We start from the raw sequence: 57,671 nt of genomic DNA, 5'->3' as shown, positions 1-57,671 counted from the left end.
TGCTCGCCGGACTGCCGGACGAGCCGGGTCCGGAGGGGCTCGCGGTGATGGACCTGAAGACCCGTCAATACGAGCTCGGGGTCGCCCGTGTGGAGGCCCTGGGGTTCGGGGAGCGGACCGCGCTCCTGGGCGCGCTGCTGCCCGAGGACCCCGCCGACCTGTGGCTCTCCGGCCCGGACACGGGGGCCGCGGGCCGGATGTGGGCCGAGCGGCTCGGCTCGCTGGTGCGGGTGCCCGAGGACATCGCCGTCGAGCTGGCCGGGCTGGGTTCCGCGCACGCCGAGGACGTGCTCAACCCGGACCGCACCCCGTGGCTGAGCCGCACCACGCGCCTCGTGCCCGGCAAGGACGGCGACCTCGTCCCGGAGGACCCGGCGGCACTCCCGTCGGGCAACGCCCTGACCGGCGCGGTCACTTCCCTCACCGCGCTCGCCTACGTCCTCCCCCACGGCCACCCCCTGCGCGCCGCCCTCCCGGCCGGCCTCGCCGCCGTGCGCCGCCGGATGTCCGACCCGGAGCTGCTGCTCGACCTGGGTGTGCAGTGGACCGAGCGGAACACCCACACGGCCGTCGAGCTGCGCAAGACGTACGGGCTCCCCGCGACCGGCGGCCAGGACGCGCACGGTCTGACCCGGCTCGGCGAGGCGCTGGTGCTGCGGCCCTGGTACCACGCGGCGGAGACGGTCCTGGTGCGTCCGGCCGCGCTGTCCGGGCCCGGCGATCCCGTGTTCGGGCTGCTGGAGGGGCTGGCCGGTCCGGCACGCGCTCACGGGCTGCGCGCGCTGGCGCTGGTCCTCGGGCCGGAGCTGGACGGCGTGGTCGCGGCCGGTGCGGACACCTTCGAGGGGTACGCGCAGAACCCGGCGCTCAGCGTGCCGGAGCTGGTCGCGGAGGTCGCCGGGGCACATGGTCTCGGCGAGGACGCCGCCGCGCTCTACCTCCAGTTGCTGGCGCTGCCCGACCCGACGGACCGCAACACCGTCCGCTGGAACGGCTGGAAGCCCGCGCGGACGAAGAAGGCCCGCGCGGAGCTGGCCGCGACGACGCTGGTGGTGGAGGCCAAGCGGCCGCGTGCCGGGCGCACCCTCTTCCTGCCGTGCGGCTGGCGCGACCTGAAGTCGCCCGCGCTGCCGCTGGAGACCTGGAAGGAGGGCCTGTACCCGGTCCCGGCCCACGGCAGGGCGCTGCCCCTGCTGCCGGTGCCGGAGCTGTTCGCCCGCGCCTGGGACCGCGTGCGCGCGGGCGACGCCCCGGCGTACGAGGAGCTGACCACCCGCGCGGTCCGCAAGGGGCGCCGCCGATGACCACCGCCCGTACCCGTGTGAAGGAAACCCTCCCGATGAGCACCGCCCCCGCCCGTCAGATCGTCCCGGCCGAGGACCTGTTCGCGGCCGAACTGGCTTTCCTGGCCGCCTACGACACCGGTCCGCGGCCGCCCGCGTGGCGGCTCACCCCGCGCGCCGTGGTCACCTTCGTCATGGGCAGCGAGGGCCGCGCGCTGGCGCTGCCCGAGGACGCGCAGGTGCCGCAGGGGGTGCCGCGCAGGCTGGAGATAGCCGGCAAGTTCGTCGGGGACCGCGCGCTGGTGGAGCGGTGTGTGGTCACGCTCGCGGGCGAGCGGGGGCTGCTGCTCGTCGGGGAGCCGGGTACCGCCAAGTCGATGCTGTCCGAGCTGCTGTCGGCCGCCGTGTGCGGCACCAGCGGCCTGGTGGTGCAGGGGACGGCGGGCACGACCGAGGACCAGCTCAAGTACGGCTGGAACTACGCCCTGCTGCTCGCCCAGGGGCCCAGCAGGCAGGCGCTGGTGCCGTCGCCGGTGCTCACCGCGATGACGCGGGGTGGGATCGCGCGGGTCGAGGAGGTCACCCGCTGTCTGCCCGAGGTGCAGGACGCCCTGGTGTCGCTGCTGTCCGAGCGGCGCATCGCCGTGCCCGAACTGGCGGGCGGCGAGGACGCGTTGGCGCACGCGGCACCGGGCTTCAACCTCATCGCCACCGCCAACCTGCGGGACCGGGGCGTCTCGGAGATGTCGGCCGCGCTCAAGCGCCGCTTCAACTTCGAGACGGTCGGCCCGATCACGGACATCGACGCCGAGACCGCCCTGGTACGCGGTCAGGCAAAGGCTTCGGTGGAGCGGGCCGGGGCGGCCTTCGAGGTCGACGACGCGGTGCTTGAGGCGCTGGTGACGGCGTTCCGGGACCTGCGCGAGGGGCGGTCGGCGGAAGGCTGGGAGGTGGAGCGGCCGTCCACCGTGATGAGCACGGCGGAGGCGGTGTCCGTCGCGGGCGCGCTGGGCCTGGCCTCGGCGTACTTCCCCGGCGACCGTGACGTGCTCGGGCTGCTGCCGGGCCATCTGCTGGGCGTGGTGCGCAAGGACGACCCGGCCGACGCGGCCCGGCTGCGCGGCTACTGGGACGGTCCGGTGCGCCGCCGCGCCGAGCAGGGCTCCGCCACCTGGCGCACCCTGTGGGACCTGCGCACGGTGCTGGAGGGCTGAGCGTCGTGTCCCACGCATCCCCCGAGGCCGCGCTGGCGGCCCTCACCGATCCGGCGGCGCCCTTCCTGATCGGGGTCCGGCACCACGCGCCCTCCCTGGCGTGGGCGGTGCCGGCGCTGCTGGACGCCGCGAAGCCGGACGTGCTGCTGGTGGAGCTGCCCGCCGAGTTCCAGGAGTGGCTGCCGTGGCTCGCCCATGAGGACACGGTGGCACCGGTGGCCCTGGCGGCGTCCCCGGACGGCGGCGGTGCGGGGCCGGCGTTCTACCCCTTCGCGGACTTCTCCCCGGAGCTGGCGGCGGTCAGGTGGGCGGCGCGGCACTCGGTACCGGTGGTCGCGTGCGATCTGCCGCTCGCGGACCGGGGTTGGAGCGGGTCGGCCGTCGCGTCGGAGCCCGCGGCACCCGGTGTCGCCACCGCGCTGCGCGCCCGGCTCACCGGCCGCCGTGACGACGACCTGTGGGACCGGCTGGTCGAGGCCACCGCCCCCGGTTCCCCGCCGGAGGCGCTGCGGCGGGCCGCGCTGCTCACGGGCTGGGCGCTGCGGCAGGACGCGGAAGCCTCGGGCGGGGTGCCGGAACTGGACCTGCGGCGGGAGCACGGGATGCGGTCGTGTCTGGCCGCTGCCACGGCGGACGGCGAGCGCGCGGCCATGGTGGTGGGCGCCTTCCACGCGCCCGCGCTGCGGGCGGCGCCCGCCGGGCCCGTCGCGGCTCCGTCCTCCGCCTCGTGGACGACTTCGCTCATCCCGTACACCTACGCCCTGCTGGACGCCCGTTCCGGGTACCCGGCGGGCATCCGCGACCCCGAGTGGCAGCACCTGGTGCTCGACGCGGCGGGCGATCCCGGAGCGCTGGAGGAGGCGCTGACCCACGCGGCGGTCCGGGTGTGTGCCGAACTGCGGGCGCTCGGCCACCCCTCCGGACCGGCCGACGCGCGGGAGATCACACGGCTGGCCGGTGATCTGGCCCGGCTGCGCGGGCTGCCCGCCGCGGGCCGGGGCGAGCTGGTGGAGGCCGTGCAGACGGTACTCACGCAGGGCGAGCCGTACGGGCGCGGGCGGGCCGTGGCCCGGGCCATGGAGACGGTGCTCGTCGGCACGCGCGCCGGACGGCCGGCGCCGGACGCCCCTCGCAGCGGGCTGGCTCCGGCGGTCGAGGCGGAGCTTGCGGAACTGGGTCTGCCCGGCCCCGCGGACTCCGGTCGCGGCCCGGCACGCGATCTGCGGCTGAACCCGCTCCGCTCCGACCTGGACCGCCGCCGCGAACTGCTGCTGCGCCGCCTGTCGGTGTGCGGGGTGCCTTATGCGGAGGCGAGGGAGGTCACCGGCGCCGGCGGCACCGAGGCGCTGACCACGCGCTGGGAGGTGCGCTGGACTCCGGCCACGGCCGCGCTGCTGACGGCGGCCGGTGTCCGGGGCGTCACCCCGGCCCAGGCGGCCGAGGGCGTGCTGCGCGAACGACTGCGCGCGGAGCGGGCCGAGGGCGGTCCCACGGCGGCGCAGTCGCTGCGGGGTCTGGACGAGGCGGCGGAGTGCGGACTGACCGAACTGGTCGACGAACGGCTGGCGGAGACCTCGGCCGTGCTCCCCGACTCCGGCACCCTGCCCGAACTCCTGGCGGGACTGGCCCTGTTGGACCGGTTGCGCGCCGGGCACGCGGCGGGACTGGACGCTTGCGAGGATCGCACGGCGCGTGCGGGGAGCGTGGCCGAGCTGCTGACCACGGCCGCCGTGCGCCAGGTGGACGGCCTCACCGGCTCCGAGGACCCGGCCGACGCCCGCGCGCTGCTCGAACTGGCCCACCGCGCCGACCTGTTCGGCGGCATCCGGCTCACCGACGCACTCGCCCGGCTGGCCGCCGGTGGTTCCCCGCTGATGCGGGGCGCGGCCGGGGCCGTACGGGTGCTGCTGGGGCACGAGGAGCCGGGGGTGTTCGGGGGCCGGGTGGCGTCCTGGGTGGACGGAGCCGTCGACGCCGGGTCCCGCTCGGCGCTGACCGCGCGGCTGGCCGGACTGCTCACCGCCGCCGGGCAGTTGCTGGACTCGGCGGCGCCCGCGCTGGAGCCGCTGCTGGGCCGGGTCTCGGAGCTGTCCGACCGGGACTTCGTGGAGCGGCTGCCCGCCCTGCGCGGCGGCTTCGACACGCTGAGCCCGGCGGCCCGCGAGCGGCTGCTGTCCACCGTGGAGGAGCGCCTGGACGAGCGTCAGCTCGCCGACACGGGCGCGGTCGACCCGGCGGCGCTGGCCATGTGGACCGGCGCTGACCTCGCGGCACGCGACACCCTCGCGGCGCTGGGCCTGCTGCCCCCGCCCCACCCGGCCGGGGCCGCGCCCGGATCCGCCCGGTCCGCTCCCGAGAACGGCGACCGGCTCGCCCCGGCCGACCGCTGGCGCCTGGTCCTGGGCCGTCGCACCGACCGACTCCCCGCTGCCACCCGCCCGCTGGCCACCGCGCTGGACGAGCTGTACGGCACCGGGCGAGGCGAGGGCAGCCGGGGCGACCTCGCCGGACCGGGCCGGGGCGGCCGCGAGCCGTCGTACCCCGGTGTCCGGGAGTGGTCCGAGGAACTGGCGGCGCTGTTCGGGCCGGGCGTACGCGAAGAGGTGCTGGCCGCGGCCGCCGACGCGGGCCGGACGGACGTGCTCACGGAGCTGGACGCGGACGCCGTACGCCCGTCCGTCGATCTGCTGCGCTCGGTGCTGCGGCACGCGGGCGGGCTCCCGGAGGCGCGGCTCGCGGCGCTGCGGCCCCTGGTCCGGCGGCTGGTGGACGCCCTGACCCGGCAGTTGGCGACGAGGCTGCGGCCCGCGCTGCACGGCGCCGCGCTGCCGCGTCCGAGCACCCGGCCGGGTGGCGGACTCGACCTGCCGCGCACCCTGCGGGCCAACCTGGCCACCGCCCGCCGCACCCCGGACGGTGCGGTACGGGTCATCCCGGAGCGGCCCGTGTTCCGCACCCGCGCCCGGCGGGCCGCAGACTGGCGGCTGATCCTGGTCACCGACGTGTCGGGCTCGATGGAGGCGTCCACGGTCTGGGCCGCGCTCACGGCCTCGGTGCTGGCCGGGGTACCGACACTGTCGACGCACTTCCTGGCGTTCTCCACCGAGGTGATCGACCTGAGCGACCACGTCGGGGACCCGCTGTCGCTGCTGCTGGAGGTCAGTGTCGGCGGTGGCACGCACATCGCGGCCGGACTGCGGCACGCGCGTGAGCTGGTCACCGTGCCTTCGCGGACCCTCGTCGTGGTGATCAGCGACTTCGAGGAGGGCTACCCGCTCGGCGGGCTGCTCGCCGAGGTCCGGGCGCTGGTCGGGGCGGGCTGCCACGTACTGGGCTGCGCGAGCCTGGACGACGCGGGGCGCCCGCGCTACTCCACCGGCGTGGCCGGGCGCCTGGTCGCGGCGGGGATGCCGGTCGCCGCCCTCAGCCCGCTCGAACTCGCCCGCTGGATAGGGGAGAAGATCGCATGATCCCGCAACTGCCGCCCGTCGCACCGGCCGTCACGGCCGAACTCGTCGCCGCGCTCCCGCCCCGGCTCCGCAAACGGCTGGACGCGGGCATCGCCAAGCTGGCGGACCGCCCGGTGACCCGCGACGGCACGACGGTACGCGTCGCCGTGGACGACACCGCACACGTCGAACTCCGCGCTCCCGACGGCACGGTGACCCACGCGGACGCCGTCCACTGCGGCTGCCTGCTGGCCCCGGCCTGCCTGCACCGCGCCGCCGTCGCCTCGGCGGCGCCGATCGCGGAAGCGGACGCCCCGGGCGCGGCCGCCGTACCGGCGGACGAGGACCAAGTACGCACGGAGCCGACCCGTGCGACGGCCGAGCAGACCGCCGCCGCGCACGCCGTACGGACCGCCGCGGAGGCCGTGCTCGACGCCGGTGCGGACGGCTGTGGGGCGGTGCTCCAGGCGGAGTTGCTGCGCGCGGCGCACGGCGCGCGGATCGCGGGTCTCCCCCGGCTCGCGGCCTCGGCCGTCTCGGTGGTCACCGCCCTGCGCGCGGCCCGCTCCGCCGACCCGGCATACCGCCTGGCCGACCTCGTGGACGGCCTCGGCGACACCCTGGCGGTCGCCCACCGCCTGCCGGACGCCGAGGACGCGGAGCTGACCGGACTGCGCGGCACCGCACGCCGGCCGTACCGCCCGGACGGCTCGCTGCGCCTGTACGGGCTCTTCTCCGAGCCGGTGCTGACGGCGAGCGGCCACGCGGGCGCCGTCACCTGGACCGCGGACGCCGGGGGCCGGCTGTACCAGGTGTCGGACGTGGCGCCGGGCGGCGCGGGCCGGGCGGTGGGCGCGGCGGACCGTACCGTGCGCGTCGGCGACACGGCGCTGACCCACCGCGAGCTGTCGCGGGCGGGCCTGGCGATGTCGGGTGCCACGGTCTCGCCGTCCGGCCGCCTGGGCGCCGGGGCGGGCGTACGGGCGGTCCGCGCACCGGGGGTGGAGTGGCGCGCGGAGCCCCTGGACCGGCTCTGGTCGGTGCCCGTGGCCGACCAGGTGGCGCGGGCGCTGGCGGGTGGCCCCGACCTGCTGTTCCTGACGGTGACGGTGGCGGGGACGGTCCGCGAGGCGGCGGGCGACTGCCTGCTGGCGGAGTTCGGGGGCGGCACCGTGCGGCTGACCGCCGCCCACGACGACCCGGCGCTCCCCCACCGCGACAACCTGCGCCTGCTCGCCGCCGCTCAGGGCGTCCCGCTCCGGATCGTGGCACGCCTGGCCCCGGCCCCGCATGCCAGGGCGGCGCTGCTGGCCACCGAACACCCGAGCGTCACCGGCACCCGTGTCGATGTCGGCCTGGACCGCCTCCAGCGCGCGGACCTGCCCACAACCGCGAGTGCCTCCCGGACCCCGCCCCCGCAGGAGGAGGCTCCGGTGCACCTGCTCCGGCGCCGGGTGCACCAGGCGGTGGCGGGTGGCCGACGCACGCTGGCCTTCCCCGGCGCCACGACCACCGACACCCGCCGCCTGAACGCCCACGGCCTCGGCACGGCCGCCGACCTCCTGGCCGAGCTGCACGCCTCGGCGGCGGAGCGTTCCCGCGACGTCTTCGGCCGCCTCCTGCCCGCCGACACCACGCGCTTCGCCCGCACCTGGCTGGCGGCGACCCGCTACACCTCGGAGCTGGACCGCACGCTGTGCGCGGCCGCCTGGGGCGCGCACGGCGGCCGGTCCGGATAATCGCGTCGACAACGCCCCACCGTCACCGGCAAAGTGGCCGCCCATGACGAGCAGCGAGCTGTGGGACCGGGCGAGCGCCGAGCGCTACGACGCCGAGGAGACCGAGATGTCCTCGGCGGCGGTGCTCGGCCCCACCGTCGACTTCCTCGCCGACCTGGCCGGAGGGGGCAGGGCGTTGGAGTTCGCCATCGGCACCGGCCGGGTGGCCGTGCCGCTGCGGGAGCGGGGTGTGCCGGTTGCGGGCATCGAGTTCTCCGAGCACATGGCGGCGGTGCTGCGCCGGAAGGTGGACGAGGAGACGCTCCCGGTCACGCCGGGAGACATGGCCACGACGGTGGTACCGGGCGAGTTCAGCCTGGTCTACCTCGTCTACAACACGATCTCGAACCTGCTCACGCAGGAAGAACAGGTGGAGTGCTTCCGTAACGCCGCCCGGCATCTGGCGCCCGGCGGCCGCTTCGTCATCGAACTGGGTGTGCCGCCGCTGCGCCTGCTGCCGCCCACGCAGTCGGCGGTGCCGTTCGACGTGTCGGCGGGCCACATCGGCTTCGACACCTTCGACCTGGTGGCCCAGATCCTGGTCTCGCACCACCTCACCCAGGACGGCGAGGACGGTCGCTACCGGCGCACGGCCTCCCGCCACCGCTACGCCTGGCCCGCCGAACTGGACCTGATGGCGCACATCGCGGGCCTCCGCCTGGAGCGCCGGGTGGCGGACTGGACCGGAGCCCCCTTCACGGACGCCTCCACCAAGCACGTCTCGGTCTGGCGCAAGCCGCTCTGAGCGGGGAACACCGGGTACTTCCCGAGCATGGTCCACTCCTGATAGACGCAGGAGACATGACACGACTCTCCCGTGCCGCACGCGGTGTCATCACCGCCGTCGCCGCCCTGCTGACCGTGACCGCCGCCTCCACCACGGCCAGGGCCACGCCCGAACCGAGGGCGCCGAAGGACTTCGTGGCCCTGAGCGCGGTGGACCCCACCATCATCCAGGAGATGCGCTACTTCACCCCGCACAACTTCGTCGGCGAGCGCATCGACGGCTACCAGCAGCCGGTCTGTCTCCTCACCCGTCCCGCGGCCGAGGCCCTGCATCAGGCGCAGCGCCGACTGCTGCGGCACGGCTACAGCCTGAAGGTGTACGACTGCTACCGGCCGCAGCGCGCCGTCGACCACTTCGTCCGCTGGGCCGAGGACCTGGACGACGAGACCATGAAGCCCGAGTTCTACCCGGAGGTCGACAAGACCCGGCTCTTCGCCGACGGGTACATCGCCGAGAAGTCCGGCCACAGCAGGGGTTCGACCATGGACCTGACGGTCGTCGAACTCCCGGCGCGGCCGACCCGCCCCTACGTCCCCGGCCAGCCCCTCGTCTCCTGTCACGCCCCCAAGTCTCAGCGTTTCCCGGACAACTCCCTCGACATGGGCACCGGTTTCGACTGCTTCGACCCGCTGGCCCACACCCTGGACCCCCGTGTCCAGGGTGTGCAGCGCGCCAACCGCCTGCTGCTCAAGAACACCCTGGAGCGCCTCGGCTTCGTGAACCTCGCCGAGGAGTGGTGGCACTACACGTACAAGCCCGAGCCGTACCCGGACACGTACTTCGACTTCCCGGTCAACCGGAAGTCGCTCACCACCAAGCGTTGATCCGGTCCCGGCCCGCGCTCCGTTCTCCCCGGAGCGCGGGCCGGGGTGCCGGCCGGGGAAGCTCAGCCGGACGCCTCCGTGTCGAAGGCGACGAAGCGCAGTTCCGAGGTGTAGCGGTGGCCCTCGGCATCGGTGAGCCAGGTCTGTTCAGGCGTCGGGAGCATCTCGGTGAACGTGACTTCGGCCTCGGGGTCCTTGCGGGCCAGCCGGCGCAGCGCCTTGGCCAGGATCGTGACGTAGACCGGGCTGTCGAAGTCCACGTAGAACGGGCGGGACTCGGTCGGGGAGACCACGAACACGTAGCGCGGCAGGCCGAGTTCCTCTCTCCAGTGACGGGCGCGGACGAAGCGGCGGGCCTCGTCCTTGTCGTCGGCGAAGCCGGCACCGGCGGCCGGGAGGCGCCAGGTCTCGCGGGCGATCACGAGCCGGTCCACGGTGACCCGGGGTGAGTGGGCCGCCTCGGGGAGGATGCGGAAGAGATCCATCGCGAGGGTAGTCAGGACGTGGGAGAAGACGTCGACCGCCGGGAGGACCGTGGCGTCCGGGAGCAGGACGACGAGTTCGCCGTCGCGTTCCTCGACGGTGGCGTCGGCGCTGCGGACGGTGCGGGGCCGGGCGGGGTCCGCCGTGAAGTCGGCCAGGGCGACCTGGTGGTCCTCGGGGCGTACGAGGGTCTGGCGGACGCGGGCCGAGAGGCGGGAGCGGTGCTCCTTGGGGATCAGCGGGAGCAGGCGCGGACCGGGGTGGTCACGGTCGGTGAGACGGAACAGTTCGTCCGGGTCGGAGTGCTGGTGGGTGAAGAGGGACGCGCCCAGCGTGTTGGCGGCGAGGTGGAGTTCGCCGAGGACGAGGGTGAAGTCGCCGCGCGCGACCGCGTCCGCGCCGTCGGCCGCGATCATGATGTCCGGGCTCAGATAGCGTGCGGCCGTCCAGCCGCCGCCCGCGGTGCCGAACTCCTTTCGGACACCGTCCTCGACGGCCGCCGCGTCTGTCTCGACCCGGCGTGCCCCGGCCGGTACCGCGAGGATGCGCTGCCAGCGCCGGGCGAACTCCCGCTGGAGGTCCGCGGCCGCGGTCCGGGCGGGCCCGTGCAGCACGGGCAGGCAGGCGAACCAGAAGGAGGCCAGGTCGACGGGGCCCTCAGCGGCCAGGCGCGCGTAGACCTGCCGGGACTCGGTGAGCACCGTCTCGGCCAGCCGGGAGGTGAGCCAGCCCGCGCTGTCCATGAGAGGGCGCAGCGGGCGCAGCGCGTCGAGGACGGCCGGTCCGATGCGGGCGGTGGCGGCGCGTCGCGCGTCGGAGTACACCAGTGCCCGGCAGGGAGCCGTGGAGGCGGACTTCTCCCGTACGGCGGGGGTGTCGGTCAGCTCGGTGAACGTCCGCTCCAAGTCGGCCATCGCGGCCACCAGTTCGTCGTCACTGCGCGCCGCCGCCACCCCGGCCCGGCCCGCCTCCAGCCGGTCCAGCGCGGTGAGTCCGCGCTGCCGGGGGCCGGGCGCTCCGACGGTGTGGAGCCAGGCGCGCAGCGCTCGGTCCGGATGGGTGCCGGCGGGGACCTCCAGCCGCCACACCACCCAGCGGCGGGCGATCAGGTCCGCCAGGACGGCGGGGACGTCGGTGCCCGGCAGTTCGGTGGCGATCCGCCGGGCCGGACGGACGCCGTCGCAGCGGGCGAGGACGGCGGCGGCCTCGGCCGACACCGTCACCGGTCTGCGGCCGGGCACGCTGACCCGGTCGCCATCGAGGGCGACGAAGGGCACGCGCCTCGGCGCGATCCACTCGCGCAGCTCCGGGTCGGCGTCCAGCGTCTTCGCCAGGGCGTCCATGCCCCAACTCGCCCAGTAGACGTGGGACTCGGCGATCAGTGCCGACCCGGTGTCCACGGCGGCTCCGGGCGTGTCCGGGTCCCAGCGGCCCCAGCCGACGGGGCCGAAGAAGCCAATCGTGTCGTTCTTCACGCAGAACCGCTGCCAGTAGTGCGCGACCAGCTCCTCACGCTGGCGGGGCATGCTGCTGCGGCTGTCCGCACTCGGCGTCCACCGCAGGAACGGCGCGATGCCGGAGGCCAGCACGGGCCGGTTCTGCCAGGCGACCGCCTCCCGGAAGGCGGGGGTGCGGGCGATGCCCTGGAGGGTGCGGGCGTTCTCCACGGCGGCCTCGGTGAAGAGGCGGGCGAAGTCGGTCCAGCGGGGCCCGTCGAGCGTGTCGTCGGCGGCGAACTTGTCGGCGGCTTCCGCCAGTCCGGCCGGCGCGAGGCGCAGCACGCCGTCCGCGGGGAAACCGGGCCCGCGCAGGGCGAACTGCTCCCACAGGCGCCAGCGGCCGAGGGACGGAACGAGGTCTTCGGTCATGGCACGGCTCTCCTTGCGGTGCGCGGGTGGACGTTCCTCCCGGACAGGACACGACATGGGTGACCACGGCGCGGGGTGCGTGCGACGCGGACGGGGTGCGGCGGCCGCATCCGGGGCGGGTCAGGCGGTGCCGAAGTCCGCGTCCACGACCTCGGCCAGGTCCTGCGGCGTCGGGTAGGCGAAGACCAGGGACACGGGGACGTCCACGCCCAGCGCCTCCTGGAGGCGGCCGGTGATCTGGAAGGCGGTGAGCGAGTCGCCGCCCGCCTCGTAGAAGTCGGTCTCCGCGGTGAGGTCGGTGAGCCCGAGGACGTCCTGGAAGATCCCGACGAGCAGATCGAGGGTGCTGGTGGCGGTGGCGGTGTCGATGCTCATGGCGTGTGCTCCTTCTTGACGGTGCGGACCGGCTGCTCGACGGTCCGGGTGGCTGTCCGGTGATGCGGGTGACTGTCCGGTGGTACGGGTGGGCTGGTCGGCTCTGCGGGTGAACTACCGGGCGGCGCGGGTGAGGTGGCCGTCGGTGCGGTCGAGGCGCTCAGGGCGGGTGGAGGTCAGGGTGCGCAGGCGGGCCGGGGTGTTGCCGCCCGAGACGACCGCCACGGCACGTTCGCGGCGGCCTGCGCGCAGGGCGCCGGCGACGGCGACGGCTCCGCTCGGTTCGGCGTCGATGCCGTACCGGCGCAGGAGCGCGGCGGCGGCCAGGATCTCGGCGTCGCCGACGGCGATCAGGTCGTCGACGCGGTCGCGGATGATCGGGTAGGGGACGGCTCCGGGGTACTGGCCGCGCAGTCCGTCCGCCACGGTGGTGCTGGGCGGCAGGCGGACCGGGCGGCCGGCGGCCAGGGAGCGGGCGTAGCGCGGGGTGGCGGCGGGTTCGACGCCGACCACCCGCACCGGGTGGTGCGCGGCGGCGAGGCAGATTCCGGCGAGGAGGCCGCCGCCGCCGGTGGGGACGTAGACGGTCTCGGTCTCTGGGGCGTCGGCGAGGATCTCGGCGCCTGCCGTGCCCTGCCCGGCGACCACCAGGGGGTGGTCGGAGGAGGGGATGAACGCGGCGTCCGTCTCCAGGGCCAGGGCGCGGGCGTGTTCCTCCCGTTCGGCCACGCCGCCGCCGACGCCGACGGTCTCGGCTCCCAGCGCCCGGATGGCCGCGGCCTTCGCCGGGGCGGCGCCCGCCGCCAGCACCACGGTGAGCCGGATGCCGAGGGTGCGGGCGAGCCGGGCCAGGGCGATGCCGTGGTTGCCGGAGGAGCCGGTGACGACCCGGTCGGCGCCCAGGGCCAGGACGGCGTTGGCGGCGCCGCGCGTCTTGAACGAGCCGCCTGTCTGGAGGTGTTCGGCCTTCAGCAGCAGGCGCGTGCCGTCGGCCGTCGTGGGCGGTCCGGGCAGCAGGGGGGTGCGGAGCACGTGGGAGGCGATGCGGGCGGCGGCGGCGCGCAGATCGGCGGGGCCGAGGACCAGTCCGGCGGTGGTCATGCCGGGCTCCCGGCGGCCAGCAGACGCCGGTCCGCCTTGCCGCTCCGGGTGGTGGGCAGGGTGTCGAGGCGTTCGAAGCGGCGGGGCATCAGATGCGGTGGCAGGGACCGGGCGAGGTGGCGGCGCAGCTCGCCGTCGGTGGTGGCGGCGAGGGCGCCGGTGACGTGGGCGACGAGGTGGACGCGTCCCCGGTCGTCGGTGCGGGGGGTCACCACGGCCCCGGTGACGTGCGGATGGGACAGCAGGGCGCCCTCGACCTCGGCGGGGTCGACGCGGTAGCCGCGGATCTTCACCTGCCGGTCGGTACGGCCGACGTAGTGCAGCCCCTCCGGCCCCCGTCGGCCGAGGTCGCCGGTGCGGTAGAGGCGGGCGCCGGGCGGCCCGTACGGGTCGGGGACGAAGCACTCGGCCGTCCGGGCCGGCCTGCCGCCGTAGCCGCGGGCCAGGCCGGTGCCGCCGATGTACACCTCGCCCACCGCTCCGTCGGGGACGGGGGCGAGGTCCGCGTCGAGCACGCGGATCACGGCTCCCGCGCGGGGTGTGCCGACCGGGTCGGCGGACACGTCCGGCTCGGCCGGCACCGCGTGGCGGGTGGTCGTCATGGTGCACTCGGTCGGGCCGTACTGGTTGACCAGGGTGCCCTGGACGAGTGGTCGGCCGCCGGCCGCGAGGAAGGGCCGCAGCGACTCGCCGCTGGAGGCCACGAGGGAGACTCCGGCGAGCTGGTCACCGGGGCCGGGCTGTGCGGCCAGGTGGGCCAGGAAGGAGGGGGTGGTGCTGAGCAGCGCGGTGATCCGGTGCTCCCGGACGGTGCGGACGAACGCCTCGGGGCGCAGCAGCGCGGCCCGGTCCACGATGACCAGCCGTGCTCCGGCCAGCAGGGGTACGAGGGTGTCGCGCAGGGAGGCGTCGTAGCCGAGGGGTGCCGTCTGGAGGGCCACGGTGTGGGCGTCGAGGCCGAAGGCTCGGGCGGTGTCGCGCAGGTAGGCGTCGAGGCTGTGGTGTTCGACCAGGACGGGGCTGGGTTCACCGGTGCTGCCGGAGGTGTGGCTGACGTAGGCGAGCGCGCGGGGGTCGGCCGGGCTGGGCGGCGGGGCGCCGGTGGCGCCGGTGTCCGGCTGGTCGAGGTGGACCGCGGGCAGGTCCAGGCCGAGGGCGGGCGCGAGGGAGGAGGTGGTCAGCAGCAGCGTGGCACCGGCACTGCGGGCGAAGGCGGCCAGCCGGTCGCGCGGCTGCGTGACGTCGAGCGCGACGAAGGCGGCTCCGCAGCGCAGGACCGCCGCGATGGCGGCCACCGCCTCGCCGCCGTGCTCGACGGCGACGGCGCAGACCGTCTCCGGGCGGGCGCCCCTGGTGTACAGGGTGCGGGCCATCTCGTCGACGCGGGCGGCGAGTTCGGCGTAGGTCACGTCACCGGCGGGGGTGGTGAGCGCGATCCGGCGCGGGTGCCGCTCCGCGTGGGCGGCGATGTCGTCGGCGACCGTGCGCATCACGCCTCCCCCGTGCCGCGGGCGTTGGCGCCGTCCGCACCGGTGACGGTCCGGTCGACGGCCACGAAGCGGAGTTCGGAGGTGTAGCGCCGCCCCTCGTCGTCGGTGAGCCAGGCCTGTTCCGGGGTCGGCAGCATCTCGCTGATCTTCAGCCGCGCTCCGGGGTCCTTGCGGGCGAGCCGCCGGGCCGCCTTGGCGAGGATGGTGACGTACACGGGGCTGTCGAAGTCCACGTAGAACGGGCGGGGTTCGGTCGGGGAGACGACGAAGACGTACCGGGGCAGGTCGTTGCGCCGCTGCCAGTGCCGGGCCCGGACGAAGCGGGCGGCCTCCCCCTTCTCGTCGGCGAAGTCGGCTTCCGCGACGGGGAGTTGCCAGGTCTCGCGGGCCACGATCACGCGGTCCACGGTAATGCGGGGGGTGTGCTCGCCCTCCGGGCGCAGGGTGAAGCGGTCCATGACGCGCTGGGTGAGGGTGTTGGCGTAGGCGTCGAGGACGTCGTAGGCCGTGCCGTCGGGCAGGACGGCGAGGAGCCGGCCGTCGCGCTCCTCCACGGTGACGTCCGCGCTCGCCACGGTGCGCGGGCGGTGCGGGTCGCCGGTCTGGTCGACCAAGGCCACGTAGTGGTCCTCGGGCCGGTCCAGGGAGGGCCGGCTGCGCGCGGACCACTTCAGCGGCAGCTCCTTCGGCAGCATCGGGAGCAGGCGCGGGCCGGGGAAGTCGCGGGTGGTCTCGGCGATCAGCTCGTCCCGGTCGGGGTGCTGGTGGACGAAGAGCGAGGCGCCCATGGTGTTCAGCGCGCAGTGCATCTCCCCCAGGACCAGTTCCACGTCTCCCCGGGCGAGCGCGTCGTCGTCCTCCGCGACGACCAGGATGTCGGGGCTGATGTAGCGGGCCAGCGACCAGCCCTCGCCGGGCTCCTCGAACTCCTCGCGCACCCGCGCCGCCAGCTCGGCCGTGGACAGCCGGACCCGGCGCGCACCCGGCGGCAGATCGAGGACCTTGGCCCACTTGGCCCGCAGCTCCGCCTGCACGGCGTCGATCAGGGCGGCCGCCTCCGGGTGAGGGGAGGGCAGGGTGTGGAGCCACAGGCTCGCGAGGTCCACCGGTGCGCCACCGGCGGCCAGCCGTTCGTGGACGGTGCGCAGCCGGGCGCGGATCGCTTCGGCGAACCGGTTCGTCATCCAGCGGGCGGCGGTCAGGCACAGGTCCAGCGGTTCGAGGTGGGCGAGCAGTCCGGCGCCCGCGGTGGCGGTCGCGGCGCGGCGGGCGTCGGAGTACACCAAGCCGCGGCAGGGTGCGGTGCGCTCGCCCTTGGCGCGCTGGGCCTCGCTGTCGGTCAGCGCGGCGAAGTCCGCCTCCAGGGCGCCGATCGCGGAGGTCAGCGCGGCGGCGTCGGTGCCGGCCGCGCTCACGGCGGCACGACCGCGTTCCAGTACGGCCAGCTTCTCCAGCGCACGCTCGCGGGCGGCCTCGTCGGGCACGCGCTCCAGGATGTCGCGCAGGGCCCGGTCGGGGTGGGTGGCGGCCGGCACGTCCAGACGCCACGACACCCAGCGCCGGGCGGCCAGTTCACCCACGGTCCGGGCCACGTCGTCGGGGCCGGTGCCCAGTTCTCCGGCGATCGCGTCCAGGTGCCGGGTGCCGTCGCACAGCTCCAGCACGGCCTGCCCGCCGGCGTCGATCGGCTGCGCCGGCCGCCCCGGAACCCGTACCTCGCCGTCGGCGCACCGCACGAAGGACACCCGGCGTGGGGGGATCCAGCGCATCAGGGCCGGGTCCTCGGCCAGTACCTTCGCCAGGGCGTCGACGGCCCAGGCGGAGAAGTAGACCTCCGACGCGGCGAGGAAGCCGTGCCCGGGTTCGAGGGCGACCACGTCGGGCGTGTCCGGGTCCCAGCGGCCCCAGCCGACGGGACCGAAGAAGCCGATCGTGTCGTTCTTCACGCAGAACCGCTGCCAGTAGTGCGCGACCAGCTCCTCACGCTGACGAGGCATGCTGCTGCGACTGTCCGCACTCGGCGTCCACCGCAGGAACGGCGCGATGCCGGTGCGCAGGACGGCCGGGTTCTGCCAGGCGAGGGCGGCCTGGAAGCGGGGCTGGGCGGCGATCTCCTGGAGGTGGCGGGCGGTGCCCACGGCGGCCTCGGAGAAGTCCTCGGTGAAACCCTGCCACTCGGGGCCGGACAGCCCGGCTTCGGGGCCGAACTTGTCGGCCGCCTCGCCCAGTTGGGGCGGGGCGAGCGCCAGCACGCCGTCGGCGGGAAAACCGGGGCCGCGGAGCGCGAACTGCTCCCACAGCCGCCAGCCTCCGCCCGGCAGCAGGACAGGTGCGTGCTCGTCCGACATCGCGTGGCTCCTTCCGAAAGGGGGTGCACGGGGACCGCGTCGCCCGGCCAGGAGGCGGGCGTCGCCGCCTGCCTGCCGACCGGGCTCCGGGCTCCCCGCGGCCGGTCAGCACCGTCCCGCGGCGGGACGGTCCGCCACCAGAGAAGATCCGGCAGCAACGCGCGCCACCGGCTCAGCGCGTTCGCCCCTGCCCCGGGCGGCCGGCTCCCGGCACGCTGACCGCAGTCGGCCCCTGATCCGCGGCCGACTCCACACCTGCGGGAGGTTCACCGTGACGCACGACAAGCTGGTGACCGGGACGGACGGCACGGAGGCCGGTCCCGGACCTGAGGACCTGTACCTGGTGGTGCGCAACGACGAGGAGCAGTACTCCATCTGGCGGGCCGACCGGGAGATGCCGGCGGGCTGGCACCCCGAGGGTCTGCGGGGCAGCCGGCAGGAGTGCCTGGACCACATCGGCGTGATCTGGACGGACATGCGCCCGCTCAGCCTGCGCCGCCGGCTGGCCGGGGCTGATGTCTGAGCCCGGACCGGGTCCGCTCCTGACCCGGACGGCCCACGCCCCGCCGGGCCCCCGGCTCCCGCACCGCCTGTGCCCCGCCGTACTGGACCCCGACGGCCTGCGGAGCCCCGCGCACACCTTGGGACCCCGCCCGCTGAAGGGGCCCCTGGAGCTGTACCTGGCGCGGGTCGGCACACCCGACGGGGAGGCGCTGCGCCGGGCGCAGGAGCTCCTGGACGCGGAGGAGCTGGCGCGGGCCAGGGCGTTCAGGCACACGCGGGACCGGGACGCCTACGTCGTCGCGCACGCGGCGCTGCGCAGTGTGCTCAGCGTCCTGCTGGGCGTCCCGGCCGAGGCGCTGCCTCTGGTGCGCGAACCGTGCGCGGGCTGTGGCGGTCCGCACGGGCGGCCCGCGCTGCGCACGTCCGGGGTGCACTTCTCCCTGTCGCACAGCGGCGACCTGGTGATGGTGGCGCTCGCGCCGGCCCCGGTCGGCGTGGACGTGGAGGGCCTGGCGACGGCCCGCGCGGTGCTCGGGGCGCAGTCGGCGCTGCACATGACGGAGGCGCGGGAGCTCACGCTGCTGCCCCCGCACGAGCGGTCGGCGGCCTTCACCCGGACGTGGGTGCGCAAGGAGGCGTACCTGAAGGGGCTGGGCACCGGGCTGGTCCGCGATCCGGCGCTGGACTACGTGGGCACCGGCCCGGTGCCCACCCCTCCCGCGCCGGGATGGACCCTGCGGGACGTCCTCGTCCCGGCGGGTTACGCGGCGGCGGTGGCACTGCACACGCCGTAGAAGAGGGCGCACGACAGAGCCCGTGGGGGACCGGTCCGACCACCGGTCCCCCACGGGCCCTCGGCGTGCCGTGCGCGCGGTTCCGTGTGCACTGTCGCCACAAAAACCCCCTGTTTCACGGGGGTTGACCGGGCTACGATCTGCGGGTGACGGCTCCGGAACCCACCATCCTCGCCACCTCCGGGGGGCATCGCGTCGGCAGGCGCACCCGGACGCTCTTCGACGCGCTGGTCCACCACGCGGTGGACCTCTCCGGCGTGCACGGCAGGCGCCCGCGCGTCCTCTACGTCGGCACGGCCACGGGGGACGCCGAGCACGTCACGGCGCGGGTGTCCGAGGCGGCCCGGGTGGCGGGCTTCGACCTCACCCCGCTCCAGCTCTTCCCGATGCCGAACGTCGCCGATGTCGAGGGCACCGTCCTCGACCACGACGTGGTCTGGGCGATGGGCGGCTCGGTGGCCAACCTGCTCGCGGTGTGGCGGGTGCACGGGCTGGATGACGTGATGCGCCGGGCCTGGCGGGCGGGGGTGGTCCTCGCCGGCATCAGCGCCGGTTCCATCTGCTGGTTCGAGGGCGGAGCCACCGACTCCTTCGGGCCCGAGCTGCGGCCGGTGACGAACGGCCTCGGCCTGCTGCCGTACGGCAACGGCGTGCACTACGACTCCGACCCGGGCCGGCGTCCGCTGATCCACCGCCTGGTCGCGGACGGCACCCTGCCCACCAGCCACTGCGCCGACGACGGGGTGGGCCTGGTCTACCGGGGCACCGAGCTCGTCGAGGCGGTCACGGAACTGCCCGGCAAGGGTGCCTACGTGGTGCGCCGGGAGGACGGGCGGGCGGTGGAGGAGCGCCTGGAGCCGCGAGCGCTGCCGACGCCCGGGTACTGATCCCGGCGCGGGGCACCGCCGTCGCCCCAGCTAGGTCTCAGATGAGGCCGTGGCGTACGGCGTGGGCGACCGCGTGGGCGCGGTTGCGGGCGTGCAGGCGGGACATGACGTCGTAGATCACGTTCTTGACGGTGTGTTCGGAGCACGACAGGAGCCGGGCGATGTCGGCGTTGTGGTGCCCGTCGGCCATGAGCCGCAGCACCGAGGTCTGCCGGGGCGTCAGCGCGGGCTCCTCACCGCCCGACCACTGCCGGGGGTCGGTGGTGAGCAACTGCGAGAGCACCGGGTACGGGATGCTCTGGTGCGGGTGGCCGGCCCGGTGGACGGCCGCCGGCAGGGTCTCCTCGCCGAGGTCAGCGGCCCGCAGCACGACCGCTCCGGCGCGCACGGCCAGCATCAGTCCGGCGCGCGTGACGGTGTCGCACACGATCAGCAGCGGTCCGGGCTCGCGGGCCCCGCGCAGCGCCTGTTCCACGTCGTCGGCCACGACCACGGTGACGGCGCGGGGGTCGTACGGGTCCGCGCCGGACCGGGTCGCGTCGCCCGCCTGGACCAGTCCGGCGCGGAGGGCGAGGAGGCGGACGCGCTCGGCGTGACGCGGGGCGAGGAACCGGAGCCGGATCGGCCTGGGCGGGACGGGGGCCGGGGCCGGGATGGCCGTGAGGACGGTGGAGGCGGCCGTCGGGGCCGTACGGGCGGCGGTCAGGGTGGTGGTCACAGGAGCCCCGCTCTCAGTGCGTAGGCCACGGCGTGGGCGCGGTTGCGCAGCCGGAACCGCTGGGTGATGTCGTGGACGACGCTGGTCACGGTGCGCGGCGAGTAGGCGAGGCGCTGGGCGATCTCCGCCGTCTCGTGCCCGTCCGCGACCAGCCGCAGCACCGAACGCTCCCGGTCCGAGAGGGCGTTGCCCGCCCAGCCGTCGGTGTCGTGCCCGGCGGCACCGGGCCGGTCCAGGACCTGTTCGAGCAGGTCCGGGGGCAGGGTGCAGTCGTCGCGTGCGGCGGCCAGCACCGCGTGGGCGAGCCGGGAGGCGTCGGCCTCACGGCGCAGCAGCAGACCGCGGGCGCCGGCCGCGAGGGCGTGCAGGGCGTCGCCGGAGGCGAGGGCGCCCGCCACGAGGACGATGGCCGGGCGGTTCGGCTGAGCACGGGTCGTGCGCACCATGTCGAGTTCGGCGGGACCGAGCCGGTCCACGGTGAGCACGGCGACACGCGCCTCACCGTCCTCGCACACGGTCAGTTCCGGGAACCCGAGGAGGGTGCTTCGGATACCGGCCTCCAGCACCGGGTCGAGGGCGACCACACCGACGGGTACGGGTGCTCCCATCTGCTGCTCCTTGGAAGGTCGTCCGCCCTGCCGTACTGCGGGCGGTGCCGGGTACTGGACAGGACCTTGCCGCCGCGGCCCGGCCGGGAGCATCCGTAATCGGTCCCCACCTTTCCCGGCCCGCCCCCGGTCCGGGGGTACGGGGGCAGGGCGGAGGCCCTGTGCGGTCGCCCCGTGGGGGCCGTGCGGGGGCGTGGGGTGGCACGAAGAGTGCCGAACCGGGCCCGTCGGTGCGGGAGTCCGGGCGGGGATGGGGAGGGCGCGACGGATTCTCCGGGGACGGGACCGGGGGCGGGCGTGCCGGAATAGGGGTCGGCGACACGCACGGGGCCGGAGCATGGGGGTCGCGGGCCGTGCGGGTGGGGGCGGAGTGGTGGGAAAGCCGCGCCGGCGTCATCCACGGGGGTGGGGCCTCCCCTACCTGGGTACTGCTCACCCACCATCGCTGAGCTGCGGTTTCCTCCTGTCGCGTACTCACTCTCGGGTGGCGGGGCGGGGGTCGGCGGAGAATATGGGGGCTGGTTCCCCATGTGGGGGGTGCGGGGAACCTGCGACCTTCATCTCGTGACTTCGACCGCCATCCTCCCGACTCCCTGGAGCGCCGGCCTGCCGACCGCCTGGTGGGCCCCGGCGCTGTCCCTCGCGGAACGGCTCGCCGCCCCGGACCTCCCCGCGGCGCAGGCCCGGACCGCCGCCGGTCCCGTGCCGTGGGCGGTCGGCGACGTGACGGGATTCGCCGCACGCCTCGCCCACCTGGGGGTGGACCAGGACACCGCCGCGGCTCTCGCGGCGGAGCCCGCCGAGCGGCTGGCCGCCCGGACCGGGCGCCCCGCCTGGGCCGCGTACGTCGAACAGGCTCTGGCCGACGAGGACTTCACGGACCTGGTCGAGGCCGCCGGTTTCCCGGACTCCGGCACGGCGGCCGAGGGCCCGGACGTGTTCGCCCCGGTCGTGCGGCTGCTCGTCGAGCCGGCCACCGCACGTCTGGACGGCGCGCTGGCGGGACTGCCGACGGCCGAACAGGCGGTGTGGCGGGGCGCGCTGGAGGAGCGGCTGACGCAGCAACTGGTCCGGCAGGCCGCCCGTACCCTGGTGCGTGAACTCGACTCCGCCCGGCGGGCCGGCCGGCTTCCGGGCGCGGGACCCCGCGAACGGTTCGCCTCCTTCGTCGCCACGACCCGGACCCGGCGCGGCCTCACGGAACTCCTCACCGCCTACCCGGTGCTGGCCCGGATGCTGGGGCAGACCGCGCTGGACGCCGCCGACGCCGCGATCGAACTGGTGACACGGTTCCGGTCGGACCGGGACGAGCTGACCGCCGGGCTCCTCGACGGACGCGAGCCGGGCCCGCTGGTCCGGGCCGACCTCGGCCTCGGGGACGCGCACCAGGGCAACCGGTCGGTCGCGATCCTGCGCTTCGCACACGGCGGCCGGCTGGTGTACAAGCCGCGGTCGCTGGAGCAGCACGCGCTCCTGGACGGGCTGGTCGACTGGCTCGGCGGCAAGGTCCCCGGACTGCGGCTGCGCACGCCCCGGACCCTGCGCCGGGACGGGTACGGCTGGCTGGAGTTCGTCGCGCACCGCTGGTGCCGGTCGGTGACCGAGACCGACGCCTTCTACCGCCGCCAGGGCGCCCTGCTGGCGCTGCTGTACGCGGTCGACGGCGCGGACATGCACTACGAGAACGTCATCGCCTGCGGTGACCAGCCGGTGCTGGTGGACGCGGAGACGCTGCTGCACACCGGTCTCCCTCAGGCCATGACCGCCGGCGCCGACCCGGCGGCGGACGCCCTCCAGGCGTCGGTGCACCGCACCTGCCTGCTGCCCCATCTGCTGATCGGGGAGCACGGCGCGCTGGACATCTCGGCACTCGGCCGCTCCACCGACGGCACCTACCCGAGCGAAGGGCTGCGCTGGGAGGACAGCGGCACGGACACCATGCGGGCCGTCCGCGGCGCGGTGGTGAGCCCGGCCGCGCAGAACCACCCGCTGCCCGGCGGCGGCAATCCCCTGGACGGCGCCGACCACCGCGCGGCCCTGCTGGAGGGTTTCCGCGCGGCCTACGCGGCCATCGCCGCGCACGGGGCCGAACTGCGATCCGAGGGCGGCCTGTTGACGTCATGGGCCGACAACCCGGCCCGGTTGATCGCCCGTTCGACCCGGCTGTACGCCACGCTGCTGGAGGAGTCCGCCCATCCCGCCCTGCTCCGCGACGCGCTGGCCCGCGAGAGCGTCTTCGCGGTGCTGTGGACGGAGTCCGAGGACGACGCGGTGCGCCGGCGTCTCGTCGAGCACGAGACGGCGGACCTGTGGCGCGGGGACGTGCCCCTCTTCGTCCACCGGCCGTCCGGTACGGGGGTCCGGACGGCCGGGGGGACCTGGCTGTCCGGCCTGCTGCCGGTCGACGCCCTGACCGCCGTCCGGGAGAAGATCGCCCGGATGGACGAGGTCGGCTGTCACGACCAGGAGTGGATCGTCTCCGCCACCCTCGCGGCACGCGGCGCCGGCTCCCCGGCGGACGGACCCCGGTCCGAACTGGCGGTGTCACCGGTCCCCGCGGTCGTGCCCGAGCCGTCCCGGCTGCTGGCCGCGGCCTGCGGGATCGCCGACGAGATCGCCGCCCGGGCGGTGCGCGCCGAGGGCCGCACCAACTGGCTCGGCATCGAGCGGGTCTCCGGACCGCACTGGGCGGTGCTGCCCATGGGGGCCGGACTCGCACAGGGCTACTGCGGCGTCGCGCTGTTCCTGGCACACCTGGACGCGCTGACCGGGTCGGGACGGTACGCCGACCTCGCCCGGGAGGCCGTACAGCCGCTGCCCGCGCTGCTGAAGGCGCTCGCCGCGGACCCGGAGCTGAGCGCGGCGGCCGGTCCCGGGGCGTACGACGGACTCGGCGGCATCGTGCACGCCCTGGTACGGCTGTCGGCGCTGCTGGACGAGGACCTGCTCGCCTGCCTGCCGGACGGGCTCGCCGCGCTCGGCCACGCCGTGGCGGCCTGCTCCGACCCAGGGCTGGCCGGCGGAGCGGCCGGGGCACTGGCCGCCGCGGTCGCCGTGCACGAGGCGACCGGGGCGCCGGAGGCGCTGCGGCTGGCGGACTCCGTGGCGGACCGCCTGGCCGCCACCGTCGGGGACCGGCCGTCCACCGCGGCGGCCGGCACCGAAACGGCCCCCGGCTTCGCCGACGGCGCGGCCGGGATCGGCTGGGCGCTGCTGCGGTACGCGGCCGTGCGGCCCGAACGCGCCGCCGCGCACACCGTCGTCGCCCACGCTCTGCTGCGCGACGCGCTCCGGGACGCGGTCGCGGCGCCGGCCGACCTGTCCTGGTCCTCCGGCCTCGCCGGGGTGGCGGCCGCCGCCTCCCGGCTGCCCGAAGGCGCTGACGTGGCCGGGGCCCTGCTCGCGGACACCGACGTGTGCCCCGACCTGAGCCTCGGGCACGGCACCCTCGGCACGCTGGAGGCGCTGACCGAGCTCGCCGCGCGGGGCGGCCGGGGCACCGCCGGGACCCCGGCCCACCGCACCGGCCAGGCGCTCGCGCTGGTCGAGGCGCAGGCCCACCGCTGCGCCACCCCGAACCACGTGCCCTCGCCCGGACTGCTGACCGGACTCTCCGGCATCGGCTACGGCCTGCTCCGTCTGGCCCGCCCCGACGCCGTGCCGTCCCTCACGCTCCTGGGGCATCCCGCCCCCTGACCGGCCCACCGACCGCACCACCCCAAAAGACCGATCGACCGCACCACGGCCTTGCTCCACCTCCACCCCGTGCACCTCGCACGGACTTCAGAAGGGGACCACCGTCATGGACCAGAACTTCGCCGCCGCCGACATGACCGCCACCGCCGATGTCGCCGCCGACACCACGGCCGTCGAGCAGGACGCGGCGGGCGGCATCACGCTCAAGGGCCGCAACCGTGCCTGCGCGCGGGCCCGGGTGCTGGCGGGCATGGTGCTGACCAGCGGCTTCGTGATCACGCTCAGCACGATCGACACCTCGGTGTCCGCCCCCAGATGACACCTGCTCGGCTTCTCGACCTCGTGGTGGCGCGGGCCCGCTCGGCGGGACCCGCGCCGCCGCGTCTCCCTAGGAGAACGGTCCGCTTTTCTCGCACCTGCCGCACATCCCGATATTCCGATTATCATCTGCGTTCATGCGTTCCCATGCGCCTTCCTTGGTCGGGCGGGACTCCCAACTGAGCGCGCTCGACAGGGCCTTGTCCGAAGCCCGGCAGGGGCGCGGCGGCGTCGTGTTCCTGGTCGGCGAGGCCGGGGTCGGCAAGTCGCGGCTCGCGGCCGAGGCCGTGGGCGGTGCGCTGGGCGCGGGTATGCGCGTGCTGCGCGGCCGCAGCAGCACCACCGGTCCGGCCGTGCCGTTCAGGCCGCTGACCGAGGCGCTGATGTCCCTGTTCCGCAGTGGCGAGCCCCTCGACGACCTGGTGCTCGGCCCCTACCGGCCGGTCCTCGGGCGGCTGATCCCCGACTGGGACAACGGCGAGCGCGAGAGCAGTTCCATGGTGATCCTGGGCGAGGCGGTGCTGCGCCTGCTCATCGCCGCCGCCCGCGGCCAGGGCAAGCTCCTGCTGCTGGAGGACCTGGACGACGCCGACCCGGAGACGCTGGGCGTCCTGGAGTACCTGATCGACAACCTGGAGTACACGCCGGTCCTGCTGCTGGCCACCGTGCGCACCGACTTCAGCGACGCGCTCGACCTGGCCCAGTCGGCCCGGCGGCGCGGCGCGGCCACACTGCTCGAACTGGCGCCGCTGACCCGCCCCCAGGTCCACGACATGGTCGCCGCCCAGCTCGGCGCCGACTCCCCCGACGAGGTGCCGGCGGAGGTCCTGCTGCGGCTGTGGGAGGACAGTGCCGGCAGCCCGTACCTCGTCGAGGAACTGCTCCAGTCCATGATCGGGGCGGGCACCCTGGTGCAGGGGACGGAGGGCTGGCGCGCGGTCGGCGATCTGCGCAGTGACGTTTCCTCGTCCCTGGCCCGTGGCATCCTGCGCCGTATCGACCGCCTCGGCGCACAGGGCCTGACCCTGCTGTCGGCCGCCGCCGTGCTCGGCAAGAGGTTTCCGCTGACCGTGCTCCAGCGCATGACGGGCATCGACGACCGGGCCCTGCTCAGCCATCTGCACGCGGGCGTGGCCGCCCGTCTGGTGCTGCCCGACGAGCCCGCGCCGGACTGGTACTCCTTCCGGCACTCGCTCACCGTGGAGGCGCTGTTCACCCAGATGACACCGGGTCAGCGGGCCGATCTGGCCCGCCGGGGCGCCGAGGCCGTCGAGGAGCTGCATCCGGAGCTCCCCGGCGACTGGTGCGCGCTGGCGGCCGGTCTGCGCCGTGAGGTCGGGGACCACGCCGCCGCCGGGCGGCTGTTCGCCGAGGCGGGCGGCCGGGCGCTGGCGGCGGGCGCGCTGGGCTCGGCGGTGACGTTGCTCAGCCGGGCCGAGGACCTGCTCGCCTCCGGCAGTGATCCGGCGGCGCGGGCCGAGGTGCTCGAACATCTGCTGCCCGCGCTGGCCGAGTCGGGGGACTTCGCCCGCGCCCTCGACCTGGCCGAGCACCTGCACGCGCTGGACGGCTCGGAGCTGGGCCCGGCCCGGCTGGCCACCCTGCACACCCGGCTGGCCAAGGTCGCCCACACGGCGGGCCGTTGGTCGGACGGCAACCGACAGATCGTCCGCGCCCGCGAGGTACTGGCGGCCGCGCCCGACGAGGCCGTAACCGCGGCGGTCGATGTCACCGCGGCCTATCTGGCGCTGGACACGCCCGGCTCCGACCGTACCCAGCACGCCGAGAAGCTGGCCCGCTCGGCCGCCGACACCGCCGAGCGGTACGGCCTGCCCGTGGTCGCCTGCCAGGCCTGGGAGCTGCTGGCCACGGTGGCCCGTGAGCGGGACCCGGAGGAGTCGGCGGCGATGCTGGAGCGGGCGCTCGCCACGGCCGAGCGGCACCGGCTGCCGTTGCAGCGCATGTACGCGGCCACCCGTACCGGCGGCAACGCCTGGCTCGCCGAGGGCGACACCACGGGCCTGCTCGCGGCCCGCGAGGAGGCCCTGCGGCTGGGCTCGGTCAGCATCGTGCACACCGTGGACGGCATCCTCGTCCTCGACGCGGTGCTGCGCGGCGACTACGACGGCGCCCGGACGGCCGCCGACGGGTGCCTGGCCGTCGTACGCAGGCTGCGGCTGGCCCCGGCCGTGCGCTACGTGCTCACGGCCCAGGCCGCGCTGGCGGCGCACCTCGGTGACCGTGAGGCGATGGAGGCGGCGCTGGCGGCGTTCGCCGAGTGGGACGGATCGGGTTCGCAGGAGGAACCGCTGGGCTTCGGCCTGGCCCGCGCCTTCTGCGCGCTGCTGGAGGAGGACCGGGACCTGGCGCGGGCCGAACTGGGGGCCGTGCTGACGCTGGAGGCGGACAACCCCTCCACCTACCACCTCAGCGGCACCCACGGCCTGGTGCTGCTGCTGGACGTGCTCGCCGGTACCGCGGACCGCGCCCGGCACGAGGAGATCACCGCCACGGCCGTCGCCCGGATGCGCTGGAACCGCCAGTTCGTCCTGCTCGCCGACGCCGTCCTGCTCGGCCGGGAGGGCGAGGCCGACCGGGCGGCGGACCGGGTCGAGGCGGCCCTGTCGGTGGCGGAGCCGTACCCGATGGCCAGGCACCTCGGGCTGCGGCTGGTCGCCGACGCGGCGCACCAGGACGGCTGGGGAGACCCGGTGGCCTGGCTGCGCAGCGCGGAGCACTACTTCCACGAGCGGGACACCGCGGCCGTGGCCAACGCGTGCCGGGCCGGACTGCGCCGGCTCGGCGCTCCCGTGCACCAGCACCGCAGCGGCACCAGCGGCATCCCCGAGCAACTGCGCACGCAGGGGGTGACGGTAAGGGAGTTCGAGGTGTTCCGGCTGCTCGCGGAGCGGCTCAGCAACAAGGACATCGCCGACCGCCTGTTCATCTCGCCGCGTACTGCGGAGAAGCACGTCGCGAGCCTGATGACCAAGACCGGGTCGGCCAACCGCGCGGACCTGTGCGCGCGGTCGGCCGCCCTGCGGACGGCGTAGCCGCCTCGTCCCCGTGTCAGCGCATCTCCCGCACCGCGCGGGAGGCGAGCACCGCCGCCGCGGTCACGGCGAGGACGGCGGCCACCGTGGCGAACAGCGCGAAGGTGCTGGTGCGGGCGAGGGCGCCGCAGACGACGAGTGAGAGCGGCGCGGCGGCGTAGCCGAGGACCATGTCCACGGAGACGACCCGGCTGAGCACGTCCGAGGGGATGTTGCGCTGGATCCAGCTCAGCCCGAACACGCCCTGGAAGCCGATGGCGAAGCCCATCGCGAGGACCGTAGCCACCACCGCCGGGGTGCTGTGGACCAGCCCGAGGACGGCCATCCCCGCGCCGAGCCACCCGGCGAGAGCGGCCACCAGCAGCCCCACCCGGGGCCGCCCGCCGAGCGCGCCGCCGGCCAGGGTGCCGAGCATCGCGCCGCCGGCCAGGGAGCCGTTGAGCACGCCCAGGGTGGCCGAGCCGCCGCGCAGCACCTGGTCGGCGAGGGTGGCGAAGCCGACGGTGAAGGGCCCGGCGTAACAGAAGTTGACGGCGGTGTCGAGCGCGACGACGGTGCGCAGCCGGGGGTCGCGCCAGGTGAAGGCCACGCCTTCGCGGATGCGGGCGCCGAGCGAGGGGGCGGCTTCGGCGGCGGGCCTGGCGCCGGCCGGGGCGGCCGCCCGTGGTGCGCGGGGCCGGGTGCGGATGCCGAGCACGCACAGGCCGCACAGGACGAAGCAGACGGCGTCGACGAGGAAGGCGACCGGTGCCTCGGTGACGGCGATGACCATGCCGCCGACGGCCGGGCCGAGGACCGCGGCGGTCCGGGTGCCCGCGCCGAGCAGGGCGTTGGCCGGGGTGAGCAGGTCCTCGTCCACCACCGAGGGCAGGATCGACATGCGGGCGGGCTGGAAGAAGGCGTCCACGGCGCCGAAGGCGGCGGCGGCCGCGCAGAGCATCCACACCGTCAGATGTCCGGTGAGACCGACCAGTCCCACCGCGGCCATGAGTCCGGCCCGCGTCCAGCTGGAGGCGATCATCAGGGTGCGCGTGGACCAGGAGTCGCTGAGGGTGCCGCCCACCAGGGTCAGCAGGGCGCGGGGCACCGCCTGGAAGGCGAGGACGTAGCCGAGGGTGAGGGTGGAGCCGGTCAGGCCGAGGGTGATCCAGGAGAACGCGACGACGCTGAAGCCGTCGCCGAGCAGGGACAACGACTGTCCGAGCCAGAGGAGTCGGAAGGGGCGGTGCCGGGCGGGCGCCCACAGCCGCGGTCCGGCGCCGGTGAGGGTGGTGGCCATGGTGGAGCCTTTCAGGGTCGGTGCCGCGCGGCGCCCGGTGGGTGACCGGGTGCCGCGCGGCGTCAGGTCGTCGGCCGGTCCGGTCAGTAGCGGACGGGCAGGGCGGTGAGGGCGCGGTTGAGCAGGGAGGGCTGCCAGGTGAGCCGGCCGGGCTCGTCGAGGGTGAGGTCCGGGTGGTCGCGGACCAGGGTGCCCACGGCGGCCACGGCGACCAGCCGGGCGAGGGCGGCGCCGATGCAGAAGTGGGCGCCGAAGCCGAAGCCGAGGTGGGTGGCGCCGGTGCGACGGAGGTCGAACCGGCCGGGGTCGGGGAAGCGGGCCGGGTCGCGGTTGGCGGCCGCGGTCACCAGGAAGATCCGGTCCCCGGCGCGCACGGTGTGCCCGTCCAGGTCGAGGTCGCGGGCGGCGGTGCGGATGGACATCTTCGACGGTCCGTCCAGGCGCAGCGTCTCCTCGACGGCCGCCCGCACCAGCTCCGGGTCCTCGCGGACCTCGTCCAGCCGGCCCTCGGTGTGCAGGGCCACGACGGTGTTGGCGATGAGGTTGCTCGTGGTCTCCCCGCCGGCGAACGCCATCTGGGTGAGCATCCCGACGAACTCCTCCTCGGTGACGGAGTCCCCCACCCTGCCTTCCCGCAGCACCTGGCTGATCAGGTCGTCGGCGGGTTCGGCCCGGCGCCGGGCCACCAGGTCGGCGAGGTAGTCCTCCAGGCTCACCAGCGCCTGGAGCGAGGCGCGGTACTCGCTCTCCTCCTGCGCGGTGCCGAGGACGAGGTCGGCGACGCGGGCGTTCCAGTACCAGAACGCGGGGGCGTCGGTGCGGGGGACGCCGAGCCAGCGGGCGAAGACCAGCGCGGGCAGCGGCCGGGCGAGGTCGGCCATCAGGTCTCCGGCGCGGCCGGGGGCGGCCCGGCGGGCGAGGACGTTCGCGGTGGCCTTCTCGGTGAAGACGCGGTAGCGGGTCACCGCCCTCGCGGCGAACGACTCCTGGAAGACCTGGCGCAGTCTGCGGTGCTGGGGCGGGTCGTTGAAGACCATCCAGCGGGACAGGATGGCGAAGGCCCGCTCGGCGTCCTCGCGGGCGCCCTGCGGTACGGCGTCCATCAGGGGCCGGACCCGGTCGGCGGAGACCGCGGGGTCGCGCAGGCACCGCATGACCTGGTCGTAGCCCGTGACGAGCCAGGCGTGGTGCAGCGGGCTCCAGTGCACCGGCGCGTGTGCGCGCAGCGCGTCGAGGTGGCCGTAGGGTTCGGCGACCAGGTCCGGGGAGAGCAGGTAGCGCTCGGCGAAGGCCGGGGCGGTGGTGAGGATGGTCATCGCGTGGTCTCCGTCCCGATGCCGGCGACCAGTGCGGCGATGCCGGCCACTCGCGGCTCGGCCATCATCGACATGTGGTCGCCGTCGCTGATGTGCAGGGTCAGGCCGTCCCCGGCCACTTCGCGCCAGCGTGCGACGTAGGTCTCGTAGTCCACGTCGAGGCCGGGCATGGTCCGGCCGCGCGGCAGTCCGGCGGCCTCGCTGCCCACCACCAGGTGGAGGTGGCCGGGGAAGGGGCGGACCTCGTAGTCGGCGAGGGCCGCGAGCAGCGAGTGCCAGACCTCGATCGGGGCGCCCTCGACGAGCGCGGCCTCGGCGGGGCTCATGCCGGCCCCGAGCAGGGTGGCGGTGAGTTCGGCGGTGAGCCGGTCGCGGTGTGCGGAGGGCGGCAGCTCGCGCAGCCGGTCCCGCAGGCGCAGGGCCTCGCGCAGGTCCTTGGTGACACCGCTCAGGCGGGCGCGGGCGGCGGGGTTGGGCAGGTAGGGCTCGATCAGGACCAGCGGCGAGACGCGGTGGCCCGAGCGGTGGAGCTGGGTGGCCATCTCCAGCGCGATGTTGGCGCCCATGGACCAGCCCAGCAGCGCGTGCGGCCCCGTGCCGTCCCGGTCGGTCATCTCGGCGACGTAGTTGGCGGCGATGCCGGTCACCGTGCTCGGGTCCACGCCGCCGAGCAGGCCGCGTGCCTGGAAGGCGTGCACGGGGCGGCCCGGCGGCAGGGCGCGGGCCAGCGGTACGAACCAGGCGGCGCTGCCGCCGGTGGGGTGCACGCACCACAGCGGTTCACCCTCGCCCTCGCGCAGCCGGACCTCGGAGGTGACGGCGGCGGGCACCCCGTCTCCCGCGGTGCGGGTGGCGTGCTCGGCGAGCCGGGCGATCGTCGGATGCTCGATCAGGTCGCCGACCGACACGGTCAGTCCGCGCGCGGCGGCCATCAGGGAGACGCGCACGGTGGACAGGGAGCTGCCGCCGATGCGGAAGAAGTCGTCGTGGACGCCGATCCGGGCCAGGCCCAGCACCTCGCGCCACACCTCCGCGAGCACCTTCTCGGCCGGCGTGGCCGGGGCGGCGTACGCGGTGTCGCCGCTGTCGGACTCGGCCGGGGGCAGCGGCAGCGCCCGCTTGTCGATCTTGCCACTGCGGTTGACGGGCATCTCGTCCAGGACGACGAACCGGGCGGGCACCATGTACGGCGGCAGGAAGGAGCGCAGGGCGTGCCGCAGGTCCTCGGCGCCCGGCTTGCCGGGACCTCCTACGACGAGGTAGGCGACGAGGGCCGGTTCACCGGGCAGGTCCGTGCGGTGCAGGACCACCGCCTGGCGCACTTCGGGCAGCTTGCGCAACGCGTGCTCGATCTCGCCGAGTTCGATGCGGAAGCCGCGCAGTTTCACCTGGCTGTCGCGGCGGCCCAGCCACACCACCGAGCCGTCGGGCCGGTGGGTGCCGAGGTCGCCGGTGCGGCACAGGCGGTCGCCGGGGGCACCGTAGGGGTCGGGCACGTAGGTGGCGGCGGTCAGCGCGGGGCGGCCCAGGTAGCCGCGGCCGACGGCGTCGCCGCCGAGGTGGATCTCGCCGGGCACCCCCGCCGGGACGGGCTGGAGGTCCTCGTCCAGGACGTGGACACGGGTGTTGCGCATCGGGGTGCCGATGGGCGGGCGCCCCTGGCCGGGCCGCAGTTCGGCGGCGACGGACCACACGGAGGTCTCGGTGAGGCCGTAGACGTTGTGGAAGCGGCGGCCGCGTGCCCAGACGTCGGCGAGTTCGGCCGGGCACGCCTCGCCGGCGACCTGGAGCACGCGCAGCCCGGGGAAGTCGTCCTCGCCGAGCACGGCGAGGGCGCTGGGCGGCAGCATGGCGCAGGTGACGTGGGCCTCGCGCAGGGTGCGGGCCAGGTCGGGGCCGGGACGCAGCGCTTCCTTCGGCGCGGTCACCAGGCGGCCGCCGTTGGCGAGGGACCAGGTGAGTTCCAGGATCGAGGCGTCGAAGCCGAAGGAGGCGAACTGCAGCACCCGGTCGGCCGCGGTGGGGCGGACCAGGTCGCGCTGGCCTTCGAGCATGTTGGACAGGCCGCGGTGCGGGATGGCGACGCCCTTGGGGGTGCCGGTGGAGCCGGAGGTGTAGATGATGTAGGCGAGGGTGTCGGCGCAGGGCCGGGCACCTGGGGTGTCGGTCGTCTCGTCCGGCGCCGGGGGCGCGTCCTCGTCGAGGAGCAGCACCGGGCCGTCGAAGGGCACGGCCCCGGTGAGGGCCCGCTGGGTGAGCAGCACGCTCATGCCACTGTCCTCGGCCATGAACGCCAGCCGGTCGGTGGGGTGTTGCGGGTCGAGCGGGAGGAAGGCGCCGCCCGAGCGGAGTACCGCGACGGCGGCGCACACCAGGTCGGGACCTCGGTCCGCGCAGATGCCGACCACCGTCTCGGGCCCCACCCCGAGCCGGCGCAGCCGCCGCGCCAGCGTCTCGGCTGCCTCCTGGAGTCCGGCGTAGGTCAGCCGTAGCGCGCCGTGCTCGACGGCGACCGCGTCGGGGGTGCGGGCCGCGTGGCCGGCGATGTGCTCGTGGAACAGCAGCGGGGACGCGGGGGTCAGCGGGCCCCGGCCCCAGACGTCCAGGGCGGTGGCGCGGGCGGCGCCGGTGAGCGCGGGGCGCGTCACGCGGCCGTCCGGGTCGGCGGTCATCGCCTCCATCTGGGCGCACATCACGTCGGCCAGTTGCTCAGCGGTGGCGGGGGCGACGAACTCCGGGTCGGCGTCGAGGGTGAAGGCGTTGACGCTCGCGTTCACCAGCAGCGGGAACATGGTCCGGGCGATCTCCAGGGAGTCGTCCCAGGACTCGTGCGAGAGCCGGTGGAAGTTGACGTAGTTGAAGACCGCGTCCGTCAGGCTCGGTTCCGTGGGCCGCAGCCGGGCGATGTGGACGAGCGGGACCCTGCGGTGCGGCAGCATCTCCTGCTCGGCCGTGAACACATCCCGCAGGTAGGCGAGCCAGCTTCCGCGCGGGCGGGCCACGCCGAAGGGGACGGTGTTGAGGAAGAGTCCGCGCATCCGGTCGGCGTCCGGCAGTTCGGGCCGGCCGTTGGTGACCAGGCCGATGCCGTGGCCGAGGGCGGTGTCGTCGGCCTGTGCGAACAGGCCCATGGTGTGGTGGAACGCCGTGAGCAGCACGGTACGGCGCGGAACCCCGGCCTTCTTGGCCAGCCTGCCGATGCGCTCGGCGAGGTGGGCGTAGGAGCGCCGCACCTCGTGCACCGGCGGCTGTCCGGCCTCCGGTGCGGCCGGGAGCCGGTCGAGGCGGACGGGGCGCAGGTCGGCCAGGCGTCCGCGCCAGTACTCCCGTGACTCCTCGCTGCCGGTCGCGGCCCGCTCCAGGGCGACGTACTCGGCGAAGGCGGGTGCGCTCGGCGGGCGGGGCACCGCTCGGTGGGCGACCGTCTCGCGGTGCAGGGCGAGCAGGTCGGCGACGAGGGAGGTGAGGCTCCAGCCGTCCAGGACGACATGGCAGTCGGTGAGGACGAGCCGCAGTTCGTGGTCGGAGACGTGGTGGAGGTGGATGCGGACCAGGGGGGCCGCGGCGAGGTCGAAGCGGCGCTCGAACTCCTCGTCCACGAACCGGGCGAGCCTCGCCCGCTGTTCCTCGCGGGGCAGTGCGCGCAGGTCGGTGTAGCCGACGGGGAGGCGGGCGGCGCGGTGGACGAGCTGGAGGGGCTCGCGGTAGGAGACGAGGTCGACGGAGGTGCGCAGGATGGGCTGGCCCGCGACCACCGCGTCCACCGCCGCCTGGAACGCCTCGCGGTCGAAGCCCTCGGGGACGCTGATCTTGAGGTCGGTGACGTTGTGGTAGGCGCCGCGCCGGGGGTCGGCGAGCATCTCGTGCAGCATGCCCGCCTGCAGCATGGTCAGCGGATAGGCGTCGGCGAGCCCGTCGGGCAGGCGCTCCCGGTCCGCCGGGTCGAGCTGCGAGAACGGGTCCACGGGGGCGGGCGCGTCCACGGCGTCGGTGGCGAGGGCGGCCAGGTCGGCGAGGGTACGGGCCCGGAAGACGTCGGCGACGGTGAGGCCGAGCCCGGCCTGCCGGGCGAGGCCCACCAGGCGCAGGGCGAGGATGGAGTCGCCGCCCAGGTCGAAGAAGTTGTCGGTGCGGCTGACGTGCTCGGCGGCCAGCACCTGGGTCCACACGCCGGCCAGGGCCTCCTCCTTCGTCCCCTCGGGCGGCACATGGGCGCCGTGTCCGGCCATGGCGGGGGCGACGTCGGTCAGGGCGGCGCGGTCCACCTTGCCGTTGGCGGTCAGCGGCAGGCGCTCATGGCGGACGAACAGGGCCGGGACCATGTAGTCGGGCAGGGTCAGGCGCAGTCCCTCGCGCAGCGCGGGCGGGTCCAGCGGGCGTCCCTCGGGAGTGACCACGTGGGCGACCAGACGGGCCACGCCCTCGCCGTCCTTGCGGGCGACGACGGCCACGTCCGCGACGCCGGGCAGGGTCCGCAGGGCGGTCTCGATCTCGCCCGGCTCGATGCGGTGGCCCCGGATCTTCACCTGGTGGTCGGCGCGTCCGACGTACCCCAACTGGCCGTCGGCGAGGACGCGTACGAGGTCACCGGTGCGGTACATGCGGGTGCCGTCCCCGGTGAACGGGTCGTCGAGGAAGCGTTCCGCGGTCAGCTCCGGGCGGTTGCGGTAGCCGCGGGCCACGCCGCCGCCGGACACGTACAGTTCGCCCGTGCTGCCGGGCGGGACCAGCCGGCCCCGGGCGTCGAGGACGTAGCCGTGCTGGCCGGACAGCGGGCGCCCGACGGGCGAACGGACCGTTCCCGTCACGTCGGCCTCGGTGATCGTGCGGATGGTGACGTGCACGGTGGTCTCGGTGATGCCGTACATGTTGACCAGGGCGGGGCGGCGGCCGGGCGCGGTGAACCAGTCGCGGTAGTCCCGGACGTCGAAGGCGTCGCCGCCGAAGACCACGGTGCGCAGCGCGAGGTCCGCGAAGTCCGCCCCCGCGTCCGCGAGATGAGCACGCAGGCCCTTGAACGCGGCGGGGGTCTGGTTGAGGACGGTGACCCCCTCCGCGCGCAGCACCCGGTGTACGGCGGCGGGGTCGCGCACCTCGTCGGAGCCGAGCACGACGACCCGGCCGCCGCTGGTGAGCGGGGCCCACAGTTCCCACACCGAGAAGTCGAAGGCGGGCGAGTGCATCAGCGTCCACACGTCGGCCGGCCCGAAGTCGAAGTGCCGGTCGGCGGCCCCGAGCAGCCAGGCCAGGTTGCCGTGGGTGATCTCGACGCCCTTGGGACGGCCGGTGGAGCCGGAGGTGTAGATGACGTAGGCGAGATCGTCGGCGGACGGCCGGAGGTCACCGGCGGCCGGGGCTTCGGTCCGGATGGGCGGGGTGTCGGCGGCGGGGTCCAGCGGGACCGGCCGGACGGGCAGGCCGTCCACCGCCTCCCGCGTGGTCGCGTCGGTGACGACCCACTCGATGCCGGAGTCCGCGACGGTGAACTCGCGCCGCGCCCTGGGGTGGGTGGGGTCGAGCGGCAGGTAAGCGGCACCGGCGCGCCAGACGGCGAGCAGGGCGACGGCCAGGTGGGGTGTGCGGTCCAGACAGACGCCGACGAGGGAGCCGGGGGTGACGCCGTGGGCGCGCAGCCGGGCGGCCAGTTCCGAGGCGCGGGTGTCGAGTTCGGCGTAGGTGAGGGAGTGCCGGGAGCCGGTGACGGCCACCGCGTGCGGGGTGCGGGCGATGTGCCCGGCGAGCCTGTCGGGCGCGGTGCGCGGGGCGGGGCCGGGCAGGGGGGCGGTGTTGGCCGGACCGTCGGGGCCGAGCAGGTGGGCGCGTTCGGCGGGGGTGAGCGGGTCGATCGAGCCGAGCGGGGTGTCGGGGTGGGTGTGGAACGCCTCCAGCAGCGCCACCGTGTGCCGGGCGAGGGCGGCGACCGACGCCTCCTCGAACAGGTCGGGCCGGTAGACGAGGACCAGGTCGGTCCGGCCGGCGCCGTCGCGCAGGTCCAGGGTGAGGTCGAACTTGGCGGTGGTGAGGTCGATCCGGTAGGGCGTGCCGTCCGCGCCGCCGAGGGCGAAGCACGCGGGAGCGGCGTCGGTGTGCGTGAACAGGACCTGGGCGAGCGGGTTGCGGGCGAGGTCGCGCTCCGGGTGGAGGGCGTCGACGACCTTCTCGAACGGCAGCGACTGGTGGGAGAAGGCTTCCAGCACGCGTTCGCGGGTGCGCTCCAGCAGCGCCGCCGGAGTCGGGTCGTCGGACAGGTCCCCGCGCAGCACGAGGGTGTTGACGAAGAAGCCGACGAGTTGTTCCGTCTCGGCCCGCTCCCGGTTGGCGACCACGGTGGCGACGGGGATGTCGTGCTGCCCGCTGTGGAAGGCCAGCGCGGCCTGGAAGGCGGCCAGGACCGTCATGTACGGGGTCGTGCCGTACCGGGCGCCCAGCTCGCCGAGTCGGTCGGTGAGCGTGGCGGACAGGGTGACGGTGTGGGCCGCGCCCCGCCCGCTCGGGGCGTCGGGGCGGGGGTGGTCGGTCGGCAGGTCGAGCGGGGTGAGGCCGGCCAGCCTGGAGCGCCAGTGGTCCAGGGCGGCGGACTGGTCCGAGGCCCGCTGCCAGATCGCGTAGTCGGTGTAGTCGACGGGCAGTTCGGGCAGCACCGGGGTGCGGCCCCCGGTCCTGGCGCGGTACAGCTCGCCCAGGTCGCGGACGATCAGGCCGAGGGACCAGCCGTCGGAGACGATGTGGTGCATGGCGAGGACCAGGACGTGGTCGTCGTCGGCGGCGCGTACGAGGGTGGCGCGGAAGGCGGGTTCACGGGCGAGGTCGAAGGGGCGCAGGGCGGCGGCCTGGACGGCGGCCGCGACACGCCGCTCACGGTCGGCGCCGGCGGGTCCGGCGGCCTCCACCACGTCCAGTACCGCGCTGTCGGCGGGCAGCACGCGCTGGTACGGGACACCCTCGTACTCGGGGAAGACCACCCGCAACTGCTCGTGACGGGCGGCCAGGCCGGTCACGGCGGACCGCAGCGCCACGAGGTCCAGGGGGCCGGTGAACCGCCAGGCGGCGGGGAGCAGATAGGTGGCCGCTCCGGGGTCGAGCCGGTCCAGGAAGTACAGGCGCTGCTGGGCGGCCGACAGCGGGATCCGGTCCGGCAGCGGCCGGTTCCGGGCCGGGCCGTCGTCCCGGGCGGCGGCGAGGCCGCGCAGCCGCTGCTCCAGCAGACGCCGGGCCGCCGGTGACAGGTCGCCGCCCGGGGCGAGGGGGCCGGGACGCACGTCCGAGGTGGTCATGAGGGCACTCCGTTCTCACAGGGTGAAGCAGAAGCGGGGAAGGGCGGCGGGCCGGCGTCCGGTGAGGCTCACGGGCACGCCGGGGCGACCGGTGCGGCAGGGTCAGTGGTCGGCCGTGAGGGAGAGGTCGATCTCGTCGTCGCTCATCTGCGAGATCAGCTCCAGCAGCCGGCGCTCCACCTCGGCGGCGAGCCGTTCCACGGTGGGGTGTTCGAAGAGGTCGCGGACCTGGAGCGGGCAGTCGAAGGCGGTCCGCAGGCGGGAGACGACGGACACCGCGCGCAGGGAGTGCCCGCCGAGGACGAAGAAGTCGTCGTGGACGCCGACGCGGGGCAGGTCGAGCACCTCGCACCAGATCTGCGCGACGACGGTCTGGGCCGGAGTGCTCGGCGCGACGAAGTCCTGGGGTGCGGGTGCGACCGGGTCGGGCAGGGCCGCGGTGTCCAGTTTGCCCTGCACGGTCAGCGGCAGGGTGTCGAGGAGGACGAAGGCCGAGGGGACGAGGTAGTGCGGCAGGTGGGCCCGGCAGTGCGTCTGCAGGGACTCCTCGGCCAGTCCCCCGCCCGCGGCGTAGCCGACCAGGGCCGGTTCGCCGTGCAGGGCGCGGACGACGACGGCCGCGGCCCGCACGCCCGGGTGACGGCGCAGCACCGCCTCGGCCTCCCCCGGCTCGACCCGGAACCCGCGGATCTTGACCTGGTCGTCGTTGCGGCCGAGGAACTCCAGCTCCCCCGAGGGCAGCCGCCGTACGACGTCACCGGTCCGGTAGAGCCGGGCGCCGGGGGCGCCGAACGGATCGGGCACGAAGCGCTCGGCCGTCAGGGCGGGCCTTCCCAGGTAACCGCGTGCCAGCTCGGGTCCGCCGAGCAGGAGTTCGCCGGGGACCCCGTCCGGCACCGGCTCGCCCAGGGTGTCCACCACGTGGGCCCGCCTGCTGCCCAGGGCGCGTCCGATGGGCACCCGGCCCTCCGGCACCCGCTCGACGCGGTGGGCGGTGGCGGAGACGACCGCCTCGGTCGGGCCGTAGGTGTTGACCACGGGGACGCCGGGCAGCCGGGCGAACCAGCTCGCCAGGGGGTCGGCGGGCAGCGCCTCTCCCCCGGTCACCAGCAGCCGCAGCGAGGCCAGCCGGGGCGCGAGGGCGTCCAGGCGGGCGACGACCTCGGCCCAGTAGGACGGGGTGAGCTCCATGACGGTCACCCGCTCGGCGGCGACGCGAGCGACGAGTTCCTCGGGGGCCCAGATCTCGTCCGGGCGGACGATCACCGTCGCCCCGGTGCTCAGCGCGGGCAGCATCTGCTCCAGGGAGGCGTCGAACGAGGTGGAGGCGAAGGTCAGCACCCGGTCCTCGGAGGTGAGCGCGAACTCCTGCCGGGCGGCGGCCACATGGGCGTCCAGGGCGTGGTGCTCGACGCCCACGGCCTTGGGCCGGCCGGTGGAGCCCGAGGTGAAGATGACGTAGGCGAGGTCGCCGGGTGCGGGTGTGTGGCGGGGGCCGTCGGGGGTCGGCCGCACGTGCTCCACGCCGACCGCCGTCACGCCGAGACCGGCGGTCCTGCCGCGGGTGCCCGCGTCGGTCACGACGTGTGCCACGCCCGCCTCGCGCAGCATGTACTCCAGCCTTTCGGCGGGGAGTTGGGCGTCGAGCGGTACGTAGACGCCGCCCGCGCGCCACACGGCGAGCATCGCGGCCACCGACCAGACCCCCCGGCCCACGCACACGCCCACCGCGCTGCCGGGGACCACCCCGGCGGCGGCCAGTTCTGCGGCCAGGCCGCCGGTCAGGGCGTCCAGCCGGGCGTAGTCGAGGGAGTGCCCCTCGCACACCACGGCCCTGGCGTCGGGGTCTCCCGCGACCCGGAACCTCGGCGCGGGCGCGGCGTCCCGTCCCGCGGCCGCCACCAGGTGCTCCCGTTCGCTTCCGGAGAGCAGCGGCACCTCGTCCACCGGTGTGCCGGGGGCGGCGAGGGCGGCCTCCAGCACCCGGCCGACGTGCCGGGCGAACCGGGTGGCGGTGGCCGGGTCGAAGAGGTCGGCGGCGTACTCGACGTTGAGGGCGAACCGGCCGGGCCGGACCAGGAAGGTCGCGGTCAGGTCGAACTTCGCCGACCCCCACGGCAGCGTGAATCCGGCGGCGTCCAGGCCGGGCAGTCCGGAGCCGTCCGTGGTGGCGTCCTGGACGTCCACCATCACCTGGAACAACGGGTTGCGGGACAGGTCGCGTTCGGGGCGCAGCCGTTCCACCACGCGCTCGAAGGGCACCTCCTGGTGGTCGAAGGCGCCGAGGACCACGTCCCGCACCCGCTCGACGAGGGCGGCGAAACCGGGGCGCCCCGAGAGGTCGGTGCGCAGGACGACGGTGTTCACGAAGAAGCCGACCAGGGGCTCCAGTTCGAGCCGGTCGCGGCCGGCGACGGGTGTGCCGACGGACACGTCGGTCTGTCCGGACCAGCGGGCGAGGACGGCCTGGGCGGCGGCCAGCAGCACCATGAAGCGGGTCGCGCCGTGTGCGCGGGCGTAGGCGTCCACGCGGTGGGCGAGGTCCTCGGGCAGGTCCACCTCGACGGCGCCGCCCCGCCCGGTGAACACCGACGGCCGCGGCCGGTCGGTGGGCAGCTCCAGGGCGGGTGCCCCGGCCAGGGTCTGCTGCCAGTAGGAGAGTTGGGGCTCCAGGGCCCCGCTGTCGGCACGGTCGCGCTGCCAGACGGCGAAGTCCCCGTACTGCACGGGCAGCGGTGGGAGCTGGGCCCGCTCCCCCGACAGCCGGGCCCAGTAGTGCCGGGCGAGCTCGTCGAGCAGGACGCCCTTGGACCAGCCGTCGGTGACGGCGTGGTGCAGGGCGAGGACCACGACATGGTCGTCGCCCGCCAGTTCCCAGACCCCGGCCCGCAGCAGCGGTGGCCGGTCGAGGTCGAACCGGCGCGTGGCCAGGGCGACGGCCTGCCGCCGTACGGCCTCCAGGCGGGCCGGCTCGTCCGGCGCGCCGGGCACCCGCTCCCAGTGCAGGGGCACCGGTCGGGGATCGCGGACCTGCTGCACGGGACGTCCGTCGGACTCCGTGAGGGCCGTGCGCAGCACCTCGTGCCGTTCGACCAGGTCGTCCAGGGCCTGCTGCCAGGCGGTGCGGTCCAGGCCGCCGCTCACCCGCCAGCAGTACCAGAGCAGGTAGGAGTCGCCGCGGTCGGAGGTGCGGTCCAGGAACCACAGGCGTTCCTGGGCGAAGGACAGCGGCAGCGGGCGGTCCCGGTCCACGGGGGTCACCTCGGTGGCGCCGGACGCGCGAGCGGCGGCGACGCGCGGGGCGAAGCCGCGCACGGTGGGGTTCTCGAAGACGGTGCGCAGTTCGATCTCGCGGTCGAGACGCTGGGCGATCCGGGAGACGGCCATGGTGGCGAGCAGGGAGTGGCCGCCGAGGTCGAAGAAGCTGTCGTCGATGCCGACGCGCTCCACGCCCAGGACGTCGGCCCACACCTCGGCGACGATCCGCTCGGTCTCGTCGCGGGGAGCCGCGTAGGCGCCGTCGGCTCCGGAGCGGACCTGGTCCGGGTCGGGCAGCGCGGACGGGTCGAGCTTGCCCGACACGGCCACGGGCAGGGCGTCCAGGAGGACGAACTCGGAGGGCACGGCGTAGTGCGGCAGGAAGCGGGCGCACCAGGCGCGCAGCGCGGCACGGTCGACGGCCGGCGGGGTGGTGGCCTCGGCAGGGTCGTGGCCGGCCGCGCCGGGGTCGTCGGCGGTCCCGTCGCCGGGTGCGGCCGGTACGACGTAGCCGATCAGGCTGCGTCCGGTGGCGCGGTCGGGGCGGGCGGCGGCCGCGGCGACCAGCGGGCAGGCCCGCAACACCGCCTCCACCTCGCCGAGTTCGATACGGAAGCCGCGGATCTTGACCTGGTCGTCGCGGCGGCCGAGGAACTCCAGCTCGCCTCCGGGCTGCCAGCGCACGAAGTCGCCGGTGCGGTACAGGCGGCTGCCGGGCGGCCCGTACGGGTCGGGCACGAAGCGCTCGGCCGTCAGGGCGGGGCGGCGCAGGTAGCCCCGGGCCACCTCGGTCCCGCCGACGAGGAGTTCGCCGCCGACGCCCACCGGGACGGGGGTGTCGTCGGCGTCGACCACGTACACCCGGCGGTCGCCGAGGGGGCGGCCGATGGGCACGCTGCCGGAGGGGGCGTCGCGGACGTCGTGGGTCGTCGCGGTGACGGTGGTCTCGGTGGGCCCGTAGGCGTTGCACACACGGGCCCACGGGACAGCGGCACGCCAGGTGGCGAGGGTGTCGGCGGGGACCGCCTCGCCGCCCAGGACCAGCAGCCGTAGGGAGGTGAGGGCGGCGGCCAGCCGCCGGTCCAGCGAGAGGGTGAGTTCGGCCCAGTAGGTCGGGGGCACGTTGACCACGGTCAGGGCGTGCCGCTGGACGACCTCGGGGACCTGGGTGGGCAGCCACGGTTCGTCCGGGCGCATGACCACGGTGGCACCGCAGGTGAGGGCGGGCAGCAGTTGGTCGAGCGAGGCGTCGAAGGCGAACGAGGCGAAGGCCAGCACCCGGTCGGCCGCGGTGATGCCGAGGCGCTCGCGGGCGGCGGCGACGTGCGAGGCGAGGGCCGCGTGTTCGACTCCGACCGCCTTGGGCCGGCCGGTGGAACCGGAGGTGAAGATGACGTGGGCCAGCTCGCGCGGGTCCGGACGGTGCCGGGGGCCGTCCGCGGCCGGGGCCACCCGTTCGATGTCGAGGACGACCGGTGCGAGCCCCTCGGCCGTCCGCGCGGTCGCCGGGTCGGCCACGACACAGGCGAGCTGGGCCTCTTCGGCCATGAACCGCAGCCGTTCCAGCGGGAGTTCGGGGTCGAGGGGGACGTAGGCGCCGCCTGCCCGCCACACGCCCTCGATCGCCGCGGCCGACCACAGGCCACGGCGCAGCAGCACGCCCACCGGGCTGCCGGGGCCGACCCCGGCGGCCCGCAGCGCGGCGGCGAGTCCCCCGGTCATGGCGTCCAGCTCGGCGTAGGTGGCCGCCAAGTCACCGCAGATCAGTGCGGTGGCGTCGGGGCTCCCGCGGAACGCGACCGGGGGCGGCGCGGCGGTGGGCCGGTCGGGGGCGTGGTGCCACTCGGCGCGCGGGGCGGCGGGTGCGCCCGTTCCCGCGGGCAGGGCGCGGCACAGGTCCTGCACGGGCGTCTCGGTGTCGGCCAGGACCGCACGCAGCAGCAGCACGTAGGCGCGGGCGAAGGCCCGCATGGTGGCGGCGTCGTAGAGGGCGGTGGCGTACTGCAGGATGGCGGCGACGCTGCCGTCGGCACGCAGGGTCAGGTCGAGGAAGACGTCCAGCGGGGTCCCGGTGAGCGGGGGCTCCACCAGCTCCACCTCGAGGCCGGGCATCCGGACCGGCCGGATCGGGCTGTTGAGCAGGGTGAACGACGCCTGCGCCAGCGGATGCCGGGACAGGTCCCGCCTGCCGCCGACCGCGCCGACCACGTGGTCGAAGGGCACCTCGGCGTGCGAGAGGTCGGTCAGGACGCGGCCCCGCACCCGGTCGAGCAGGGCACCGAAACCCGGCCTGCCGGACAGGTCCGAGCGCAGGACGACCGTATTGACGAGCGGCCCGATGAGGGCGGAGGCACCGCGCTGGGCACGGTCGGCCAGCGTGCTGCACACCGCGACGTCCGTGCGGCCCGACCAGTGCCCCAGGAGCGCCTGGTAGGCCGTGAGCAGCAGCATGTACCGGGTGGCGCGGCGGGAGCGGGCCACGGTGTCCACGGCCGCGACGAGGTCGGCGGGCAGGTCGAAGCGGACGACGCCGCCCGAGCCGTCCCAGACGGCGGGGCGCGGCCGGTCGGTGGGCAGGTCGAGCGGTTCGAGCCCGGACAGGCGGTCGCGCCAGTGCCCGAGCAGCCGCTCCAGCCGCGCACCGGACAGGCGCTCGGCCTGGGCGCGGGCGAGGTCGGCGTAGCGCGTGGCGGGCGGGGCGACGGTCTCGCCACGGTATCCGGCGGCGAGTTCGTCCAGCAGCACGCCCCACGACCAGCCGTCCACCGCGATGTGGTGGATCTCGATCAGCAGCAGGTGCTCGTCCGGCGCAAGGCGCGCGAGCGTGGCCCGGACCGGGTGCTCGGCGGACAGGTCCACCGGACGGCCCAGGTGCGAGGCGAAGAGGTCCTCCGCGCTGTCCGCCTCGGTCCGCCGCAGGAGGAGGCCCGTGGGGGCGTCCACCCGGGGCACGGGCTCGCCGTCCACGGCGGTGAACCGGGTACGCAGCACCTCGTGCCGGGCCACGATCCCGGCGAGCGACCGCTCCAGCCGGTCCACGTCCAGGTCCCCGCGCAGCCTCAGAACCAGCGGAAGCATCGACCCGGAGGAACCGCCGGCCAACTGCTCCAGGAACCACAGCCGGCGCTGCGCGAAGGATGCCGTGAGGGTGTCGCCGTCCATCGGTGCCCTGTCGGGGGCCGGGCCTGCTGTCACTGTGAGCCTCCAAGCCGTGTTTTCCAGCAGCCTGCCGCCGCCGGACCGGCCCCCATAGGGAAGAAGACGCAGCACCGCGCGCAGACCCGGCCTGCCGGGACGTCCTTCACACGGCTGAGCGGCTTCCGCCGCGCCGGTGCGACTGGCCGTGCGGCCCCAACCCGGTTGCCCCATATGGGTGTTGTTGCCGTTGTTGCGCCTGCCGTCCACTACGATCAAGCCCGAGCGGGGTAGCGCCGGTGAGGCTGCTGACCGCGGTGCCGAGACGGGGGTTGCGCGGTGGCGGCGGTGGACGTGGTGCGGGAGTCGGCGCGGGCCGGGCGCGTGGTGCTCTTCGAGGAGTCGGCACGCGACGGCGCGCAGGCCAAGACGTTGATGAGTGCCGCCTTCCGGGTCCGGCTGGCCCGGGAGCAGGGGGCCGTGTTCGGCGCCGACGGGCCGCGGCACGTGGTGTTCGCGGCGGGTTTCCCGTCGGTGTGCGCGCAGGAGTTCGAGGCGACGCGTCAGGTCGCCCTGGAGGCACAGGGCTCGGTGAGTCCGGCGGCGATCTGCCGGGGCACGGTGCGGGACGTGCGCTTGGCGCTGGGCGCGGTTCGGGGCGCGGCGCACGCGCGGGTGATGGTCATCGTGGCGGCGTCGGAGGCGACGGCCCACGCCCTGGTGCACACCGGGGCCCGTGAGGCACTGGCCGGTGGTCTGGACGTGGTCAAGGAGGCGGTGGGCCTGGCGGACGGCGTCGCGGTCGACGTGTGCCTGGTGGACGCGCCGCGCGCGGACCACGCCCTGGTGGCCGAGTACGCGGGGGCGATGACGGCCCAGGGCGCGGGGACGATCGTGCTGGCCGACACGGTGGGGGATCTGCTGCCCGGAGGGACCCGGACACTGTTCGAGCAGGTCGCGGCCGGAGCGGGGCCGGAGGCGGTGCTGGTCTCGCACCTGCACAACGACCTCGGCCTGGGGCTGGCCAACACCCTGTCGGCGATGGAGGCCGGGGTGCGCGTGGCCGCCTGCTCCTGGCTGGGCATGGCCGAGCGCAGCGGCATGGTGGCCACCGAGCAGTTGCTCTTCCTGCTGGCCCACGACCCGGCCAAGGCGGCACAGGTGCTGGGGCCCGGCCGCGACCCGTGGTGGACGGCGCCGGACCTGACCCGGCTGCCGGGGATCGCGCGGATGGTGTCCGCCGAGACCGGCGTACCGCTCACCGTCACCACACCTGTCGTGGGCACCGGGGTCGCCACGATCTCCACGGGCACCCCCTTCACCCACCCGCGGACCTTCCAGCCCTACGACCCGCAGCACCACCTGGGCGTGGCCCCGACCGTGATCCTGACCCACCTGGCCAGCGGGCGCGTACTGCGCGCGGTCGCCGAGCGCCTCGGGCACGACCTGGACCCCGCCCAGACCCGCACCGCCCTGGCCTGGGTCAAGGACCGCGCCTACCGGCTCAACCAGGCAGTCGTCCCCGACGCCGACTTCGCCGCCTACCTCGACGGCCTCACCGCGACCGCTTCCTGAACGGAGACCTCATGCCGGCCACCGCCGCGCTCGACACCGGCAGGGCCGCCGACGCCTTGACCACGGGGCGGGCCGCCGTCCTGCCCAACCCCAGCCCGCTGACCTACGTCGTCGCCGCCACCGACCCACAGGCCGTCAACCGCGCCAAGGGCAGGCCAACCGGTCAGGAGGTCGCCCTGTGGGTCCATGGCGACGCGACCTGGACGAGCCTCGCTCCCGCGCTCGACCTGACACCGGCGGCCCTCGACACGGCGCTGGACCTGCTGCGCGTCGAACTGCTCACCCTGCTGGTGCCCGTACGCGCCGACGCCCCGCCACCGGACTGGGCGACCCCCGCCCTGCGCGACGGCCACCTCCTCCTCTTCGGTGCCCACTGGCAGCCCCTGGCCCCGCTGCTGGCGCGCTTCCCGCTCCTGTACGTCAGCAGCGCCAACCGCACCGGACACACCCCGGCACCCACCGCCACCCGCGCCGCGGCCATGTTCGGCCCCGGCGTCCCCGTCACCGACGCCGACCACCTGCGCAGCGCCGGCACCCCCCACGCCGCCACCACCATGCTGCGCATCGCACCCGACGGAAGCCTGACCCATGTCCGTCACGGAGCACAGGACCACGCGCACGGACCTGACCCCAGCCGCTACCTGGAACACCTGGAGCGGACGCCGCTGGACGGGTGAGACGACGCCCGCTCTTGGCTCCTGGTGCGCACCTTCCGAGGTGGCGGGTCGTTGGCGCGGTGTCCGTGTCGGTCTCCCGAGTCCGGAGCCCCCGTGTCCGCTCCCGCTGTCCCATCGCCGCCCGCCGAGCTGCTGGCCGGCCGGGTACAGGATCCGTACCCCTACTTCGCGTGGCTGCGCCGGCACGCGCCCGCCCATGCGGAACGCCGGCCCGGCCGGCCCACCGTGTGGCAGATCTCCCGGTACGCGGACGTCCGTGCCCTGCTGAGCGACCGTCGGCTGAGCAAGGACCCCGGCCGGGTCCCCGGTTACGTTCCGGGGCCGGCCGGGCTGAACCGGCATCTGGTCCACGCCGACCCCCCGGACCACACCCGTCTGCGGACCCTGGTGAACACCGCGTTCGTCCCCCGCCGCATCGCGCGGCTGGAGCCGTTCATCGCGGACACCGCCAACCGGCTGCTGGACCGGATCGAGCACCACAGCCAGGTGGACGTGATCGCCGACTTCGCGGCGCCGCTGACCTTCCGGATGATCTGCCTGATCCTCGGCGTCCCCGCGGAACTGGACACCCCGGCGACCCGCGAGACCCTCATGAACACCATCGCGCCGACCACCGGGCTGGACCGGGCCCGGGCGGAACACGACCTGCACACCCTGCTGGACACCCTGATCGCCGCCAAACGCACCGGGGGCGAGCGCAGCGAGGTGGACCTGCTGGGCGCTCTGGTCCGGGCCGGTGACGTCAGCGGGGCGATGAGTCAGGAGGAACTGCGTTCCACCGCCTACCTCCTGCTGCTGGTGGGACACGACACCACCATGAACCTCATCGGGAACGGCGTGCTGTCCCTGCTCCGCAACCCCGGCCAGGCCGCCCGCCTCACCGGGCCCAGGACCGGCCCGGCCCTGGTCGCCCGCGCGGTCGAGGAACTGCTGCGCTACGACGCCCCGGTGCGCGACGCGACCTTCCGGTGCGCCGCGGAACCGGTGAGCCTGCACGGACAGCGGATCGGCCGGGGCGACATCGTCAGCCTCCTCATCGGCTCCGCCAACCGGGATGACGCCCACTTCCCCGACGCCGACCGGCTCGACCTGACCCGCACGGCCAACGACCACCTCGCCTTCGGCCACGGACCCCACTTCTGCATCGGCGCCGCCCTGGCCCGCCTCGAAGGCACCGTCGCCCTGCCCCTGCTGCTCCACCGGCTGGGCCCGGTGGCACTGGCCAAACCGGCCGACGAACTCATCTGGCGTCCGGCGCGGGTGATGCGCGGCCTGACTGCACTGCCCGTCGTACGGATCTGAGCCCGCGCGGTCCGTGTCCGCCGGACCGTCACCGGGGCCCGTTCTCGGGATGACCCCGGCGGACGGAGCGCCGGTGCCGCCGGGGTCAGCTCGACTTCGGCGGCTTCATCGCGTCGAAGGCGAAGAGAGTGTTCTGGTCCGCGGCCACGATCACCACACGCCCCGCGAGGGTAACGCGCGGGCTCGCGCCCCGTTCGCCCGTCAGACCGTCGGCCTGCGGATCCGTCGTCCACAGGAACGTGCCGTCGGTCGGCGACAGCGCGACCACCCGGCCGGTGGCCGAGCTGAAGTACAGCGCGCCGGCTCCCGCCACAGGACCCGACGCGCCCTCCACGCTCGTCTGCCGCGACCATTTCTTCCGGCCGGTCGCGGGGTCGAGCGCCGTGACGAGACCGGTCTGTCCGCTCACGTAGACGGTGCCGTCCACCATGCCGGGCGTCCCCGTGTACGTCCGGGGCAGTCGGGAGTACGTGACCTTCCGCGAGGTCGGGTCGACCCGCGCCAGCCCGTCGTACCCGGCCGACGCCGTTCCCTCCATGTGCTCCTGGAGGAGTACGAGTTTGCCGTCGGCGACGCCCACCGGGACAGCGGGGCCGTCGACGGCGATGGCATCGCCCAGAGTCCCCGAGTCCCGGTCGACCGCGTACAGGGTGGCGTGGCGCGCCAGAGAGGCATCCACCTCGTCGTTCCTGGCGCACATCGCGAACAGTCGCGCGCCCACCGGGACGGGAGCGCACTGGGTGCCCGCGGGAAACGGCGTCCTCCAGGAGACCGCACCACTGTGCGCGTCCCTGGCCTCGAGGCGGGAGTTGGAAGCGTCGACCGTCACAACGGCGGAGCCGGTCACGATGGCGTCCTGCGTACGGCCCGTGACGGCCCGCGACTGGGCGCCGGACGGCGCGGACCACAGCTCCCGGCCCTTGTCCGCGTCGATGGCCACCACCTCTTGGGGAGGGGCCTGCGGGTCCCCCTCGGCGGCGAAGCGGTAGCCGAGCACCGTGTCGTCGGTGGCGCCCACCAGGTACAGGCCCTGGACCGGGACGCCCGAGCTCTTCGCCGTCCACACCTGCGAGCCGTCCGTGGCCCTGATACGGGTCGCGACGACACCGCCGCCCCCGCAGTACACCGCGTCGCCGCGTGCGACACAACGCAGTTCGTCGGGGATGTCCTCGCGGCCGCCCGGCACGGTCTTGCGCCACGGCCTGAAGCCGTCCGGAAGCGCGGCTCCCGACGCCAGCACGCGGTTTCCCTTGTCGCCGTCGCCGTTCCCCCCTGCGCGGACCGCGTTCAGCGCGGCGACTCCCCCGCCGATCGCCGCCACCGCGACCGCGGCCGCGAGCACGGGACGCCATCGGCCGCGCAGGCGGCGGCCGATGAGGGTGCCTGCGCTCCCCGCGTCATGAGCGGCCGGGTCGGCCGGGACGGCCGGCACCGGGGTCGCCCGCGTCGCGGAGTGGTTCTGGGTGATCACGTCGCGAGTGCGGCTGGCACCAGCTCCGTTCGTGTCGGCCCCGCCGAGATCGGACGGCAGGTCCCGCAGCAGCACGAGGAGTTCGTCCACCGAGGGGCGCCCGCTCGGCTCCTTGTCCAGGCACGACTCGACGACCGCGCGCAGAGCGGCCGGCACGGCACCGAGCGACGGCTCCTCGTGCACCACCTGATACGCCGTCATGTGAGGGCTGCCCGCGTCGAAGGGCCCGTGGCCCGTGGCCGCGTACACCAGCAGCGTGCCCAGCGAGAAGACGTCGGACCGCGGCCCCACGCCGCGCGGTGCCTGCAACTGCTCCGGCGACATGAAGGGCGGCGTACCGATGACCCGCCCCGTCATCGTCAGCGTCTCCTGGTCCACGGCACGCGAGATGCCGAAGTCGATGACGCGCGGGCCCTCGGGCGAGAGCACGACGTTCGAGGGCTTCAGGTCACGGTGGACGACCCCCACCCGGTGGATGTCCCGCAGCGCCTCGGCCAGCCCGATGGCGAGCCGCCTGAGCTCGGCCCCGCCCAACGGGCCCGTCGCGGCGAGGTGCTGGGCGAGGGTGGGACCCTCGATGTAGGCCGTGGCCATCCACGGCTGCTCGGCCTCGGGATCGGCGTCCACCACGGCGGCGGTGAAGGCACCACTCACCCGCCGCGCCGCCGCCACCTCCTGCCGGAAACGGATGCGGAACTCGTCGTCCTGCGCGTACTGCTGGTGGATCAGTTTGACCGCGACCGCTCGCCCCGACCCCGTACGGGCCAGGAAGACCGTGCCCATGCCACCCGAGCCGAGACGCGCCTCGAGTGGATAACCACCGATCTCGGCCGGATCACCTGCGCGCAGCGACACTGCCCCGACCTCCCGTTCCCCGTGCACTTCCGTCACCACGGGCCTGCGTATCCGTCCTGCACACAAACTAGCCGTAGGTCGGTACGGCAGGGCGAAGCGGGTGACGTACAGGGATCCTTGGATCGCTCCCCCGTGGTTCCCGCCCAGCACCTCACGCCGCACGAAACCGACCTCGGCCGGCACCACGAGTGCCGTGGCCACGGTCACCGGCTCCGGCACACCGCGTCATTCCGGGGGAAAGCGAAACTCGAACTCGGGACGGTCCCACGGCACGGCGGGCGGGTTCGCCAAGGCGGTCCCGGTCCGCACCGCACCGACGCGGCGGTAGAAGTCCGCTGCGGGAAGATGCGACACGACCTTGACATGGTCGAGCCCGGCGGCACGGGCCTCGGACTCCATGTGCGCGACGAGCAGCCGTCCGATACCCCGTCCCTGCGCCTCGTCGGCGACGAACAGCAGGTCGAGCTCCGGTGGGGTCAGGACGAGCGAGTAGAACCCGAGGACCCGGCCTCCGTCCTCGTCGGCACCGACGGCCACGAAGACGCGGTGGGCCTCGATGTAATCAGGACCGACCCGGTAGCCCGCGACCGCGACCGCGTACTTCCCCTCGTACGCACTGGAGCCACGCACGAGCCGCGTGAGCCGTTTGGCATCCCGCGCGACGGCCCTCCGAATCGTGACCGGCCGGCTGGAAGGGCGTGAACTCATCGGAAGAGTATTTCGCACCGGGGGACGCCTTGGCCAACGAGCCGCCCCCTCTAACTGCGGTTTACTGCCCGAGAGCTGTCCCGTGACTCGGTCATGGCGTGTCAGGGTCGATGCCGCGGGCCCATGGGCCTGGCAGGGGCCGACCGAAGATCTTCCCGCTGACGGGGCGGCCACTCGATACGGAGTGGAGTCAGGGCGGCCGGGCGAGGCAGAGTGGGGCGGTGAGTGAACTGTGGGCACACGCCTTGACGTGGGCAGAGGTGGATCCGGCTCGGCATCCGTTCGGGTTGGACGACGACGCGGCCAAGGAGTTGGCGAGCCTTGTCGCGCCCTTGCTGCCCAGCGCTGAAGTCGCGGCCGACGATCGCTGGCGTTCGCTGGATCCTGTCACCGCGTTCCTGGCGGGCCGGTACGGCCGATGGGCCTGCGGGTGGAACTGGTCGGTCGGTGAGGGTGATGTCGACGGAGGCGTCGTCGAGGCCTGGTGCTGTGCATCCCGCTCCGTGACGACCCCGGATGAGACTGCCCCGCTGGTCGTCCAGGCCCTTCAGGAATGGCGTGACTGGCTGGAGGACCTGACGGAGCGGTTCGCGGCCCTGGCTCCACCGGACGACGCTCCGGCGTCCTCGATGGACGCCAGGCACTGGGAACGGGCGTGCACGCGCCTGGTCACTCTGGTGGCCGACCGCACCCATGCCGAGAGCGGCTGGTACGGGCATTGCACGCAGGTTCTCGGATGGTTTCTCGCCTACCACGGCGTCGAGGAAGATCAGGCCCAGGAGATCATCGAGAAGGCGGTCGGCGGCCGGTTCGACAGTTGGATCGCACCGGACGTCACCACGGTCGACGCGGTGAGCTCGCGGTTCGCCAGAGGCGTGGGCGAAACCATATGACGTCCGGGCCCGGCCAGTTGACCGACAGCCTTGCCGACTGGCTGCGCATCCGGGCGAAGATCGCCTGGCCGTCCTGGCAGGGAGCTGGCCAAGCCGCTGAAGCACCGGCGCGCGACGGCTTCCGGAACTTCTTCACGGCAACGCGCGGCGGACGTGACAGCGAGGGAACCGCGCGAGTCCTGACCGCCCTCGACTCGGCCTTCGCCGATGCGGAGCAGGGCAGGCCGCTGACCTTCGCCCTCATGGCGAAGTGGCAGCGAACCGTGCTGGGCCACGACCTCGTCGGCTTTCGCACGATGCCGGCCTTCGCAAAGGGCGGACGGGAGCGCTACGGCCTCGCCGCCGATACACGGCAACGATTCGAGCACTGTCTGTCCGAGAGCGCTCAACCGGATCTGCCCCTGCCTTCACGTGCCGCCCGGACCTACCTCGACATCCTCTTCTTCCATCCCTTCGAGGACGGCAACGCCCGCGCGGCCATGCTGACGTTGGCCTTCGTCCTGGCCCGCGAAGGCGTCCTCCTCGACCAGGTCCACCCCCTGCAGACCACCCGCTGGGCCGACGACGCGGAAGGCGCGGCTGATCTGGCAGTGCTTCATGGCCGCCAAAGGGTCACCCGAGGAACGACAAGCGAACCCGACGGTTGGGATTGTCCCTGTTCGTGTCCACCAGACACACCGACTGCCACGTACCCAGCTCCAGGCTGCCGCCGATAACCGGCAAGGTCGCGTGGGGCGGGACGATCGCGGGGAGGACGTGGTCGCGGCCGTGGCCGGGGCTGCCGTGGCGGTGCTGCCAGCGGTCGTCGGCCGGGAGCAGGGTGTGCAGGGCGGCGAGCAGGTCGTCGTCACTGCCGGCGCCGGTCTCGATCACGGCGACGCCGCAGGTCGCGTGCGGTACGAAGATGTTGAGCAGGCCATCGCGGCCCGCCGCGACCTCGGCGAGGAAGTGTTCGCACTCCTGAGTGAGGTCCACGACCCGCTCACGGGACCCGGTGGCGACGTCGAGCACGCGCGTGGTGAAGGCATCTGACATGTCTCCATCCTCACCCACCCGCCGCGTTTCACGCCCCTCGGCGCGACCGTTCCGCGATACACGCGGTCCACTGGACGAGACACCGTTGACCGGCGAACGCCCGCCTGGCTACGTTCACCGGCATGTCGCGTTCAGCCCTGCTCACCACGCGCGGTCACATCGACCTGCTGCGGGTGGCCTCCGCCGCGTGTTGCCCCGGCCGCTGACGCCCTTCCCTCGTTCCACCCCCGCCCTTCCTTCGGGCTGCCCCGCGTTCCCCGTACGCCACACGTGACCCTCCGCCGAGCCGGGGCGCCGTGGTGGCGGACGGGCGCACCCTCTTCCCGCTCTCCACCCTGTGGAGCATCCATGAGCATCAGCCATGCCCCGCCCCACCCGGCCGAGGCCCCGCCCGCCGACCCGGAACCCTCCTCCCCCGCCCTGCAACGCCTGGTCCCCGCATCCTCCCGGCGCACCCGGCTCCCCCGCTGGCTGCGCCGCACGACCGGCCCGCTGGTCCTGCTCGTCCTGTGGCAAATCCTCAGCGCCACAGGTGCGTTGACACCCGACGTACTCGCCTCACCGGGCCGCATCGCCCAGGTCGCCGGTGATCTGACAGCCGACGGTTCGCTGCCCTCGGCCATGGCCATCTCGCTGCAACGCGTCGCCGCCGGACTGGTCCTCTGCACGGTGATCGGCACCGGATTGGCTCTGATATCAGGGCTGTTCCGAATCGGCGAAGACGTGGTCGACGCCCCGGTGCAGATGCTGCGGACGGTGCCCTTCGTGGGCCTCATCCCGCTGTTCATCATCTGGTTCGGCATCGGCGAGGCCCCGAAGATCGCCATCATCACCCTGGGGGTGACGTTCCCGCTCTACCTGAACGTCTACGCCGGCATTCGCGGAGTTGACTCCCAACTCATCGAGGCGGGTGAGTCATTGGGGCTCTCCCGCTGGGGTCTCGTCCGCCATGTGGTGCTGCCGGGTGCGCTGCCCGGCGCACTCACCGGCCTGCGCTACTCCCTCGGCATCGCCTGGCTCGCCCTCGTCTTCGCCGAACAGGTCAACGCCGACTCCGGCATCGGCTTCCTGATGGTCCAGGCACGCGACTTCCTGCGCACCGACGTGATCGTCGTCTGCCTGATCGTCTACGCCTTCCTCGGCCTCCTCGCCGACTTCATCGTCCGCTCCCTCGAAAGGCTGTTGCTGCGATGGCGACCGACGTTCACGGGCCGGTGAGCCCCGCGACCACCGGGGTCGCCCAGGCCGTCCATGTCGATGGGCTGACCCGTGCCTTCGACGGCCGTGCCGTCATCGACGATCTCCATCTCGACCTGGCGCCGGGCGAGTTCGTCGCCCTCCTCGGCCGCAGCGGTTGCGGCAAGTCCACGCTGCTCCGGGTCCTCGCCGGGCTCGACCGGGACATCGACGGCACCGTACTGGTCCCCCGTCGTCGTGCGGTCGCCTTCCAGGCACCCCGGCTCATGCCGTGGAAGAGAGTGTGGCGCAACGTCCTGCTGGGTCTGTCGGGCAAGCCCGAACGCGAGCTGGCCGAAGCCGCGTTGGAGGAGGTCGGGCTCGGCCACCGGGTGAACGCCTGGCCCAAGACCCTCTCCGGCGGCGAGGCCCAGCGCGTATCCCTCGCCCGTGCCCTGGTCCGCGAACCCGATCTCCTTCTGCTCGACGAGCCGTTCGGCGCGCTGGACGCGTTGACCCGTATCAACGCCCAGCGTCTTGTCGGCGAGTTGTGGCAGCGCCGGGGCTGCGCGGTGCTGCTGGTCACGCATGACGTGGAAGAGGCCGTGCTGCTCGCCGACCGTGTCCTGGTGATGGACGGCGGCCGTATCGCCCACGAGGAGCGCGTCGATCTCGACCGGCCGCGCGACCTCACCGACCCCCGCTTCGCCGCGATCCGCGCCGACCTGCTGGCGCGGCTCGGTGTCACGCCGACGGCCGAAGCGGCCTGAGTCGCCCCTCCCGCTCACCCCCTCGCACCATGAACGGAACCTTCATGCGCCGACTCTTGGTCCCCGCAGCGCTGCTACTTCCCCTGACCCTCCTGCTCACCTCCTGCGGCGGGAACTCCGCCGCCGACACGGGCGCCCGGATCGACGGCTCGGGCTCCGTCACCCTCTCCGTCGGCGACCAGAAGGGCGGCTCCGAGGCCATCCTGCGGGCCGCCGGGGAGCTGAAGAACCTGGACTACCGGATCAAGTGGTCGACCTTCACCTCCGGGCCACCCCTACTGGAGGCGGTCAACGCCAAAGCCGTGGACATAGGCGGCGTCGGCAACACCCCGCCCGTCTTCGCGGCGGGCGCCGACTCCAAGATCGCGGTGGTGGCCGCCTGGCACGGCACGTCCCGGGGCGACGCCATCCTCGTCCCGAACGGCTCGGCGCTGACCGGCCCGAAGCAGCTCAAGGGCAAGTCCGTGGCCGTGGCCCAGGGCTCCTCCGCCCACTACCAACTCGTCGCCTCGCTCGAAGCGGCCGGCCTCCGCCTGAAGGACATCAAGGTCAAGTACCTCCAGCCGGCCGACGCCCTCGCCGCGTTCAACTCCGGCAAGGTCGACGCCTGGGCGGTCTGGGACCCGTACACCTCGCAGGTCCTCCAGAGCAGGCAGGGCCGGGTCCTCACCACGGGCGACGGTGTCACCAACGGGCTCTCCTTCCAGGTCGCCTCGCCCGGCGCGCTGCGGAACCCGAAGAAGGCCGCCGCCGTCAAGGACTACCTCTCCCGGCTGCGGCGCGCGCAGGACTGGGTGCACGGACATCAGGAGGAGTGGGCCAAGGTGTGGGCGAAGGACACCGGGCTGCCGTACGAGGTGGCGCTGGCGTCCGTACGCCGCACCAACGCGACCCGCGTCTCCGTCGCCGTGGACAAGCCTCTCGTGGCCTCCGAGCAGAAGATCGCCGACGCCTTCACCGAACTGAACCTCATCCCGAAGAAGGTCGACTTCGGCGATTTCGTCGACCCGCGTTTCAACGGCGCCCTGCCGCCCTCGACCACTCCGGCCAAGCACTGACACGGGAGGTTCCCCCATGACCGTACGACTGCACTGGTTCCTGCCGACCGGCGGCGACGGCCGCACCCTGGTCGACCGGCACGCCTACGGTTCCAACATCGGCCGCGAGACCCGCGGCCTGCGTACCCCCGACATCGAGTACCTGGCGCAGATAGCCAAGGCGGCCGAGCAGTTGGGCTTCGAGGCGGTGCTGACCCCGACCGGCACCTGGTGCGAGGACGCGTGGCTGACCACGGTGGCGCTCGCGCAGCACACCGAGCGCCTGAAGTTCCTGGTGGCCTTCCGCCCCGGACTGCTCTCGCCCACCCTGGCCGCCCAGATGGCGGCGACCTACCAGCGGCTGACCCGCGGGCGGCTCCTGCTCAATGTCGTCACCGGAGGTGACTCCGCCGAACAACGCCGCTTCGGCGACCACCTCGACCACGACCGGCGCTACGAACGCACCGACGAGTTCCTGTCCGTCGTGCGCGGTGTCTGGCGGGGCGAGCCGTACGACTTCCACGGCGCCCACTACGAGGTGGACGGCGGCCTCACCTCCCTGCCGCCGGACCCGGTGCCGGAGGTGTTCTTCGGCGGCTCCTCCCAGGCCGCGGGACCGGTCGCCGCCCGCCACGCCGACGTGTACCTGACCTGGGGCGAGCCCCCGGCCCAGGTGAAGGAGAAGATCGACTGGATTCGCTCACTGGCCGAGCGGGAGGGGCGCACGGTCCGCTTCGGTATCCGGCTGCACACCATCTCCCGCGACTCCTCCGCCGACGCGTGGTCGACCGCGAACCGGCTGCTGGACGACCTGGACGCCGACACCATCGCCGCCGCCCAGGCGGCCCTGGGGCGCAGCGAGTCGGTCGGCCAGCGGCGGATGCTGGATCTGCACGGCGGCTCCCGTGACCAGTTGGAGATCTACCCCAACCTCTGGGCAGGCGTAGGCCTGGTCCGGGGCGGCGCGGGCACCGCGCTGGTCGGCAGCCACGGGGAGGTCGCGGACCTGATCGAGGAGTACCACGCCCTCGGCGTCGAACACTTCGTGCTCTCCGGATATCCGCATCTGGAGGAGGCGTACTGGTTCGGCGAGGGTGTGATCCCCGAACTGGCCGCCCGCGGGCTGCTGACCACCGACACGGCATCCCGGACCACCGGCCGGCCTGCCCCGATCCTGGTCGCCCGCGGCCGCTGAGCCGACAGGCCACCGCTCACCACCGGCCGCCCCGGCAGCTCACCGGGGCGGCTGCGTGACCGGGCTCTGACTGGAACTCCCGGACGGCTTGGCCGACCGGGCAGCGGCCTTCTGGTACGCGTTGAAGTCGGCCACGTTGCGCAGGTGCTGGGTGTAGTCGGCGGTGAAGCGGGTGTCTCCAGGCTTGACGGTGACGAAGTACAGCCAGTCCCCCTTCGGCGGGTTGGTGACCGCCCGCATGGCGTCCTCGCCGGGGTTGTCGATCGGCGTGGGCGGCAACCCCATGCGCTGGTAGGAGTTGTACGGGCTCTCGATCCGGGTGTCGTCGATGCTGGTGTGGATGGTGTTGCGCTTCATGGCGTAGTTGAGGGTGGAGTCCATCTGGAGGGGCATCCCGCGCTCCAGCCGGTTGAAGACGACGCGGGCGACCTTCCCCATGTCGCTCTTCGTGGCGGCCTCGGCCTGGACGATGCTGGCGACGGTCACGGCCTCGTAGACGTTCATCGCGTTTCGCTGCGCTCCGGCCGCGACCGGTGCGCCGTCGAACCTCTGGTTGGCCGTCTCGACCATGTGACGGAGCAGTGACTCGGCGGTGATGCCGTCGGTGAGGGTGTAGGTCGCCGGGAACAGGTAACCCTCCGGGTTTCCCTCGGCGGCGGACGCCAGTTTCAGGCCCGCCCTGGCGACGGACTTGCGGGCACTGCCGGGCGGCAGTGCGAGCGCCTTGTCGACCGCTTTGTAGATCTGGCTCGCGCGCCAGCCCTCCGGGATGACCAGAGTGGCGGGCTTGTCGTCCTCGAGCGCCGCCAGGGTCAGCGGCACCGCCACGGCGGTGCCGGTCAGGACGGCACCGACCCCGACGAGGGCGAGCCTGCCCCGGCGCGTCAGTCGCATCATGCTCCGTGACGGAGTCTTCGTCTGCATGCGGGCACGGTATTACGTATATGACCTCAAACCCGACATATCTTCAGCTTGTCGGCTTTGATTGCCCGTCACGTTCGACTGTCAGCTCATGGGTTCGAGCTGGGCGTCCCGGCGCACCAGCGCCGCATAGCGTCCGTCGCGCGCCAGCAGTTCGTCGTGCGTGCCCAGTTCGGCCACACGGCCGGAGTCGAGGACGGCTATCTGGTCGGCGTC

The 57,671-nt window shown here is 74.5% G+C and carries 38 protein-coding genes (2 of these 38 only partly in view); 21 read left to right on the top strand and 17 right to left on the bottom strand.

The features are described from left to right. The 6 genes in view from HEK131_RS12825 to HEK131_RS12800 are tightly spaced (at most 56 nt apart) and all read left to right on the top strand, a layout consistent with a single transcriptional unit that may run on beyond the window. Positions 1-1,304, top strand: the 3' portion of a protein-coding gene (locus HEK131_RS12825) for a hypothetical protein (RefSeq protein WP_244335078.1). It extends 3,697 nt beyond the left edge of the window; only the last 1,304 of its 5,001 coding nucleotides appear in the window; its start codon lies beyond the left edge, outside the window; it ends in the stop codon at positions 1,302-1,304. Between the two features lie 35 nt (positions 1,305-1,339). Further along, positions 1,340-2,497 (top strand): ATP-binding protein, encoded by a 1,158-nt coding sequence (locus HEK131_RS12820; RefSeq protein WP_347881855.1) that lies wholly within the window; start codon positions 1,340-1,342, stop codon positions 2,495-2,497. Between the two features lie 5 nt (positions 2,498-2,502). After that, positions 2,503-5,967 carry a vWA domain-containing protein gene (locus HEK131_RS12815; RefSeq protein WP_244335074.1) on the top strand — a complete coding sequence of 1,155 codons (3,465 nt, stop codon included), beginning with the start codon at positions 2,503-2,505 and terminating at the stop codon, positions 5,965-5,967. Next, on the top strand, positions 5,964-7,685 hold the full coding sequence (locus tag HEK131_RS12810; RefSeq protein ID WP_244335072.1) for a hypothetical protein: 1,722 nt from the start codon (positions 5,964-5,966) through the stop codon (positions 7,683-7,685). Before HEK131_RS12815 ends, HEK131_RS12810 begins: the two co-directional genes overlap by 4 nt. Positions 7,686-7,728: 43 nt before the next feature. After that, positions 7,729-8,469: a class I SAM-dependent methyltransferase gene (locus tag HEK131_RS12805; protein WP_244335070.1), complete on the top strand. Its 741-nt coding sequence runs from the start codon at positions 7,729-7,731 to the stop codon at positions 8,467-8,469. Between the two features lie 56 nt (positions 8,470-8,525). Next, positions 8,526-9,335, top strand: a complete 810-nt coding sequence (locus HEK131_RS12800) for a M15 family metallopeptidase (RefSeq protein WP_244335068.1) — start codon at positions 8,526-8,528, stop codon at positions 9,333-9,335. 62 nt (positions 9,336-9,397) lie between these two features. On the opposite strand, the gene HEK131_RS12795 is transcribed toward HEK131_RS12800, so the two are convergent. The 5 genes from HEK131_RS12795 to HEK131_RS12775 form a co-directional block, all read right to left on the bottom strand. Continuing rightward, on the bottom strand, positions 9,398-11,686 hold the full coding sequence (locus HEK131_RS12795) for a lantibiotic dehydratase (protein ID WP_244335066.1): 2,289 nt from the start codon (positions 11,684-11,686) through the stop codon (positions 9,398-9,400). Between the two features lie 120 nt (positions 11,687-11,806). Next, entirely contained in the window at positions 11,807-12,061 is a 255-nt protein-coding gene (locus HEK131_RS12790) for an acyl carrier protein (protein ID WP_217464014.1), read from the bottom strand. A 114-nt stretch (positions 12,062-12,175) separates the two neighbouring features. Then, entirely contained in the window at positions 12,176-13,162 is a 987-nt protein-coding gene (locus HEK131_RS12785; protein WP_244335064.1) for a threonine ammonia-lyase, read from the bottom strand. Further along, complete coding sequence (locus HEK131_RS12780) at positions 13,159-14,652, bottom strand: amino acid adenylation domain-containing protein (RefSeq protein ID WP_244335062.1); 1,494 nt, start codon at positions 14,650-14,652, stop codon at positions 13,159-13,161. The genes HEK131_RS12785 and HEK131_RS12780 overlap by 4 nt, the downstream gene beginning before the upstream one ends. Next, positions 14,652-17,000 (bottom strand): lantibiotic dehydratase, encoded by a 2,349-nt coding sequence (locus tag HEK131_RS12775; RefSeq protein WP_244335060.1) that lies wholly within the window; start codon positions 16,998-17,000, stop codon positions 14,652-14,654. The genes HEK131_RS12780 and HEK131_RS12775 overlap by 1 nt, the downstream gene beginning before the upstream one ends. A gap of 289 nt (positions 17,001-17,289) precedes the next feature. On the opposite strand from HEK131_RS12775, the gene HEK131_RS12770 reads away from it, so the two are divergent. The 3 genes from HEK131_RS12770 to HEK131_RS12760 all read left to right on the top strand — a co-directional run bounded on the left by HEK131_RS12770 (position 17,290) and on the right by HEK131_RS12760 (position 19,185). Further along, positions 17,290-17,523, top strand: coding sequence for an MbtH family NRPS accessory protein (locus tag HEK131_RS12770; protein ID WP_217464452.1), 234 nt, complete (start codon positions 17,290-17,292; stop codon positions 17,521-17,523). Further along, positions 17,516-18,298, top strand: coding sequence for a 4'-phosphopantetheinyl transferase family protein (locus tag HEK131_RS12765; RefSeq protein ID WP_217464010.1), 783 nt, complete (start codon positions 17,516-17,518; stop codon positions 18,296-18,298). The genes HEK131_RS12770 and HEK131_RS12765 overlap by 8 nt, the downstream gene beginning before the upstream one ends. A 146-nt stretch (positions 18,299-18,444) precedes the next feature. Continuing rightward, complete coding sequence (locus HEK131_RS12760; protein ID WP_244335058.1) at positions 18,445-19,185, top strand: peptidase E; 741 nt, start codon at positions 18,445-18,447, stop codon at positions 19,183-19,185. 37 nt (positions 19,186-19,222) lie between these two features. On the opposite strand, the gene HEK131_RS12755 is transcribed toward HEK131_RS12760, so the two are convergent. Both HEK131_RS12755 and HEK131_RS12750 read right to left on the bottom strand, forming a co-directional pair. Next, on the bottom strand, positions 19,223-19,903 hold the full coding sequence (locus tag HEK131_RS12755; protein ID WP_244335056.1) for a response regulator transcription factor: 681 nt from the start codon (positions 19,901-19,903) through the stop codon (positions 19,223-19,225). Then, positions 19,900-20,511, bottom strand: a complete 612-nt coding sequence (locus HEK131_RS12750) for a response regulator transcription factor (RefSeq protein ID WP_217464007.1) — start codon at positions 20,509-20,511, stop codon at positions 19,900-19,902. The genes HEK131_RS12755 and HEK131_RS12750 overlap by 4 nt, the downstream gene beginning before the upstream one ends. Positions 20,512-21,075: 564 nt before the next feature. On the opposite strand from HEK131_RS12750, the gene HEK131_RS12745 reads away from it, so the two are divergent. The 3 genes from HEK131_RS12745 to HEK131_RS12735 all read left to right on the top strand — a co-directional run bounded on the left by HEK131_RS12745 (position 21,076) and on the right by HEK131_RS12735 (position 27,578). Beyond that, positions 21,076-24,207, top strand: coding sequence for a type 2 lanthipeptide synthetase LanM family protein (locus HEK131_RS12745; protein WP_244335054.1), 3,132 nt, complete (start codon positions 21,076-21,078; stop codon positions 24,205-24,207). Between the two features lie 106 nt (positions 24,208-24,313). Further along, positions 24,314-24,526 carry a hypothetical protein gene (locus tag HEK131_RS12740; protein ID WP_217464005.1) on the top strand — a complete coding sequence of 71 codons (213 nt, stop codon included), beginning with the start codon at positions 24,314-24,316 and terminating at the stop codon, positions 24,524-24,526. 136 nt (positions 24,527-24,662) lie between these two features. Then, complete coding sequence (locus HEK131_RS12735) at positions 24,663-27,578, top strand: helix-turn-helix transcriptional regulator (RefSeq protein ID WP_244335052.1); 2,916 nt, start codon at positions 24,663-24,665, stop codon at positions 27,576-27,578. A 16-nt stretch (positions 27,579-27,594) separates the two neighbouring features. On the opposite strand, the gene HEK131_RS12730 is transcribed toward HEK131_RS12735, so the two are convergent. The 4 genes from HEK131_RS12730 to HEK131_RS12715 form a co-directional block, all read right to left on the bottom strand. After that, on the bottom strand, positions 27,595-28,857 hold the full coding sequence (locus HEK131_RS12730; protein WP_244335050.1) for an MFS transporter: 1,263 nt from the start codon (positions 28,855-28,857) through the stop codon (positions 27,595-27,597). An 83-nt stretch (positions 28,858-28,940) separates the two neighbouring features. After that, positions 28,941-30,173 carry a cytochrome P450 gene (locus HEK131_RS12725; protein ID WP_217464002.1) on the bottom strand — a complete coding sequence of 411 codons (1,233 nt, stop codon included), beginning with the start codon at positions 30,171-30,173 and terminating at the stop codon, positions 28,941-28,943. Next, the gene (locus HEK131_RS12720) at positions 30,170-37,447 is read right to left on the bottom strand and encodes a non-ribosomal peptide synthetase (protein ID WP_244335048.1); all 7,278 of its coding nucleotides are present in this window, start codon (positions 37,445-37,447) and stop codon (positions 30,170-30,172) included. Before HEK131_RS12720 ends, HEK131_RS12725 begins: the two co-directional genes overlap by 4 nt. Before the next feature lie 102 nt (positions 37,448-37,549). After that, a complete protein-coding gene (locus HEK131_RS12715; RefSeq protein WP_244335046.1) occupies positions 37,550-43,900 on the bottom strand; it encodes a non-ribosomal peptide synthetase in 6,351 nt (2,116 codons plus the stop codon). A gap of 279 nt (positions 43,901-44,179) precedes the next feature. On the opposite strand from HEK131_RS12715, the gene HEK131_RS12710 reads away from it, so the two are divergent. The 3 genes from HEK131_RS12710 to HEK131_RS12700 all read left to right on the top strand — a co-directional run bounded on the left by HEK131_RS12710 (position 44,180) and on the right by HEK131_RS12700 (position 47,394). Continuing rightward, positions 44,180-45,415 carry a 2-isopropylmalate synthase gene (locus HEK131_RS12710; protein WP_244335044.1) on the top strand — a complete coding sequence of 412 codons (1,236 nt, stop codon included), beginning with the start codon at positions 44,180-44,182 and terminating at the stop codon, positions 45,413-45,415. 11 nt (positions 45,416-45,426) lie between these two features. After that, on the top strand, positions 45,427-46,092 hold the full coding sequence (locus HEK131_RS12705; protein WP_244335042.1) for a hypothetical protein: 666 nt from the start codon (positions 45,427-45,429) through the stop codon (positions 46,090-46,092). Between the two features lie 93 nt (positions 46,093-46,185). Continuing rightward, a complete protein-coding gene (locus tag HEK131_RS12700; RefSeq protein WP_244335041.1) occupies positions 46,186-47,394 on the top strand; it encodes a cytochrome P450 family protein in 1,209 nt (402 codons plus the stop codon). 85 nt (positions 47,395-47,479) lie between these two features. Here HEK131_RS12700 and HEK131_RS12695 read toward each other — a convergent pair whose 3' ends face one another. Further along, on the bottom strand, positions 47,480-49,720 hold the full coding sequence (locus tag HEK131_RS12695) for a serine/threonine-protein kinase (protein ID WP_244335039.1): 2,241 nt from the start codon (positions 49,718-49,720) through the stop codon (positions 47,480-47,482). 225 nt (positions 49,721-49,945) lie between these two features. Beyond that, positions 49,946-50,428 carry a GNAT family N-acetyltransferase gene (locus tag HEK131_RS12690; RefSeq protein ID WP_244335037.1) on the bottom strand — a complete coding sequence of 161 codons (483 nt, stop codon included), beginning with the start codon at positions 50,426-50,428 and terminating at the stop codon, positions 49,946-49,948. Positions 50,429-50,649: 221 nt separating this feature from the next. On the opposite strand from HEK131_RS12690, the gene HEK131_RS12685 reads away from it, so the two are divergent. Then, positions 50,650-51,321, top strand: a complete 672-nt coding sequence (locus tag HEK131_RS12685) for a hypothetical protein (protein ID WP_244335035.1) — start codon at positions 50,650-50,652, stop codon at positions 51,319-51,321. Positions 51,322-51,728: 407 nt separating this feature from the next. Here HEK131_RS12685 and HEK131_RS30285 read toward each other — a convergent pair whose 3' ends face one another. Both HEK131_RS30285 and HEK131_RS12675 read right to left on the bottom strand, forming a co-directional pair. Beyond that, positions 51,729-51,920 (bottom strand): hypothetical protein, encoded by a 192-nt coding sequence (locus tag HEK131_RS30285; RefSeq protein ID WP_432215625.1) that lies wholly within the window; start codon positions 51,918-51,920, stop codon positions 51,729-51,731. 13 nt (positions 51,921-51,933) lie between these two features. After that, positions 51,934-52,356 (bottom strand): YjbQ family protein, encoded by a 423-nt coding sequence (locus HEK131_RS12675; RefSeq protein ID WP_244335033.1) that lies wholly within the window; start codon positions 52,354-52,356, stop codon positions 51,934-51,936. 122 nt (positions 52,357-52,478) lie between these two features. On the opposite strand from HEK131_RS12675, the gene HEK131_RS30280 reads away from it, so the two are divergent. From HEK131_RS30280 to HEK131_RS12655, 5 genes are all read left to right on the top strand, one after another. Then, positions 52,479-52,562 carry a putative leader peptide gene (locus tag HEK131_RS30280; protein WP_374201501.1) on the top strand — a complete coding sequence of 28 codons (84 nt, stop codon included), beginning with the start codon at positions 52,479-52,481 and terminating at the stop codon, positions 52,560-52,562. Positions 52,563-52,704: 142 nt separating this feature from the next. After that, the gene (locus HEK131_RS12670; RefSeq protein WP_244335031.1) at positions 52,705-53,574 is read left to right on the top strand and encodes an ABC transporter permease; all 870 of its coding nucleotides are present in this window, start codon (positions 52,705-52,707) and stop codon (positions 53,572-53,574) included. Next, on the top strand, positions 53,547-54,302 hold the full coding sequence (locus tag HEK131_RS12665) for an ABC transporter ATP-binding protein (RefSeq protein ID WP_244335029.1): 756 nt from the start codon (positions 53,547-53,549) through the stop codon (positions 54,300-54,302). Before HEK131_RS12670 ends, HEK131_RS12665 begins: the two co-directional genes overlap by 28 nt. A 44-nt stretch (positions 54,303-54,346) precedes the next feature. Continuing rightward, on the top strand, positions 54,347-55,360 hold the full coding sequence (locus tag HEK131_RS12660) for an ABC transporter substrate-binding protein (protein WP_244335026.1): 1,014 nt from the start codon (positions 54,347-54,349) through the stop codon (positions 55,358-55,360). Between the two features lie 16 nt (positions 55,361-55,376). Beyond that, positions 55,377-56,534, top strand: a complete 1,158-nt coding sequence (locus HEK131_RS12655; protein ID WP_244335024.1) for an LLM class flavin-dependent oxidoreductase — start codon at positions 55,377-55,379, stop codon at positions 56,532-56,534. A gap of 39 nt (positions 56,535-56,573) precedes the next feature. Here HEK131_RS12655 and mltG read toward each other — a convergent pair whose 3' ends face one another. Further along, positions 56,574-57,458, bottom strand: a complete 885-nt coding sequence (gene mltG / locus HEK131_RS12650; protein WP_244335022.1) for an endolytic transglycosylase MltG — start codon at positions 57,456-57,458, stop codon at positions 56,574-56,576. An 81-nt stretch (positions 57,459-57,539) separates the two neighbouring features. Next, on the bottom strand, positions 57,540-57,671 hold the 3' end of the coding sequence (locus tag HEK131_RS12645) for an ABC transporter ATP-binding protein (RefSeq protein ID WP_244335020.1). Its footprint extends 1,671 nt past the window's final position; the window shows 132 of its 1,803 coding nt (coding positions 1,672-1,803); its start codon lies beyond the right edge, outside the window; its stop codon occupies positions 57,540-57,542.

Origin of the sequence: Streptomyces seoulensis (assembly GCF_022846655.1) — a bacterium.
Taxonomy (GTDB): domain Bacteria; phylum Actinomycetota; class Actinomycetes; order Streptomycetales; family Streptomycetaceae; genus Streptomyces.
The sequence above is the reverse complement of the archived record's forward strand: the minus strand, read 5'-3'. Positions and strand labels throughout refer to the sequence as shown.

Excerpts from the sequence above, each read along its gene's own strand:
- HEK131_RS12820 (WP_347881855.1), top strand. The coding sequence starts at position 1,340 with ATGAGCACCGCCCCCGCCCGTCAGATCGTCCCGGCCGAGGACCTGTTC.
- HEK131_RS12810 (WP_244335072.1), top strand. The coding sequence starts at position 5,964 with ATGATCCCGCAACTGCCGCCCGTCGCACCGGCCGTCACGGCCGAACTC.
- HEK131_RS12805 (WP_244335070.1), top strand. The coding sequence starts at position 7,729 with ATGACGAGCAGCGAGCTGTGGGACCGGGCGAGCGCCGAGCGCTACGAC.
- HEK131_RS12800 (WP_244335068.1), top strand. The coding sequence starts at position 8,526 with ATGACACGACTCTCCCGTGCCGCACGCGGTGTCATCACCGCCGTCGCC.
- HEK131_RS12795 (WP_244335066.1), bottom strand. The coding sequence starts at position 11,686 with ATGACCGAAGACCTCGTTCCGTCCCTCGGCCGCTGGCGCCTGTGGGAG.
- HEK131_RS12790 (WP_217464014.1), bottom strand. The coding sequence starts at position 12,061 with ATGAGCATCGACACCGCCACCGCCACCAGCACCCTCGATCTGCTCGTC.
- HEK131_RS12785 (WP_244335064.1), bottom strand. The coding sequence starts at position 13,162 with ATGACCACCGCCGGACTGGTCCTCGGCCCCGCCGATCTGCGCGCCGCC.
- HEK131_RS12780 (WP_244335062.1), bottom strand. The coding sequence starts at position 14,652 with ATGCGCACGGTCGCCGACGACATCGCCGCCCACGCGGAGCGGCACCCG.
- HEK131_RS12775 (WP_244335060.1), bottom strand. The coding sequence starts at position 17,000 with ATGTCGGACGAGCACGCACCTGTCCTGCTGCCGGGCGGAGGCTGGCGG.
- HEK131_RS12765 (WP_217464010.1), top strand. The coding sequence starts at position 17,516 with ATGTCTGAGCCCGGACCGGGTCCGCTCCTGACCCGGACGGCCCACGCC.
- HEK131_RS12750 (WP_217464007.1), bottom strand. The coding sequence starts at position 20,511 with ATGGGAGCACCCGTACCCGTCGGTGTGGTCGCCCTCGACCCGGTGCTG.
- HEK131_RS12740 (WP_217464005.1), top strand. The coding sequence starts at position 24,314 with ATGGACCAGAACTTCGCCGCCGCCGACATGACCGCCACCGCCGATGTC.
- HEK131_RS12735 (WP_244335052.1), top strand. The coding sequence starts at position 24,663 with ATGCGTTCCCATGCGCCTTCCTTGGTCGGGCGGGACTCCCAACTGAGC.
- HEK131_RS12730 (WP_244335050.1), bottom strand. The coding sequence starts at position 28,857 with ATGGCCACCACCCTCACCGGCGCCGGACCGCGGCTGTGGGCGCCCGCC.
- HEK131_RS12725 (WP_217464002.1), bottom strand. The coding sequence starts at position 30,173 with ATGACCATCCTCACCACCGCCCCGGCCTTCGCCGAGCGCTACCTGCTC.
- HEK131_RS12720 (WP_244335048.1), bottom strand. The coding sequence starts at position 37,447 with ATGACCACCTCGGACGTGCGTCCCGGCCCCCTCGCCCCGGGCGGCGAC.
- HEK131_RS12705 (WP_244335042.1), top strand. The coding sequence starts at position 45,427 with ATGCCGGCCACCGCCGCGCTCGACACCGGCAGGGCCGCCGACGCCTTG.
- HEK131_RS12690 (WP_244335037.1), bottom strand. The coding sequence starts at position 50,428 with ATGAGTTCACGCCCTTCCAGCCGGCCGGTCACGATTCGGAGGGCCGTC.
- HEK131_RS30285 (WP_432215625.1), bottom strand. The coding sequence starts at position 51,920 with ATGAAGCACTGCCAGATCAGCCGCGCCTTCCGCGTCGTCGGCCCAGCG.
- HEK131_RS12675 (WP_244335033.1), bottom strand. The coding sequence starts at position 52,356 with ATGTCAGATGCCTTCACCACGCGCGTGCTCGACGTCGCCACCGGGTCC.
- HEK131_RS30280 (WP_374201501.1), top strand. The coding sequence starts at position 52,479 with ATGTCGCGTTCAGCCCTGCTCACCACGCGCGGTCACATCGACCTGCTG.
- HEK131_RS12670 (WP_244335031.1), top strand. The coding sequence starts at position 52,705 with ATGAGCATCAGCCATGCCCCGCCCCACCCGGCCGAGGCCCCGCCCGCC.
- HEK131_RS12665 (WP_244335029.1), top strand. The coding sequence starts at position 53,547 with ATGGCGACCGACGTTCACGGGCCGGTGAGCCCCGCGACCACCGGGGTC.
- HEK131_RS12660 (WP_244335026.1), top strand. The coding sequence starts at position 54,347 with ATGCGCCGACTCTTGGTCCCCGCAGCGCTGCTACTTCCCCTGACCCTC.
- HEK131_RS12655 (WP_244335024.1), top strand. The coding sequence starts at position 55,377 with ATGACCGTACGACTGCACTGGTTCCTGCCGACCGGCGGCGACGGCCGC.
- mltG (WP_244335022.1), bottom strand. The coding sequence starts at position 57,458 with ATGCAGACGAAGACTCCGTCACGGAGCATGATGCGACTGACGCGCCGG.